This window comes from Streptomyces sp. NEAU-174 (assembly GCF_052665095.1).
Genome location: NZ_JBQTCE010000014.1, coordinates 113353 through 171023 on the forward strand (window position 1 = coordinate 113353; position 57671 = coordinate 171023).

The following is a 57671-nucleotide window of genomic DNA, read 5'->3' on the forward strand; positions in this document are numbered from 1 at the left end:
CGTGGCGTCCCAGATGGCGATGTTGTCCTTCGGGAAGCCGCACTGCATGGCCTCGCGCTTGCCCATCTGGTCCGGCACAAGGACGGCCAGCGTCCAGTTGTCCTCTTGCGTCTCCATCAACTCGGCCACCGCCCGCACCAGTTCACGCGGGCTCTTGGTGAGGGCATCCGAGCAGCGATGACTCGCGTTCTCCTGGCCGTCCGTCAGCACGAACGTCAGGAAGCTGTGGTCGCCGTACAGTTGGGCGGTCTGCGCCAGCTCCCGCTGCGACTTCAGTGTGGCCGCCAGCAGAGCCGTCATTCCACCGACCCGGTAAAGCTGCTTCAGGGACGGCATCCGCAGCACGTCCTTGTCATAGATGACGCACTCCACCTTGTCGGCGAAGACGTACACCGTAACGCGGGTTTCCTGGTCCAGTTCCTTCGATCGGCGGGCCAGATACGCAATCTGCTGGTCGGCGACTTCGACGACCTTTCCGCGCAGGTGTGACATGGACGAACTGGCGTCCAGCACAAGAGCAACGTGATTGATGTAGTTCTGGTCTCCGGACATGCCGCGCCCCCTCTTTTTCCTTCTCGATGCTCCTACCTTCTCACCCACCACTGACAATCGATCTTGGACCGCGATGCGCGGCGGCCGGTGCCCGTGCAGGAGAGTGACGCGGCGTCAGGAGTAGAAGCGCACATAGTCGAAGCGTGCGGTCACCCCCTTGCCGGCCAGGGAGACGAGGCCGATGGACGGGGCGGAACCGGCGGGCAGCTGCCAGACCCCGCCCCAGATGTAGTGCTTCCCGTCCCGGCTCGTGGCCGGCTGGAATCTGTGTTCGCCGGTCTTCGGGTCGGCGGTATGGCGCAGCCGCAGCCACATGGTGTCGGCCGACGGGCCCAGCTGCATCTCCGGCCAGCTGTCACGGTCCCGGCCGATCCACAGGAAGGCCTGCCGGGATGGGCCGGTCCGGGTCGGAGCCAGATGGATCGAGTCCTCCGGGCTCTGGAAGGCGATCATCCCGGCCTGGCTGCGCCCGTCGGGGGCGTCGCTGATCGGGAAGTGCAGCTTGGTCTCGACCGTGTAGGTGCCGGTCGGAGCGTCACGGAGCAGCGCCGACGCCATGGTCCCCTTGCCGGAGAAGTCGGCGTCCTGCGTCGGCCACACGTACTGGCCGTCGGCGACCTGCCCGTCGGCGGGGCCGAACCACCTCCAGCCGTCCAGCCGGCTGTCGTCGAAGTCCTCGTCGTACTCCGGCAGCCGGGCTCCGATCGAGGGGGCCGGCTGTTTGACCGTCACCGGTGTGTAGGGCCGGGTCACACCGACGTTGTCCGCCTCGCCGGCGCCGCGGGTCGAGGCGACACCGCCGCGGCGCCAGCCCTTCGGTACGTCCACCGTCAGCTCGGCCAGCGGCATGTCGAGCAGGGCCGAGCTGACCTGTATGTGCGCCGCGCCGTCGCGGATCTCGGCCGTGAGCGAGTGCCAGGTACGCGGATCGGTGTTCGCGTGCAGGCGAGCGGTCTGCTTCCGCACCACCTTCCGGTCCCGGGTGACCTCGACGGAGAGGGTGCCGGTGGAATCCAGCCAGGCCACGGCGTGGTTGGACCGGCCCGCGGACGCCAGGACAAGCCCGACCCGGCCGTCGTCGCCGCGCAGCCGGAGGTCGGCCTCGATCCTCACATCGCCGTCCGGGGCCCGCCGCGGCAGCAGCAGCTGCGGGAGGGCAGCCAAGGACCGGCCACGGGCATAGCGTCCCGAGTCGGGATCCGACGCCGTGGTCCAGGAGCCGTGTCCGAGGGTGTCGAAGTCGACCAGGCCGTCGTCGAAGGTGCTCCCCGAGCCCCAGTCGCCCACGGGTGCGGTCTGCCGGTCCTCGCTGGTCCAGGCGCCCGCGCGCACGGTCGGCCAGCCGTCGATCCAGTCGAGCCGGTCCATCATGGTCGGCCGTCCGCCCCAGTTCGGATCGCTCTCGTGGCGGTCGAATCCGTTGGTGAGGATCCAGTCCTGGCCGGACTTGTCGACGACGTTCGCCGAGTGGCCGGTCGCGACCCACTTGTTGCCGTTCGGCGCGTTGACGATCGTGCCGCCGGGGTTCAGGTCGGCCAGGCCGACGCCCTCGGCGTCGGTGAACGGGCCCATCGGGTCCTTCGCCCGCCCGACGAACACCGGATAGGCGCCCTGGTCACGGGCACAGCAGCCCAGGCCGGAGTAGAACAGGTAGTACCAGCCGTCCCGCTTCACCACATACGCGGCCTCGCCACGCCGGGCGCCGACCACCTGCACCGGATCGCCGACCGGCGCGGTGCCCTCCGTATTGAGGCGCACCGCATGGATTCCGCCGTCGCGGAAGGAGCCGTAGTAGAGGTACTTCTGGCCGTCGGAGTCGAGGAACACCGACGGATCGATCTGATTGACCGTCGTCCCGTACGGCAGCACGGGGTGGCCGATGTCCTTCCACGGGCCGGCCGGGTGGTCCGCGGTGGCCAGCGCGATGGTGTTCTTGTCGCCGCCGGCGACCGAGTAGTAGAGGTAGTACGTGCCGTTGATGTACCGGATGTCGGGTGCCCAGTAGTAGGTGGTCTTGAAGTCGCGCCATTCCGGGTGGTTGTCGGGTCCGAAGACATCACCGACGTAGGTCCAGTTGACGAGGTCGGCCGAGCGCGTGATCGGCATGAAGTGCTGTGACTCCCAGGGGCCTCCCTGGTTGTCCCGGCGCATGCTGGTCTGGGTCGCATAGGCGTACCAGTAGCCGTCCTTGCCCCGGATGATCGACGGGTCGGAGAAGGCGTCCGCGACGTCGTCCATCACCGGGTTCTGGTACGTCCCGGGCGGATCGGCGGGATCGGCCACGGCCGGTCCGGGATGTGCGCCGCCGAGGCCGAGGACCATGAGCAGGGCGAGGAGGACGACGCCGGGTCTGCCGCGTCTGCCACGTCTGCCGCGGACCGCGGGGAATCGTGCTGACTTCGATGCCATGTCGGGAGCTCTCCTTTGGAGATGCCGTAGATGCCGTAGATCCGTAGATGCGGAGATACCGGGGCGCCGGGGCGCGGACCGCGCCCGGGAAAACAGGTAGTTGTACGGCCCGGGGTGAGCTCAGCCGACGACCAGGGCCGCGATGCGCCAGAGGCCGTTCAGCTTCGAGCCGGTGATCTCCAGGTCGGCGGTGCGCCCGTCCGGGCCGCCGTCGAGGTCGAAGGAGAACCAGACGAAGGCGCGGCTCGGCAGGCTGTCGTCGCCGGAGCGTCCGAGGACCGTGCCGCCCTCGGAGATGGTGGTGACACCCGAATCGGTGAGGGAGTCGCCGGTGAGCACCCACACCGTGTGCGTGCCGGCCGGCACCGGGATACGCAGGACGATGGGCTCGCCCTTCTGCATGACGATGTCGCGGCGCAGGTCGTCGGCGTTGCCCCGGTCACGGGTGAGCGGCCGGTCGCCGACCCAGCCGAAGCCGCGGTCGTCGGTGTAGCCGTCCTCGGGCGACAGCCTGGTGTACCCGGTCAGCAGCGGGCCGGCCGGCGGGCCGGCGTCGAACGCCGACGCCACGTCATCGGGGTGCGGCGTGGTGACCACGGACACCGACCGGCCGCGCTCGATCTCCTCGTCGCCGCTGGTGAGCCGGATCTCGACGGTGGCGAACCCCGGAGTGGACACCGGGGTCGTGGTGACCGTCACCTCTCGCTCGGCTCCGGCGGCGACCGTCACGGTCCGCTCGGTGCCGGACCAGCCGTCGGGGGTGACCAGCCGGGCGGTGACGGCACGGTCCTTGGCGCCGGTGTTGCGTACCAGCACCGTGACCGGGTTGGCCCGGCCCGTCCACCACACCGGCTCCGCCACCGCCTTCAGCACGACCAGGGACGGTTCCGGGGCGGTGGGATCGGTGACGGCGAACGCGGACAGCCGCCAGGGGCCGCCCACCCCCGTGAACGTGATGTCGGTGGTGCGGCCGATGGTACCTCCGTCGAGGGGCAGCTCCAGCCAGGTGAAGGTTCCGCCGGGCTGCTTCGGGCTGGTGGCGACGGTGGCGCCGTCCACCGCGACCCGGGTCGGCGAGGCCGTGGCACCGGTGTCACCGACCAGCGCGTACCCGGTGTGCTTACCGGCCGGCAGGGCGAGGCGCAGCACCCGGGACGAGGTGTGCCAGAGGTGGTCGCGCAGCAGGGGCTCGCCACCGCGGTCCCTGGCCGACGGGGCGGCGCCGACCCAGCCGTGGCCGGCCGACGCGGACCAGGCCGACTCAGGGGTCAGCGCGTCGTAGCCTGGCATCGAAGTCCCGTTCCGCGGCCCGGCGTTGAGCGCCAGGAGGCATCGACTGCCCTCGGGGGCGACGACCAGCGCGGGCGGCCGGCCGTCGAGCCGGGTGAGCTGCGGCGCCACCTCCAGGTCCAGGGCGGCGACGGTGCCCGGCAAGGGGGGAGTGACCGGCAGCTCGAGCTCAGCGGTCGCGGCGCCGGCCGCGGACCGTTCGGCGGGCTCGGTGTGCCAGCCCACCGACGGCGGCCGCAGCGCGACCGCGATGTCGCGGTCCCGCGCCGAGGCGTTGGTGACGGCCACCGGCAAGAGGTTCGGCCGGCCGCCGAGCAGCACCCGCGGGCCGTTCAGTGCCACGTGCAGCCATTCCCGCTCCGCGTCGACGACGCGGCTCCTGTCGAAGAAGAATCCGACCACCGTGTCGCGCCAGAACGTCGCGTGGCTCCGTTGGGCCTCGAAGCCCGCCTCGATGGCGGCATGGCGCCGCCGGTCGACCTTCCCGGACAGCTCGCTCCACCCGGCGCGGAACCGGTCGATGCGGTCGACCCCGGTGAAATGGGTGTCGTAGATGTGCTGGATGACCGTCTTGCCCGACCGCAGTCGATGGTCGTACGGCACCCAGTGCATGAACAGCAGCAGGTCGTCGGGACAGGTCGCCGTGGACTCGTAGCGCTTCCGCCACGGCCGCGGGTAGAGCCCGGTGAAGCCGCTGCCGGTCGCCTCGGTGCGGTCGAAGCCGGTGCCCTCGGCCGTGGAGTGGTGTGACTGGAAGAGTGTGCCCAGCGGGCTCGGATCGAGGTGGTCGCCACCGGGGTCGGTGAGGTACCCCATCCCCAGCGGCGAGGTGTAGTCCTCGTACGTCCGGCGCGAGTGCGTCAGGATGTCGGCCACGACCCCGGTGACCGTGAGGTCGTGGCCGAAGGTCAGCCCGGCCCACTCCGCGGCCAGGTCCCGGGGATCGGCGTCCGGGTTCCAGCACATCCTGCCGAAGGCGTAGGTGTTCGCCGCTCCCAGCAGCTGGCCGGTCCAGTCGCGGGCGTTGCCGAAGTTGCTGACCCCGGCGATGCCCGCCCGGGGCGCCCGGCCGTCGCCGTCCGCGAGGACGTCGGCGACGGTCGGTCCGGTGCCGGGCCCCTGAGTCGGGAAGGTCAGCACCTCCCGCCACAGCGGAGCCAGATAGGTGGTGTGGATCTCGTGGCCCGTGTACTCCTGAGTGAGCTGGAGCTCCAGCATCTGGTGGGTGTGGCGCATGGCGCCGAACAGGGGGTGTACGGGCTCGCGGATCTGGAAGTCGATCGGTCCGTACTTGGTCTGGAGGATGACGTTGTCGTCGAACGCGCCGTCCAGCGGGGCGAACACCCGGTACTGGTACTCCGCCCAGTCGCCGAAGTCCTCGTGGACGAAGCTGCGCCAGACGATCTGCCCGCCGTGCGGTGCGACCGTGCGGGCCAGCATGTTCGCGCCCTCGGCATGGGTGCGTCCGTAGTCGAGCGGCCCTGGCTGCCCCTCCGAGTTCGCCTTCACCAGGAAACCGCCGAATCCGGGCAGGCTCGTGAAGATCTCGGCGCTCTTGTCCCGCCACCACCGCTGGACCCGTCGGTCGGCGGGATCGGCCGTCGTGATCGGATCGGCGTCGTCCGCGGTCAGGATCATCGGGCTGGCGTAGTTGACGGACAGCCAGGTCGAGATCCCCCACGAGTGGAGAAGCGCCGCCAGGGGTCTGAGTCCGGTCAGCGTCTCGCTGGTGATGAAGTCGGCGCTGGCGTTCACATTGTTGAGCACCGAAGCGTTGATGCCGATCGATGCCATGGACCGTGCGTAGTCGACGACCCGGTCTGAGATGTCCGGCAGCTTGTCCCACTCGAAGATCGACGTGCCCGCGTAGCCACGCTCGACCGACCCGTCGAAGTTGTCCCAGTGATTCATCATGCGCCGTGCGATACGCGGCCTCTGTAGGACGGACAGCTTGTGCAGTGGCCGCTCGAGCTGGAGCAGACGGATGAGATGGAAGACCCCGGCCAGCACGCCGCGATCGGTGTGGGCCCCGATGACCAGTCGTCGCCTGCCCGGCGTGCCGGTCATCTCGATCACGAACCCCTGCGCACCGATCCGGGCCAGCCGATCCGGGCTCACCTGGGACCGTACGACCGGCGACTCGTCCACCGTGCCGATGACAACCGAGGCCCGACCGGCGGGAGCCCGGACCGGTGCGCTGCCGATGAAGCCCTCGACGGCCCGGCACAGCTCCAGCTCGGCGTTCTCCATGACCCGGCCCTCGCCCTGACGGGCCAGACCGGCCAGGGCCTTCCGGTACTCCTCGAGCCGCCGGGGATCGGCGGTGGGGCGGTAGCGCAGCCAGAGATCGTAGCCGTCCTCATCGGGGATGCCCGCCGATGCGGCGAAGCCGGCTGCCGCGCTCCATGGGCTCAGCACCGTGGCGAGGGCGAGAGCGGATGCCTGGAGCACTCGGCGACGACTGTACTCGTACTCGTACTCGGATCGCGCCATTGCGGTTTCTCCTCATGCACGGGTTCGGGTGAGAATTTCGCGCAGTTCGGCCACGGGGATCTTCGGTTGGCGGTCCGGGGTGAGCAGGCCGTTGGTCTCCTGTTCGGTGTCGGTGAACTGGGTGTAGCAGAAGCCCGCGAGCCCGGAGTCCACCGCCGCGGCCACCAGACCGGCGAGGCGTTCGGCGAAGTCCTCCTTCGTGGCGACGGTGTCGTAGCCGAACCACTCGGCGCCCTCCGCCGGTTCGAAGGTCGCGCCGCCGAACTCGCTGAGGACGACCGGCTGCCCCTGGTGGCGGACGCCATCCAAGGTCAGCCGTTTGGCGCCGGGCCACCGCTCGGCGAACTCGCCTTGGCGCAGCGAGGCGTGGCCGTAGCGCTCGCGCAGTACGTCCCCGTGCTGGGTGTAGTCGTGGACGCCCCAGATGTCGGCGGCGGAGATCTCCCAGCCGTCGTTGGAGACGGCCGGGCGGGAGGGGTCCAGGGCCTTGGTCAGGTGGTAGAGGGCGTCGATGAAGTGGCGCTGTGCGGGGACGAGCGCCGGGTTCGGCACGGACCAGGACTCGTTGATCGGGACCCAGGCGACGATCGAGGGGTGGCTGAGGTCGCGGGAGACGGCTTCGGTCCACTCGGCGACCACGCGCTCGACGGTCTGCACGCCGAAGGCGTACGCCGACGGCATCTCCTCCCACAGCAGCAGCCCGAGCCGGTCGGCCCAGTACAGGAAGCGCGGGTCCTCGACCTTCTGGTGGACGCGCAGCCCGTTGAGGCCGATCTCCTTCGCCAGTTCGACGTCGCGGCGCAATGCGCCGGCCGAGGCCGACAGGTGCGATGCGGGCCAGTAGCCCTGCTGGAGCGCGAACCGGAGGAAATACGGCTTGTGGTTGAGGAGGAAGACACCGTCGTCCCAGCCGATGTCGCGCAGACCGAGGTAGGACGTGACGCGGTCGACCGGTGTGTCGTCGGCCGCGTCACGCAACTCCACCACCGCGTCGACCAGTTGCGGCCGCTCCGGACTCCAGAGCAGGCCGTCGAGATCCTGCCCGTGGCGCAGGGCGGGCACCGCGACGTCGAACTCCGCCTCCTGGCCCTCGATCAGCGTCCGCTGCTCGGCGAGCACCCGCTCGCCGAGCGTGAGGCGGACCGTCACGGTGAGCGGGCGCCGCGGCCAGTGGCCCAGACGCAACCGGCAGCGGACGCGGGCGTGGGCGACCTCGGGGGTCCAGTGCAGGAGCGTGATGTGCTCGGCCGGGACCTCCTCCAGCCACACCGGCTGCCAGATCCCGGAGGTGCGGTGGTACCAGATGACATGCGGATCCCGGCGCCAGTCCTGTTTGCCGCGGGGCTGCGCGGCGTCGAGCGGCTGGTCCTCGGCGCGGACGACGACGGTCTGCTCGCCGTCCCGGTCGACGGCATCGGTCAGATCGCAGCTGAAGCCGGTGTGCCCGCCCTCGTGACGTCCCACCAGGCGGCCGTTCAGCCAGACCTCGGCCCGGTGGTCGACCGCACCGAAGTGCAGCAGGAGCCGCCGCCCGGCGGCCGGCCGGGACACCTCGATCGTGCGCCGGTACCAGAGCACGGGGTGGAAGCCGGTGTCCGCCACACCCGAGGCCGCGGACTCGGGCGGATAGGGCACGGTGACGGTGTCGGTGAACGGCGCGGAGGCCGCCGGGTCCATCCACCGTTCGGTGCGGCCGCGGTCCTCGTCGTCGTGGGCGAACCGCCAGGGGCCGCCGAGGTCGCGCCAGTGGGGATCGCGGACCAGCTGCGGCCTCGGATGGCCCGCGGCGTCCAGGTGCGGGTAGGGCATGCGTGAACTCCGGTGGTGTGATGCGTATCCGGTGGTGTGATGCGTAGGGGAGGGGCGGGGAGGTGGCGTGCCGCGGTTCAGCTCTCCAGGGCGTCCGAGCGGAGGTCCACGACCGTGGCGGCGAACGCCAGCGGGCCCGGCAGTAGCGGGACCAGCAGCGGAATGGACCAGGCCAGGAGCGCGCCGAGGAGCACGCCACCGGCCAGGAGGAGACTGCCGCGCGGGTCCGCGGCCGAGCGAAGCAACGCCTCGCGCGCGGACAGCGGATGCGGTGCCCTGAGCGCGGTCGCCCGCAGCGCCACGACCGTGGCACCCAGGACGAGCAGCGCGAGGACGGGCGCCATGACGGCCGCTCCGGGCAGCGTGGCGCGCAGCAGCGCGGCATCGACCAGGACGATCATCGCGAGCAGCGGCGGCACCAGACCGAGGGCCGCCGACCGCGCGGACAGGTGGGCACGGAAGTGGGCACCGTAGGTGCCGGCCCTGACCTGGACGCGATCGTCCGCCGCTTGCCGAAGCGTCGAGGACGCGGCGGCGAACGCGGCCGGGGCCGTGACGACCGGCAGACAGGCGAGGCTGGTGAGCAGGCCGACGAGCAGCATGTCCGCGAAGAGGCTGAAGCCGGAGCCGAAGACCTCTCCGGGTTCCCGGCGCTCGCGCCGGTGCGCGATCGGTGCGTGGGCCATGGTGTGCCTCACCCCTTCAGTCCGGACGTGGCCATGCCCTGTACCAGGTAGCGCTGGAAGACCAGGAAGAACAGCACGATCGGCAGCACCGAGATCACCGACATGGCGAACATGGGCCCGTACGCGGAGGTGCTGGACTGGTCGACGAAGCTGCGCAGGGCGAGCGTGATGGTGAACTTCTCCGGTGCGAAGAGATAGATCATCTGCGTGAAGAAGTCGTTCCACGTCCAGATGAACGTGAAGATGGCCGTGGTGATCAGCGCGGGCCGGGCCAGTGGCAGTGTGATCGACCAGTACGCGCGGAAGGGACCGCAGCCGTCGATCCGCGCGGACTCCTCCAGCTCGCGCGGAAGGCCGCGCATGAACTGGACGATGAGGAAGACGAAGAACGCCTCGGTGGCCAGGAACTTCGGCAGGATCAGCGGCCAGAAACTGTCCACCAGGCCGAGGCGGTTGAAGATGATGTACTGCGGGATCAGCACGACGTGGTGCGGCAGCATCAGCGTCGCCACCATGAAGGCGAACATCACCTTGCTCATGCGGAAGCGCAGTCGGGCGAAGGCGTAGGCGGCCAGCGAGCAGGACAGTACATTGCCGAGCACGGCGCCCCCCGCGATCAGCAGGGTGTTGCCCAGCAGGCGGGTGACGGTGACGCCGGAGACCCCGTCCAGGGCGGTCGTGTAGTTCGACCACTCCAGGTGGCTGGGCAGCAGGTCCAGGCTCGTCACCACCTCGTCGGCGGGCTTCAGCGACGTGGCCAGCAGCCAGGCCAGCGGGTACAGCAGGACGAGCAGACACCCGGCCGCGACGGTGTGCGGCAGCCACCGCTTCGTGGCGATGTTCATCAGGTTTTCTCCATGGGTACCCCGGCCTTCGGGCCGGGGAGGAAGCGGACTCCTGCGGAGCAGGGCAGGGAAAGCGGAATCGCCGTTAGGGCGATTCGGTGTCCACCGACCACCGGCTGACACGTGTTCACACTGGAGCTGATAAAATGTGAGGCATGGCGCGGCAAGTTAAGCGGGCGTTCAGGTACCGCTTTTACCCCACGGACGAGCAGGCGGCTGAGCTGTCGCGCACGTTCGGGTGTGTCCGCTTGGTGTACAACAAGGCGCTGGAGGAGCGCACGCGGGCCTGGTACGGCGAGCGGCGCCGCATCTCCTATGTGCAGTCCTCCGCCGCGCTGACGGAGTGGAAGAAGACCGAGGAACTCGCCTTCCTCTCGGAGGTGTCCTCCGTCCCCCTCCAGCAGGCGCTGCGCCACCTTCAGGCGGCGTTCGGGAGCTTCTTCGCCAAGCGTGCGAAGTATCCGCGGTACAAGTCGCGGAAGAAGTCCCGCGCGTCGGCCGAGTACACCCGCAGCGCCTTCACATGGCGCGACGGGCGCCTGACGCTGGCGAAGATGGCCGAGCCGCTGGGCATCCGCTGGTCGCGCCCCCTGCCGGAGGGTGTGGAGCCGACGACGGTGACCGTGTCCCGCGACAGTGCGGGCCGCTGGTTCGTCTCGATGCTCGTCGAGGACACCATCGTCCCTGCCCCCGCCTCGAGTGCGGCGGTCGGCCTGGACGCGGGGATCACCTCCCTGGTGACCCTGTCCACCGGGGAGAAGATCGTCAACCCCCGGCACGAACGGCGCGACCGGGCCCGCCTGGCGAAGGCGCAGCGGGAGCTGTCCCGCAAGGCCAAGGGGTCCGCGAACCGGGAGAAGGCACGCCGGAAGGTCGCCCGCGTGCACGCGCGGATCACCGACCGGCGCCGGGACTTCCTGCACAAGCTGTCGACTCGGCTCGTCCGTGAGAACCAAACGGTCGTGATCGAGGACTTGACCGTCCGTAACCTGCTGAAGAACGGCCGCCTCGCGCGTGCCATCTCGGATGCGGCGTGGACGGATTTGCGCATGATGCTGGAGTACAAGTGCGCCTGGTACGGGCGTGAACTGGTGATGGTCGACCGCTGGTTTCCGTCCAGCAAGCTGTGCGGGGTTTGCGGCATGGTCCGCGAGAAGCTGCCGTTGAACGTCCGCGAGTGGACGTGTGACTGCGGCGCTGTGCATGACCGTGATGTGAACGCGGCACGCAACATTCTGGCCGCCGGGCTGGCGGCGTCTGCCTGTGGAGACGGTGTAAGACCTCAACGGGAGTCCTCCCGGACGGGGCGGTCGTCGGTGAAGCAGGAAGCCCAGCGGGCGACCGCTGGAATCCCCCGCCTTTAGGCAGGGGGAGGAAGTCAACGACCCTCCTCGTCCGCGTAGAAGACCCAGGACCGGGAGGTCCGGAACAGGATCAGGGTGATCGCGCCGATGGCGATCAGCAGCAGCCAGGCCATCGCCGCGGCGTAGCCCATGTGCGAGGCCGTGAAGCCGCGCTCGTACAGGTAGAGCGTGTAGAACATCGTGGAGTCGGCGGGTCCGCCGTCGCCGCCGCTGATGGCGAAGGCCGGGGTGAAGACCTGGAACGAGTTGATGACCTCGAGGACCAGGTTGAAGAAGACCACCGGGGACAGCATCGGCACGGTGATGGACACGAACTGCCGCCAGCGGCCCGCGCCGTCGAGCGCCGCGGCCTCGTAGAGGTCGGGTGAGATCTGCTGGAGGCCCGCCAGGAAGATCACCATGGGCGCGCCGAACTGCCAGACCGTCAGCAGGACGACCCCGTACACCGCGAGATCGGGGTCGCCGACCCAGCCGCCGGTGTGGATGCCGACCGCGTCCAGGATGTCGGGGACCGTGCCGCCGTCGTTGAACAGCGCCTTCCACACCAGGGCGATGGACATGCTCGCCCCGAGCAGCGACGGCCCGTAGAACGCGGAGCGGTAGAAGCCCCGGCCCCGGCCGAGGCTCTTCAGCAGCATCGCCACGCCGAGGGCGAGGCCCAGCTTCAGCGGGACGGCCACGACGACGTACAGCAAGGTGGTGCCGACCGACCGCCAGTAGCGCGGGTCCTCGAACAGCATCTCCCGGTAGTTGCGCAGGCCCACCCAGTGCGGCGGGTCGAACAGGTTGTAGTCCGTGAACGACAGGTACAGCGACACGGCCATCGGCACCAGGGTCAGCACGACCGCGCCGATCATCCACGGGGAGAGGAACACATAGGCGGGCCACTGCCGTTCACGGACCTGGCGCCGCCTGCTCTTGTCCGGGCGCGGAGCCGTCGTGCGGCCGACGCGCGCGGGCGCCCTCGTCGTCGACACCGTGCTCATGACCTCAGCTCCCGGTTCGCCTCGTCGATGAGTTCGCGCGCCGCCTGTCGCGGGGAGGCCATGCCGTACATCACGCGCTGGTAGCCCCGTTTGAACGCCGTCTGGATCGCGAGGTCGCCGGGCGGCGGCGCGGTCGGGGGGTCGTCCAGGCCGTACTTCTCCATCGTCCGCGCGTAGTCGTAGATCTCCCGCTCCGGCCCCTGGAGCGTCGTGGCGACCCGGGCGGCGATCTTTCGGTTGGGCGGGGTGGAGCGGGAGAAGCCCAGGATGTCGCCCGCCCGTGGGTCATTGAGGAGAAAGTCGATCAACTGGGCCGCCTCCTTGGGGTGCTCGCTGTTCGCACCGATGCCGAGGAGCATGCTCGGCTTGAAGTACGCACCCTGGTGGCCGCCGGTGGTGGGCACGGGCGCGAAGTGGATGTCCTTGCCGAGCAGGCCCGTGTATCCGGGGAACGGCGCGTCCCAGGTGAAGTCGGCGGCCGCGAGGTGGCGGCCGATGGGGCTGGTCTCGGTGCTCTTGGCCTGCACGGTGTCCTTGGCCTCGGCGATGGCACCGTCCTTGCGGAGTCCATCGCAGAACGACCAGAAGGCGGTCAAGTCGTCCTCGGTGAAGCCGAGTTTCGTCTGCCCGGCGTAGAGCTTCCCGCCTCGGCCGCGCAGCCAGGTCTCGAAGACGTCCTCGTTCGTGCCCCCGTCGTTGGAGCCCGTGAAGGGGCGTCCGTCGGGGGACTTCAGCCCCAGGGCGGCGATCTTCTTGTTGGCCTCACCCCAGTCCTGCCAGGTCCAGCTCGGCCGGGGCGTGGGGATTCCCGCCTTCTTGTAGACGGCGGAGTCGTAGGCGTAGCCGGTGATGCCACGGCCCATGGGCAGGGCGTACTGCCCGCCCCCGTAGGTGCCGGTGCGCAGCAGACCCTTGTCCATCTCGGACGTACGGATTGTCCTGGCCTTGATGACGTCGTCCAGCGGCATGATCGCTTCGCCGCCCGCGTACTGGGAGACCTGCCGGTAGTCGAGCTGGACCACGTCGGGTATGCCGCCACCCGCGGCCTGTGTGGCCAGCTTCTGGAGATAGGCGCCGAATTCACCGTTGGACGTGCGGACGCTGACGCCCGGGTGCTCCTTCTCGAAGAGCCGTACCGCCTTCTCGGTGCGCGCGGCACGGTCGTCGTTCCCCCACCAGGAGAACGTGAGGGTGATGCCGCCCGAGGTGCCGCCGCTCGCGGCGGAGCAGCCGGAGAGCGTGGCGGTCAGGGCCGTACTGAGGCCGATGGCGGCCGCGGCGAGCACGGCCCGGCGGCTCGGGTGCGGGGCGGGCGTCATGCGGGGGCCTCCTCCTTCAGCGTCCACAGCGCGGGCAGGTGACTGGAGCGCGCGATGCCTCCGGTGCCGACCACGGCGGTGCGCAGTGGGGTGGTGGAGCGGTGCGAAGACATGCGGGCCCTCTCATGAGATGGGTGGTTGAGCGTGGCGCCGTGGGCCTGGGCGGGCAGCCCGGACCGCCCGACGGATGGTCGTCGGCGGCCCGCGTGACGCCCTCGGGAGCAACCGCTTGCTATCGATCTGTTCCAACGTTGTAACTGCGAAATCTCGCCAGGGTCAACCCCTCGTCAGGAACGGGATTCCGGGCCGTCCCGGCACTGACAGCCCGCCGGAACCGGTGCATAATGCGGAGAAACACAGGTGAGGGGGTTCGGTCAGTGGCCGCGGTGACACTCAAGGACGTGGCGGAGCGGGCAGGGGTCTCGATCAAGACCGTGTCCAACGTTGTACGCGATGCTCCCCGCGTGTCCGAGGCCACGCGGAAGCGCGTACTGAAGGCCGTGCACGAGCTCGGCTACCGGCCGAACCCGTCGGCCCGCCGGCTGCGCACCGGCCACAGCGGCCTGATCGGCCTCGCCGTCCCGGATCTGGCCACGCCGTACTTCGCCGAGCTCGCCCAGCACGTACGGGCCGAGGCGGCGCAGCTGGGCCTGACCGTCCTGATCGAGGAGACGTCGGGCGACGCGACGGAGGAACTGCGCCTGGCGACCGGCGTCGGCGCGGCGCTGCTGGACGGCGTGATCCTGTCGCCGCTGGGCGTCTCGCCCGACGAACTCGCTGCCGTGGCCAACGAGTTCCCGCTGGTGCTGCTCGGCGAGCGCAGCTACGAGCGTGACCAGGTGGGGGCCGATCACGTCCTGATCGACAATGTCGCGGCGGCGCGCGAGGCCACCGCGCACCTGGCCGCCCTCGGCCGTACCCGGATCGCCGCCATCGGCGTGGACCGGCAGGCGTCGGCGACCAGCCGTCAGCGTCTGGAGGGCTTTCAGCTCGCCCTGCACGAGGCCGGGGTGACGTACGACCCCCGGCTCGCGCCCTCCATCAAGGAGTTCGACCGGCTCAACGGCCTGATGGCGATGCGCGCCCTCGCCGCCCTCCCGGCCGGGGTGCGGCCGGACGGGGTCTTCTGCTTCAGCGACCTGCTGGCGGTCGGGGCCCAACGCGCCCTGTTCGAAGCGGGGTTGCACATCCCGGACGACGTCGCCGTGGCGAGCATCGACGGCTCCGACGAGGCGCTCTACAGCACGCCGTCGCTGACGTCCGTGGTCCCGGACAAGGCCGCGATCGCCTCGCTCGCCGTGAAGTGCCTGGCGGCCCGCATCCGCTCGGACGTGCCCCTGCCGTTCGAGGTGCACACCGCTCCGCACTGGCTGCACACCCGGGAGTCGACGAACGGCGGGCGCCAACAGCTTTTCCGCTGAGCCGGACCGATTCTTCGCTGCTTTTTTGGACCGGGGGACGCTCTTCGTCCGGCGGTCCCTCGGTGGGCGCGACCAGCCACGATGCGGCCGCAGACGCACGACGGCATTTCGCGGCACTTCCCGCGGAGCGCTTAGCCCGCGGGCGGACCGGAACCCGAGTTTCGACGGCGCCGATCCATGGCCTAGGGTGCAACGCCGCGCCCTGGTGCGATTATCCTTCCGGCCTACCATCACGGGGATCTCTCATGCGTTTGGCAACCACACTCCTCCTGATCGGCGCCCTGTTCGCAGTGGCGCCCGCCACGGCCCAGGCGGCGTCGTCGCGTGACTCCGTCTCGTACGTCGCGCTGTCGTCGAAGCGAGGCGGTGGCAGCGGCGGCGGTGGTGGCGTCAGCAAGGGCGGCGGTGGTGTGAGCAAGAGCGGCGGTTACAAGAAGTCGAGGAGCGGCGGCTACTCCTCGGGCGGCAACGACGGCGGTTCGTCCACCGGTAAGAAGAAGATGCCCCTCTGGCAGGCGATCCTGTTCCTGCTGATCCTGGGGTGCCTCGTTGTCTGGGGCGGCGTCAAGCTCGTGCGCAAGTTCCGGAGGCTGGTCAGCGACTGACGGGGTAACGCGTCAGATCGCCGGGCCCGGGACCAGGAGGTCGCCCGGGATGCCTGCCTTGTCGGGGGCGTAGTAGTCCTTGATCCCGGCGACCCAGACGGCCACCTGGATCCGGTCCAGGTCCGAGGGGCCGAAGGCGTCGAAGAGTGCGTCGATGTTCGCTCGGTTGAAGCCGATCGCCGTCATCAACGCGACGAACGCGGGGCGTTCGATGAGTCCATCGCCGTCCGGGTCGCCGAGCGCGGCGAGCGCCTCGGCGAACACACCGATCGTCGAGGCGAAGCGCTCGGGCGAGAGCACGCAGGCTTCGAACTCCTCGTAACTGATCTTGCCGTCGCCGTTGGCGTCCAGTTCCGCGGCCAGGGTCGTCCAGTACTGGCGGAACGCCGCACGCATCGCGTCCTTCGCCGCCTCGTCCGCCCCGGGCGCGGCCGCGATGACGTTGTTCGCCATGAGGTCGAAGTCATCTGCTTCCAGGACGCCGTTGCCGTTGGCGTCGAAGAGGGAGAAGACGTGTGCGACCCGGTTGGTGGCCTCCGTGCGCATGAATGTTGTCACCCTTCTTCGATCCGTGGGCTGCCGTGTTTGGGCGCGACCGGCAGTTCATGCCCGGTTGCCTTGCTCACTATTTGGCCGACGGCTTGCTCATACCGTGGGTATTCCCCTTTATTCACTCGAAAGGCGGACTGGTCGGCGGTCGCGGGGGAGAGACAGCACGACGGAGAACTCGTCATCGCCCAGCCTGCCGACCGACGCGCGGGGCCGGCCCAGGCCGTGTGCCGGTCGGCGGTCGCCCGCAGCGCGGTGTCCTTAGCCGGATGGCCAAAATGCCCATGACGTCCTTGAGATGGTCCTGGTCGACCAGGAGCACGCACACGTCGTCGCCGTGGCGGCGCAGCAGCCCGGTCAGTTCGTCTTTCTTCGCGGCTGCCAGGAGCCGGTGCAGGGCGATGGCATGGACGGTCCGGCCGGTCACCGGGACGGCGGCGGTTGGCCCGGTCGGACGCCGTTGGTGCCTGTCCCGGGACGGATCTACAGCTCGAAGTCGCCGTTGCCGGCGAGGCTGGTCTCGCATACGAACGCGTCTTCGTGATGCATCCCGCCCGGCCACAGCCCTGCGCAGGGGCGGTTGGCCTACTGACCTTGTCGGATTAGCTTCGGGTGGTCTGGGTGAGGGGTAGTCCGGTTTCGGTGAGGCAGCCGTCGATGAGTTCGGGGTGGCGCTGGATGTGGGCGAGGCCTCGACGGAGGGTGCGGGTGAGGTGGTCGGGGTCGGTGAATGCGGTGTTGGCCATCGGGCCTCGCCGTAGCAGAGACCAGACCCCTTCCACCGGATTCAAGTCCGGGCTGTAGGAGGGAAGCTGGGTGATCGTGAGCCAGTCGTGGTCCGCGGCGTAGTCACGCAGTCCCGCGGTGCGATGGGTGTTGAGATTGTCCCAGACGACGATGATCGGGGCGCCGAGTTGCAGGTGGGCGCGGACCAGGAGGTCGCGGTAGTCCTGCCAGGAGAAGCTCTTGCGTGCGCCTTTGAGGAGGGAGTGGAAGCGGGGCCGGTAGATCATCCGGGACCTCTCGCCGGGCCGGTAGCAGCACATCGCGGCGACCGAGATCCGACGCCGGGACCGTCCCCGCACCCGGACCACCGGAGTGTGTCCGCGCCGGCCCCACGTGCGCGCTCGTGGCGGCGTCATCGCGAACCCGGCTTCGTCCTCGAAGACGATCCAGGCCCCGAGCGCCGCCGCTGTCCTTCCACCTGCGGCCACACGTCCTTCTTCCACAACTCGACCGCGTGTTCGTCGCGTTCCAACGCGCGACGGGCCGGGCTCTGCCAGGACCAGCCGTGGCGGTGCAGGAGCCTCCACACTCCCGCGATGGAGCAGCTGACGTGGAACTGGCGGCCGATCAGCGTCCGGACGCGTTCCAGCGTCCACCGCTGGTCCTCCCAGCCATGCGCAGCCGGCCCTTTGGCCAGTTCCTCCTCCAGCACAGCGAACCGCTCATCCGACAGCTTCGGCAGCTTCGCGGGTCCCTTCGACTTCAGACCCTCCATGCCGCCCTCACGCCAGTTGCGGCGCCATTGCTCCACCGAACGCTCGCTCACCCGCAGGTCCTTGGCGATGTCCGACGTTTTGTCACCTCGCGCGAACCGATGCCCGGCCTCAAGCCGGATCCCTTCACGCGCAGCCCGCCGCTCAGCCGTCAGGCCTCCTCCATCCGCATACCGCATAGCTCCGGCATACCGCAGGGATCGCCCAACGTCACCACCCGAAGGCAACCCGAAAAGATCAGTAACCACGTGACCGCTGTCGTTGAGCGTGCGGCTGAACCTCGCGAACGGCGGTTCAGCCAGCCTGCATCTCGCGGTGAGCCAGGAGCGAGGCGGCCGCAACACCACGTCCCTACGGGCTCTCCAGAAGGCTTACGCGATGCCCGCACTTCAGTGGGCGTGGCCGGGCACGACGCCAGTACCTTTTGCCTCAACATATCCGGTAATGTGAGTCGTCCATGACCTGGGGGGATTATGCGATCCGTATCAACTGTTATAGCGGCTTTACTGGCCTGCCTGACAATGGGGGCCGCCGTGGTCGGCTGCGCAGACGGCGCGACCACAGAGAAGGAACTCTCTGCCAAGCAAATGCTCGACAACGCGAACAAAGCGATGAAAGCGCTCAAGTCGGTGACAATCGATACAAACACTATCGTGGCTGACGGTGATGACGCTTCCACTCACCTGACGACCAATCTCAAAGACCGGTGTGCGGCCAAGACAACCTGGACCACAGGTGCCCGCCTCGAACAAATCCGCATCGGCGGAACTGACTACATCCACCCCAACCGGGCTTACCTCGAACGCTGGTCAGGCCAGGACGCACCCGCCCCGAAGGACCAGAATCACTGGGTGAAGGCTCCCGCCAGCGAAGCGGAAGAGGGAAGCGGGCTTGCCAAATGCACCCGGGACTTCACCTCTTTCGGGGTGGCAACGAAGGGCAAACCGGCCAAGATCAACGGCATCCCGGCGATTGCACTGGTGGTGACCGACGAGGCGGACAAGGGAGGCTCATACACCTTTCACATCGCCACCGGAGACAAGCCATACATCCTCAAGGTCGTTTACAAGGGCGCTGACTATCACAACACCACATCGTTCAGTGCCTTCGACAAGCCGATGGATGTGCGGCCTCCGGCCAAGACCGACACTGACCTAGCGTTCCGCCCATGACCTTGGCGGACGATGACACCAATGACGAGCCCAGCGTGACCATCCGCTGCCAGGACAACGCGTCCGTCGGCGTGACGTTCTGCGACCGGTTCAATTTCGACGCAGACTCGGTGCACTACGCCGTCGAGCTGCGGGCCCCGGGTCTGACCGCTCGCGTCAACGAGGTCGTCGCCTGGATCTGGGACAGCGATCTCGCCCCATTCCTGGAAGAGCTCGCCGCCGACTACCGGGGATGGGGCGGCGAACGGAGCTGGCAAACCAGCGACCGGGACTTGGCGGTGTCGGCCGTCTTCCGGTCCGGCGGGCACGTCGGGTTGACCTGGACATTGCGGCCATGGCCGAAGGTCACCGGCGGCTGGGGCGCATCGGTGACCACCTGGCTGGAGGCCGGTGAGCAGATGGCTTCCCTGGCGGCTGACATCCGGCACTTCCTCGCCGGGGAGCACCTGAGGATCACCGCACGAAAGCCGAGCTCACCGCGTCCTATATCACCAGTGCGCCCGAAGAGTTCTTGACTGCGTGACCCGGCTCGTCGCGGGCGAGACGGAGAATCGTGCCCAGTTCGAGGCCGAGCCGACCGCCTGGGTGGATCTTCTATCGCGAAGGCGAAGGCGAAGACGTGAGGCGAAAGGCCGCAACGAGGTTCTTGTCTGGTGCCTGAGGGGGCACGGCACCGGCCTCGGCGGCTGGCGGCGCGGCCGCGGGCGTGGAGCCTCACCGCACGTGCCCCGCACCGTCTCTCAGTGGCCGTAAGGCGGCTCGAAACAGCCGCTCTCCATGAATGGCCCGTTGGTCTTGACCTCGAAGTTGGTCTTCTGCACGAACGCCGTGACGCAGGCATCGTCATGGACGCGTAGGCCTATCAGGGCGCCTTCGGGGGTGACGTAGTGGTCGGTCTCGTAGCGTGGATACATCGTCCGTACGGTGAGCGTCCCGCCAAGGCGTTCTCCCTTCGGCCCGGTCCGCTCCTCCTCGTACCCCAGTTCAAGTAGTGCCGCGCGCACACTCTTGGGGTCCCACTTCTTCTGCCCCCATAGTCGCTTGAGCACGGGCTCGATACGGTCGGCCTCCTTCTGAGCGTCCTTGGCGCTGGCGGCGGACATCTCGCCGGAGCGACGGTAGGCATTGTTGTCGCCGTGGTGTGGGGCACCGTCGACGATCCCGGGCTCCACGTAAGGAGAAGCGCCGGGGGAGCTGGAGCTGGAACTCGGGGGTGTGGTCGAGGAACTGGCCGCCACGTCCGTGCCGCGCTGCTCACCGCAGGCGGTCAGAGACACGACAGCACCCAGGAAGAGGGCGGTCGCAACGGAGTGTCTGTATGCCCCTGGCGTTAAGGTCCGCATGCGCATGACTCTGCCATGGCGTGGACGGCTGCGCTGGGATCTGGGGCTGCTGGGATCCGGAGCTGCTTCGCGGACGCGGACACGGACGCCCTTCGGCCGCTGCCCGTCCTGGCTGACTGGCGCCGGACGATCGCAAGCACCCGAGGTTCCCGTCCTGTTCACCCCGGGTGCCGAGAGCGAGCTCTGGCCGGCCACGCACGCGGCCGCATCAACACGAGAAGGGGGGATCGACAATCCGTGGATGCCGAGATCTGCGGGCGGTAGAAATGATGCCTCGAAGGAGGCACGCAGGTGAATGAGGTGCGCATAGTGATCGACCGGACGGGTCTGGCGGAGTTCCTCCGGCGCCGCCGGGAGTCGCTGCAACCCGAAGACGTCGGCCTCCCGCGTGGACGGCGCCGCCGCACCAATGGGCTACGGCGGGAGGAAGTGGCTTTCCTCTGCCACATGTCGACCGACTACTACGCGCGGCTGGAACGGGAGCGCGGTCCTCAGCCGTCCGAGCAGATGATCGCCTCCATCGCGCAGGGACTCCATCTCTCCCTCGATGAGCGCGATCACCTCTTCCGGCTCGCCGGACACACCCCACCCCCACGGGGCGCGGACAGTGAGCACATCAGCCCCGGTCTGCTGCGCATCCTCGACCGTCTGTACGACACTCCCGCGGAGATCGTCACCGAGCTCGGCGAGACCCTGCGGCAGACCCCGCCGGCCGTCGCGCTCACCGGCGATCTGACGGTCTTCAGTGGCCCGGCCCGCAGCCTCGGCTACCGATGGTTCACCGACCCCGCCACGCGACGGCTTTACGCCCCCGAGGACCATGCGTTCCTCACCCGCATGTTCGTCTCGGGCCTGCGCGGGGTGGCCACGCTGCGGGGCCCTGGTTCCCGCGCGGCCCACTACGTCGAGCTGCTGCTCGCTCAAAGCGAAGAGTTCCGACAGGTGTGGAACGACCACGAGGTCGGTATCCGCCCCGACGAGGTGAAGCACTTCGTCCACCCCGAGGTCGGCGCATTGGAGCTGAACTGCCAGACGCTCCTCGACCCGGACCAGTCGCACATTCTCATCGTCTACACCGCCAATCCCGGCAGCGAGAGCTACGAAAGGCTCCAGCTGCTGTCCGTCATAGGACCGCAGGCGCTTCGCTGAGGGATCCGTTCTCTGGGAGGTCAGGCGGGGAATCGCACGCCGACCAGCCGCTCGGAGGCCTCCCAGAGCCTGCGGGCGTCGTCCATGTCGCGCAGCGGAGCCCACAGCTCCTGCTGTGCGGGAGCGCCGCCGAGGTTGCCGCGTCCCTTGGGGCCGTAGAACTGGCTGCCCCGTGAGTCCGGGCCGGTCGCGGCCAGCAGCGCGGGCAGGGCGGCGGTGTCGGCGGTGCCTACGAGGACGCCCATGCGGGACAACGCGCGGATCAGGCGGACTGGGCCGGTGTCCTTCCGCCGTCCCATGCCCGGCTGTGCGGACAGCAGGTTTGTGGGGGATATGCCGGGGTGGGAGAGGTTGCTGGTGATGCCCCACCCCGCCGCGGCGCTGCGCGCGTCGAGCTCGCGGGCGAACAGACCGACGGCGATCTTCGACTGGCTGTAGGCCTTGCGCACGTCGTAGCGGCGCTCCCAGTTCAGGTCGTCCCAGTGGATCGCGCCGCGTCGGGCGGCAATGCTCGTCTGGTGTGTAACCCGGGCCTCGCCCTCGCGCAGCAGTGGCAGCAGCCCCAGGGTGAGGGCGAAGTGGCCGAGGTGGTTGGTGCCGAACTGAAGCTCGAATCCGTCCTTGGTGACCTGCCGGCTGGGAGGGAGCATCACACCTGCGTTGTTGATGAGGATGTCGATCGGGCGGCCCTCGCTCAAGAGCTGGTCCGCGAGGGCGGCCACCGAGTCGAGCGAGGCCAGGTCGAGAGTCCGGGTGGAGATCTTCGCACCCGGGACGAGGCCGCGGATGACGTCGGTGGCCTTCTCGCCCTTGGCCGGGTCACGGACCGGCATGATCACCTCCGCACCCGCTTTTACGAGGCGGGGGACGATGGCGAACCCGATCCCGTCGCTCGCACCGGTGATGACGGCGAGCTTTCCGGACAGGTCGGGGATGGCGATGTCGATGTCGATGTTCCGAGGCATGGGTGGTCCATCTCGTTCTGCGGCGAATCGGCCGCGGGCCGGCGTGTGCGTCCATGCTCGAACCCCGCCGTCCGCGGATTCAGGGCCCGGCCATCCACTGATCGCCGATCCGCCCCTCGGCAGCGTCGGTGTGCGCGGGTCAGTGGGTGCGGTACCTCGCCGCCGCCGCTTGGGCGAGCTTCTGGGAGCGTTTCAGGGCCGCGTCCACCGACTGCTTTCCGGCGATGGCCGAGCTGATGTACTGGGAGACCTCGGTGCCGAGGGTGGCGAATTCGGGGATGCCGACAAACGTGGTACCCATGTAAGGGCGCGGGCTGACGCCCGGGTTCTTCGGATCGGCGGAGTTCTTCACCGCTGCGTATTCCTGCCGGTACCAGGCGGCGGCGGCCTTCTGGTAGGCGGGGTTGGCATAGAGCGACTTCCGGGTTCCGGCGGGGGCCAGGGTCCAGCCGAGCGTATCGCCGACCTGCTTCTGGTACTCCTTGGAGGAGGCCCAGGAGATGAACTTCCAGGCGGCCTTCTGCTTCTTGCTGGCGTTATGAATGCCCCATGCCCAGGTCCACAGCCAGCCGGCCTTCTTGGTCCTTTCGTGCGGCGCCGGGACATAGCCGACCTTTCCCTTGACGGTCGAGCCGTCGGCCTCGACCGTCTGGGCCGTCGAAGTGGCGTCGTACATCATGGCGCAGTTGCCCTGCACAAATTGGTCGAGGATTTCCAGTACACCGCTGCGCGCGGCGTTGGCCTCACCGTATTTGCGGACCAGATTGACGTAGAAGCGAATGGCTCTCTTGAACTCCGGCGCGGTGAGCTGGGCGTTCCACTTCATGTCGTACCAGGTGCCGCCGAAGGTGTTGACGACGGAGTTGATGGGGGCGAGGTTCTGGCCCCAGCCGGGCAGACCGCGCAGACAGATGCCTTTCGCGCCGTTCGAGCCGTCGACCTTGGCCGCGAGTGAGGCGACCTGCGTCCAGGTGGGGTTTCGCGGCATGGTCAGTCCGGCCTTGCGGAACAGGTCCTTGCGGTACATCAGGAAGGACCCCTCGCCGTAGAAGGGCTCGGCATAGATCTTCCCGTCCGTGCCGCTCAAGGCGGCGGTCAGATGGGGGAAGATATCGCTCTGGTCAAATGACGGATCCGCCTTCACATGATGGTCCAGGGGGGCGAGCCAGTGGTTCTTCGAGTAGATCGGCACTTCATAGGCGCTGACGCTCGCGACGTCATATCGTCCGGACCGGCTGGAGAACTCCTTGTTCATCTGCGCCCGCGCCTCATTCTCCGGCAGCAGGGTGTAATTGACCCTTACGCCGGTCTCCGCGGTGAAGTGCTTCCTCGTGAGCTTCTTCAGGTTCTCCATTTGGGGGACATTGACGGTGAGCACGTTGATGCTCTCGGATCCACCGGAGGATCGCGGCCCCACGCCGTCGCAGCCGGAAAGGGCCAGGCTCGCGGCAACCGCGATGCTCACAGCCACATGGATGACGGGGATGCGCTTCTTCATTGGACTCCGATGGGCGCGGCGAGCCCGTCCGTCGGCTCCCCCAGGGGAATATCCCAATTGCTCGGCTTTGGCAACTTATCGGAAGCATAGCCACATCATGCCGGGCATGGCCAATCGTCATGCCCGGTCGCGCGTCCCCTGTGAACGCCGGGCGAGCGAGTCGGTGGCCACGGCGGCGAGCAGCACGGCACCGATGATCATGAATTGAACGGAGTCCTCCACTCCCAGAAATGCCATCCCCGAGGCGAGCGACTGGATGACCAGCACCCCCAGCAGTGCCGACCATGGCGAGCCCCGCCCGCCGAACAGACTGGTGCAGCCGATGACGGCCGCGGCGACGGCGTTGATCAGCAGCATGCCGGAGCCCGCCGCACGGGACGTCGTAGGGCTCGCCGAGGTGAGCCCCGAGGCCACGAACAGGCCGCCGATCGCGGCCAGCGTCCCCGACACGATGAACATCGAGATCCGCAGCCGCACGATGTTGACGCCGGCGCGGCGGGCCGCCTCGGCGCCGCTGCCCACCGCGAAGATCTTGCGCCCATAGCAGGTGCGGCGCAGGACGTAGTCCGAGCCGACGAGGACGACCAGGAAGATCAGGAGGGCGAGCGGCAGGCCCTGGAACTGATTGACCACATACGCGGCGGTGAACCCGATCCCCGCCAGGACGCCCGTCCGTACCAAGATCTCGCCCAGCGGCCGGTACGGGATCCCGGCCACCCTGCGGCGCTTGGCGCTCCGGTAGGAGGCCAGGAAGTACGCGGCGGAGCCGAGCGCCGCCAGACTGTACGCGGCGCTGGTGGCACCGAAGTAGTAGCTGGTCAGCGCGGCGACCAGGCCGCCCTCGTCGATGTCGATGGTGCCGCCGGTGCCCAGCAGGTGGAGGGTCAGGCCGTTCCAGGCCAGCAGTCCCGCGAGGGTGACGACGAACGCCGGTATACCGACTCTGGCGAAGAAGAACCCGTGGACGGCTCCCACCGCCATGCCCGAGGCCACCGCCACGATGACGGCGAGCCATTCCGGCATGCCGAGGCTGACATTGAGCACGGCGAACGTGGCTCCCGCGAGCCCGCTGACCGAGCCGACCGACAAGTCGATCTCGCCGATGAGCAGCACGAAGACGATGCCCACGGCGACCAGGCCGGTCCCCACGATGTCCACGCTGATGTTGGACAGGTTGCGGGGAGAGAGGAAGTTTTGGTTGAGGCCGTAGAAGACGAGCCAGAGCGCGACGAGGCCGAGGGTGACCAGGATCGGACCGCGCTCACCGCTGTGCAGCCTGCTCCAGGCCGCGTCGGCGTATTCCCTGGCGTTCCGCCCCCGCGCCACCAGGCTCCGGCCGCCGGTGGTGGTCACGGTCCCGATGCCGCTGCCCGCCCGGCCGGGGTGTGCCTGCGGGATTGTCTCCCTCCTGCTCATGGCCGTACCTCCTGTGCGCTCGGCATGCGGTGGGCGACGGGGTCGTCCGCCGCGCCGGTGATGGCGCAGACGATCTGTTCCTGGGTGGTGGTGTTCACCTCGAACAGACCGTTGTTCCGGCCGAGGCGCAGGACGGCGACACGGTCCGCCACGGCCTTGATGTCTCCCATGTTGTGGCTGATGAGGAGGATCCCGAGGCCGCGGTCGCGCAGCTCCTCGACGAGGTCGAGGAGCCGGCTGGTCTGCTCCATTCCCAGGGCGGCGGTGGGCTCGTCCAGGAGGAGCACCCTGGGCGCGCCGAGAAGCGAGCGGCTGATCGCCACGGCCTGCCGCTGGCCCGCGGACAGGGCGGAGACGGGCAGCCGCGCATCGGGAATGCGGACGGTCAGGGTGCGCATGAGTTCGCGGGCGCGGCGTTCCATCTCGACCTCGTCGAGGACGCCGAGCCTGTGGATTTCGCGGCCGAGGAAGAGGTTGCCGACGATGTCGAGGCTGTCGCACATGGCGAGGTCCTGGTAGACAGCCGTAATGCCCAGCTCCTGGGCGTCGTAGGGCCGCTTGATCTCGACGGCCCGGCCCTCCCACTCGATGACGCCCTCGTCGGCGGGGCCGACACCGGCGATCACTTTGGCGAGGGTGGTCTTGCCTGCGCCGTTGTCGCCCACGAGGGCGACGACCTCACCGGCCCGGATCTCCAGCTCGACATCCGTGAGCGCCTGGACGCCGCCGAATCGCTTGCAGACGCCGCGCAGCGCCAGCAGGGGCGCGACCGGCATGGGGGCCACCTCCTTTCCAAGAGTCTTTCCAAGAGTCCCGTCCGAGCGGAAGGCGGAGCCTCAGCGGGTGAGTCCGGCCTCAGTGGGTGAGTCCGGCCTTGTCACAGGCGTGCCGGAGCTCAGGGGTACAGATCTTGTCGATGGTGTAGACACCGTCCTTGACGAGCGTCTGCTTGATGTTGTCGGCCGTGACGGCGACCGGCGCCAGAAGGGCGGCCGGGATGTCCTTGGTGGTGGGGCTGTCGACCGTCGTCCTGGCGATGCCTTCGAGCTTCTGGCCGCCCCTCAGCGCGACTGCCATCGTCGCGGCGGCGTCCGCCTCGGCCCTGAAGGGCTTGTAGACGGTCATGTACTGGTCGCCCTTGACGACGCGCCGTACGGCGCTGAGGTCGGCATCCTGGCCGGTGACAGGTGGCAGCGGTGAGATGCGTGCGGCCTTGAGCGCGGAGACGACACCGGCGGCGATGCTGTCGTTGGCCGCCAGGACGCCGTCGATCCGGCCGGGGCCCAGGGCGGCGATGGCGGCGGCCATGTTCTCGTGGGCGGTGGACTTCCGATAGTCGACAATGTCGTATGACCTGGCGATCTTCACCTTTCCCCTGATGGCGGAGAGCGTTCCCCTCGTGAACCAGCCCGCGTTGGGGCTGACCGGATCGCCGTTCATCATGACGATCTGACTGCGGCCCGCCTTGCTGCCCAGGGCATCGAGGAGCGCCTTGCCCTGGAGCTTGCCGACCGTCGCGCCGTTGAAGGTGGCGTAGCCCGAGACCGGGCCCTCGGCGAGCCGGTCATACGCGACGACCGGGATACCCGCCTTGTGCGCCGCGGTGACCGAGGAGCGGAGCGCCTTGACGTCGACGGCGTCGAGGATCAGGGCCCCGACCCCTTTGGTGATCATGGAGTCCATCTGGCGCTGCTGGCTCGTCACATCGTCCCCGGCGTTGGCGTACGTCAGATGGCACTCCGCGCACAGCGCCTTCACCCTCTTCTCGATCAAGGGCCGGTCGAACTGCTCGTAGCGGGGGACTTCGCGGCTCGGCAGCAGCAGGCCGACGGTGAGGCTGTCCCCGCTGGGCTCGCCGTCGTTCCCGCAGCCGGCCAGGGACACGGCCATGAACCCCGCGGTCACGGCGGCGAAGGTGCTCCACACACGGGCCTTCACGTCACCGGCCCCCCTTCCCCGGGCGCGCGTCCCCCCGATGAGCAGCCCGGATCCGGCCAGGCGTCGGTGCGCGGCGGGTCGAGCACGGCGGCGGGTGCGGTGGCCGGCCACTGGACCCCGGAGGCGGTCCGCATCGGCGTTCGAGGGGAGGGCGACCGGACGCCGGGCAGGGTGGGCCCACAGCCTCCGGACCTCCACCTGGGTCCCGTCGTGGTTGGGCATGTCCGCTGTCTGTCTCCCCTCCCTGCCGCGGATACGGGCAAGTGGAGGTCGTCGGGAGGCGGGCGGCGACGGGGGGCGGGAGCACAACCCGGCGGTATCGGACCGCGCCGCCAAGGAGTGGCAGGTCACTTACACCACAAATGGTACATGTGACGTGAAATGCGTCACGCACGCCGGGCCCGGCGGCGGCTTTGCCTACGAGCTCGAGGGCGGTGGGAGCCCCGGCGCCGCATGTCCTCCTAGCGGCCCGAGCGTGCGTACCACCGGCCGTCGTGACGGGCCACGTGAACGGGACGTCCGAAGCAGACCGTCATGTTGTCCGGGGTGAGCACGCCGTCGACCGGGCCGGATGCCAGCTCGCGGCCCTCCTTGAGCAGGTAGGCGTGGGTGGTGCTGGGCGGGAGTTCCTCCAGGTGGTGGGTGACCGTGACGGTGGCGAGGCCGACCCGGTCGGCCGCCAGCTGGTGCAGCGAGTCCACGAGATCCTCTCGGGACGGGAGGTCGAGGGCGTTGAACGGCTCGTCGAGCAGGAGCAGCGAAGGATCGGCCATCAGGGCACGGCAGATGAGGATCCGGGCGCGCTGGCCGCCCGAGCAGTCGCCGAAACGGCGGTCGGCGAGCTCCTTGCACCCGAGCTCGGCGAGCAGGACGTGGGCGCGCTCGCGGGTCGCGGTGTCGTACTTCCGCCACAGCGGCTGCACGGTGCCGGTCGCCCCCGTGAGGACGACGGTGTGGGCGGTGGCGTCCAGCGGAACCTTCTGGGCGGCGGATACCAGGCCGACGCGGGCGCGCAGCTCGCGCATGTCGACGCGGCCGAGCCGGTCACCAAGGACGTCGACGGTGCCGGCGGTGGGAAACATGACCGCCCCGACGAGCCGGAGCAGGGTGGTCTTGCCGGCTCCGTTGGCCCCCAGCAGCGCCCAGTGCTCGCCAGGCCGAACAGTCCAGTTGATCCCGTCAAGGACAATCTCCTGTCCGGTGGTACGGCGGTGGACAGCGACATCCGTCAGCGCGACGACGGCGCGGGGCTCCTGGATTTCGGTCATGTCGGCAGGGTAGTGCCGCGACCGGTGTCGGCCGTGGAGCGGATCGGAACTCCTCCGTCCGTACGGAGTGAGAACGAGGCCGGGCGAACGGGCCATCTTGCCCGGTGCATGCCAATGATGCGAAACTCCGGACATCGATGCCTGCCCGTGAGCCGTTCGGCGAACCGGGCGCGACCCACGCTCAGCCGGCTGATCTCGACAGCAAGGGGAGTGGCGTGTCAGGCGCACTGAGGTTCAGGCACGTGTCCATGGCGGCGACTGCGGCCGTCCTGGCGTTTTTTCTCCCCGCATGCGGCGGCGGCGGCCAACCGGGCGGAAGCGGCCCCGCCGCCTCCGCGTCGCTCGACCCCGAGGCGGACTTACGCGAGCAGCGGCTCACCGTCTCGAACTGGGACGGCTATATGCCGAAGGACCTTCCCGCCCGGTTCACGTCGGCCGTCGGCACGCCCATGACCGTCGCCAAGCACAGCACCAACGAGGAGATCGTCGCCAAACTGACCGCCTCCGCCGACAGCGGCATCGACGTGGCGTTCGTATCGGGCCAGTACGCGCAGGCGCTCGCGGCGCAGGGGCTGCTCGAACCCATCCACCACGATCTGGTCCCGCACCTGAAGAACCTGGACCCGCTCGCCGCCCGGCTCGCCCATGACAAGGGCAACGTCTACTCCGTCCCGTACACCTGGGGCACCACCGGGCTCTGCTACCGCAAGGACCTCGTCGGCCACACCCCCGACAGCTGGAACGACCTGCTGAAGCCGCGCGCCGCGGTCAAGGGCAGGGCCACCATGCTGAAGACCGAACGCTGGCTCTTCCTCCCCGCCCAGAAGGCCCTCGGCTACTCGGTGAACACCACCGACGAACAACAGCTGGCCCGGGTCAAAGAGTTGCTGCTCACCGCGAAGGACGGGCTCCTCGCCTACGACGACACCACGTTCGGCGACCGGCTGAAGTCCGGGGAGGCCGTGCTGGCGGAGGCCTGGGACGGGTGGTGCCCGACCGACGACAAGAGGATCGGCTTCGTCGTCCCCAAGGAGGGCAGCGACCTTTGGACCGACACGATGGTCATTCTCAAGTCGTCGAAGAACAAGGAGGCGGCGCACGCCTTCATCGACTACGTCCTCGACGCGAAGACGCACTCGTGGGTCGCCTCGAACATCTTCTACAAGGTCCCCAACACCGCCGCCATGGCCGAACTCGACCCGGCCCTGCTGAAGAGCCACCCCGCGCTCGCCATGACCCCCGAGCAACTGCTCAAGGGTGAGTCCGCCGTCGACCTCGGGGACGCCGCGACGGCGTACACCCGGATCGTCACGGAAGTCACCGCGGGCTGATGGCCCACCGGGGGAAGGCGGCCGGAGGACCACCGTTGCGAGCCCGTCTCGTCCTGCTCGGCCCGGGCCTGTCCTATCTGGCCGTCCTGCTCCTGCTGCCGCTGGCCCTGCTGATCGGTTACACGGTCTTCCGGCGGGGCCGCTTCGGCGGGATCGCGTACGAGGACGGAAGCACCGGCGAGAACTTCGCGCGGCTCACCGACCCCCTCTACGCCGGTGTCCTCACCGACTCGCTGCGCATCGCCGCCGTCACCACCCTGCTCGCGCTGCTCCTCGGCTACCCGACCGCGTACGCGATCAGCCGGCTGCCCGGCAGGTGGCGCACGGTCGCCCTGGTCCTGGTCGTGCTCCCGTTCTGGACCAACTTCCTGATCCGTACCTACGCCTGGGTCGTGCTGCTGTCCAGCCGAGGGGTGGTCAACTCCGCCCTCACCGGCATCGGGGTGATCGACCGGCCGCTGAAACTCCTCTACACGGAACCCGCCGTCGTCCTCGGACTGCTCTACGCCTATCTCCCGCTGATGGTGCTGCCGCTGTACTCGGCGATCGAGCGGGTCGACCCCCGGCTGCTCGAAGCTTCGGCCGATCTGGGCGCCCGCCCGGCCCGTACGTTCTGGAGCGTGACCCTCCCGCACACCCTGCCCGGCGTGCTGACCGGCTGCGTCTTCGTCTTCGTGCCCAGCCTCGGCAACTTCGTCGTCCCCGAACTGCTGGGCGGCGGGCACACGGTCATGGTCGGCAACCTGATCAGGGACCAGTTCCTCACCGCACGGGACTGGCCGTTCGGCTCGGTGCTCGCCCTCGCCCTCATGGCGTTCCTGGTCCTGCTGCTCATGGCGCAGGCGTGGGCCGGGCGCCGACTGGGCGGCCGCTGATGCGCCGGGTGACGCTCCTCCCGCTGTGGCTGACGTACGCGTTCCTCTACACGCCCGTCGTGGTGCTCGTGGTGATGTCCTTCAACCGCTCGGACAGCCCGTACGAGTGGTCCGGGTTCAGCACCGCCTGGTACGGCACGCTGGCCGGCGACGACGAGGTCCTGCGCGGCCTGGCCAACACGCTGATCGTGGCCGCGGGCGCGACCGCCCTGTCCACCGTCCTCGGCACCCTGCTCGCCGTGGGGCTCGCCCGCCACGCGGGCCGGTCGCGGCTGCTGCCCGCCCTGTCGGTGCTGCCCGCCGTCCTGCCGGACATCGTGCTCGCGATCGGCCTGCTCGCCTTCTACTCCCTCGTCTCGGCCACCCTCGGCCTGCACTCGGTGCTGCTCGCCCACACCGTCTTCGGCCTCGCCTTCGTCACGGCCGTCGTACGCACCCGGATCGCCCATGTCGACCCCTCCCTGGAGGAGGCCTCACGCGACCTCGGCGCGGGCGAGGTCGCCACGTTCCTCCGCATCACCCTGCCGACCCTCGCCCCCGGCATCGTGGCGGGCGCGCTGCTGACGTTCACCCTCTCGCTCGACGAGTTCGTGATCGCCTTCTTCACCGCGGGGCCGAAGGATCCCACCCTGCCGATCGTCATCTACTCGATGATCAGGTTCGGCGTGACCCCGGAGATCAACGCGCTCGCCACCCTGCTGCTCGCGGTCAGTTTCACCGTGGTGATCGCCGCCCAGCGGGTCAGCCGGCTGACGGAGGCGCTGTGATCCGTATCCATGCCGTCACCCGGCGGTTCGGCGAGGTCACCGCCCTGGACGGGGTGAGCCTGGAGATCGCGGAGGGCGAGTTCTTCGCCCTGCTCGGCCCGAGCGGCTGCGGGAAGACGACCCTGCTGCGCGTCCTCGCCGGATTCGAGGCCCCGGACAGCGGCACGGTCACCCTCGACGGCCGGGACCTGCTGGGCGTGCCCGCGCACCGGCGGCCGGTCAACCTCATGTTCCAGTCGTACGCGCTGTTCCCGCACATGAACGTGGAGAAGAACATCGGATACGGGCTGGCGCGGGAAGGGCTCGCCCGGGCGGAGATCGGCGAACGGGTCGCGGCCGTGCTCGCCACCGTCGGGCTGACCGCGCAGGCCCGCAGACGGCCGCACCAGCTGTCCGGCGGGCAGCGGCAGCGGGTCGCCCTCGCCCGTGCCATCGTCAAACGGCCCCGTGTGCTGCTGCTCGACGAGCCGCTGTCGGCGCTCGACAAACAGGTCCGCGCCGAGATGCAGTTGGAGCTCAAGCGCCTCCAGCACCAGGTGGGCATCACCTTCCTCGTCGTCACCCACGACCAGGAGGAGGCCATGTCGCTCGCCGACCGGATCGCCGTCCTGGACGCCGGACGCGTCCAGCAGGTCGCCACCCCCGTCGAGCTCTACCGGCACCCCCGGGGCCGGTTCGTCGCGGGCTTCGTCGGCGCCAACAACCTCTTCTCCGGCCGGCTGCTGCCCTCCGGCGGACTCGACGTGCCCGGCGTCGGCGTCCTGCCCGCCCCGGCCGGGAAGGCGGCGGGGCTGGTGGGGGTACGCCCGGAGAACATCCGGCTCGCCGCCCGGGGCGCGGACGCCCATCTGCACGGCACGGTGGTGGACATCAGCTACTTCGGCGGCTCCTCGAGGATCGCGGTCACGGTCCCCGGTCTGGACCGGCCGGTCCTGGTGACCGTCCCGGGCCCGGCCACGGTGACCTCGGGGGCCCGCGTCGCGCTGTCGTGGGACCCGGAGAGCGCGGTACTGATCGAGACGACGGGAGACACCCCTTGAGCGGACCCCTGACCATTCTCTTCGCGCCGGAGAGCGCGTACGGCCCGACCAACAACTGCGTCGGCATCGGCGACGTACTGCGCCGGCGGGGCCACCGCGTGGTGTTCGCGGCGGAGGCGTCCTGGAAGGGCAGACTCGCCCCGCTCGGCTTCGAGGAGGACCTGGTCGATCTGGCACCGCCGCCCGAAACACCCCAGGAGGCGGGCCAGTTCTGGAAGGACTTCGTACGGGACACCGCCCCCGAGTTCCGAAAGCCCACGATCGAACAGCTGGGCACGTGGGTCAGACCGGTCTGGGAGGAACTGGTCGCCGGCGCCCGGTACTGCGAACCCCAGCTCAAGGGAATCGTGGACCGGGTACGGCCGGACGTGATCGTCGAGGACAACGTCGTCTGCTTCCCCGCACTGACCACGGCCGACGCGCCCTTCGTGCGGATCGTCTCCTGCAACCCGCTGGAAGTGAAGGGCGAACACGTTCCCCCGCCCTTCTCCGGGTACCCGGCCGGTGACCGCGCGGGCTGGGCCGAGTTCCGTGCCGAGTACGACCGCACGCACCGCGAGCTCTGGGCCGAGTTCAACGCCTGGGTCGTGGACCAGGGCGCGAGGCCGCTGCCCGACCTGGAGTTCATCCACGACGGCGAGCTGAACCTGTACGTCTACCCGGAGATCGCCGACTACGCCGAAGCCCGCCCGCTGGGCCCGGCCTGGCACCGGCTGGACTCCTCGGTCCGCGAGACCGACGAGGAGTTCACCCTGCCGCCGCAAGCCGCCGAACGGCCCGAGGGCAGCGCGCTGATCTACTTCAGCCTCGGCTCCCTCGGCTCCGCCGACGTCGGCCTCATGCGCCGGATCATCGCCTCCCTGGCACGCACCCCGCACCGCTGCATCGTCTCCAAGGGGCCGCTGCACGACCAGATCGAACTGCCTCCCACCATGTGGGGCGCGGAGTTCCTCCCGCAGACGCGGATCCTCCCGCTCGTCGACCTCGTCATCACCCATGGCGGCAACAACACGACCACCGAGAGCCTCCACTTCGGCAAGCCCATGATCGTGCTCCCGCTGTTCTGGGACCAGTACGACAACGCACAGCGGGTCGCCGAACTCGGCTACGGCCTCCGGCTGGACCCGTACCGCTTCACCGACGCCCAACTGCACGGCGCGCTGGCGCAGTTGCTCGGCGACACCCGCCTGCGGCACCGGCTGGCGGAAGCCTCCTCGACCATCCGGGCCCGCGACGGGCTGCGCACCGCCGCCGACCTCATCGAGCGGCACGGCCGCGAAAGGCGGGGAACATGAAGCTGTCCTTACGGCTCGGCCTCACCGGTACCGCCTGAGACCGGTCCCGGTCTCAGGCGTTCCCCCGGCACGGCAGGGGGATATCACCAGTGAAGAGCCGGGGGACCGTCGGAGCGCGGTACGTCGGCGGCGCCTCTAGCGTGCCGGACTATGACCACGCCGTACCGAATCGACCGGATCAACGCCACGCGCCGGAGCATGCTCGCGCTCGGCACCGCCGCGGCGGCCACGCCCTTGCTCGGCGCGGCCCCCGCCCAGGCCCGCCCTGGCACCGGAAGCCTGGACGAACTGGGCATCACCGAGCTCCGCGAGCGGATGGACGCGGGGCGGCTCGACGCGGAACGGCTGACCCGCTACTACCTGGACCGGATCGAACGTATCGACCCGCTCCTGCACGCGGTGATCGAGGTCAATCCCGACGCGCTGCGAGAGGCCCGGCGACTGGACGCCGGGCAGCATCCCCGTGGGCCCCTCCACGGCATGCCCGTTCTGCTGAAGGACCTGGTGGAGACCGCGGACCGCATGCACACAACGGCCGGATCACTCGCCCTGGAGGGCCTCCGACCGGCAAGGGACGCCACGGTCGCGGCCAGATTACGCGCGGCCGGTGCCGTCATCCTCGGCAAGACCAACCTGAGCGAGTGGGCCGGCGGGATGTCGCTCACCCACCACGCCGGCTGGAGCGCCCGCGGCGGGCAGACCCGGAACCCCTACAAGCTGGACCGGTCCCCGAACGAGTCCAGCTCCGGTACGGCGGCCGCCGCCGCTGCCAACCTGTGTGTCGCCGGGATCGGCACCGAGACCAACGGTTCGATCATCGACCCCGCCTCGGCGAACTGCGTCGTCGGGGTGAAGCCGACCGTGGGCCTGGTCGGGCGCGGCGGAGTGATCCCCGGCGTGCCCAGCCAGGACAGTGTCGGCCCGATCGCGCGCACGGTCCGCGACGCCGCGATCATGCTGGGCGTCCTCGTCGGGGTCGACGACCGTGATCCGGCGACCGAGGCGAGCCGTGGCCACTTCCACCGTGACTACACCCGTTTCCTGGACGCCGACGGACTGCGGGGTGCGCGGATCGGCGTACCGCGAAAGGTGTACTTCGGCTACAGCGACCACGCCGACGAGATCGCGGAGCGGGCGATCGCCACGCTGCGCGCCGCCGGTGCGACCGTGGTCGACCCGGCCGACATCCCGACGGCCGAGCGGCTCGAGGACCTCCCCAGCTCGAAGATCGTTCAGGTGTACGAGATCAAGCGGGCGCTGAACGCCTATCTGGCCGGCGCCCCCGGCGACCACCCGCGCGGTCTGGCGGAGCTGATCGCGTTCAATCGCGCACATGCCGACCGTGAGCTCCGCTATGTGCGGCAGGACGGACTGGAGGCCGTGCACGGCCTGGACTTCACCGAGAGCGAGTACCGCGAGGCGTTGGCCACCAACCACCGGCTGTCGCGTGCCGAAGGCATCGACGCGGTGCTACGGCGCTTCCGCCTCGACGCGCTGGTGATGCCGACCACCGGACCGCCCGCCAAGATCGACCTGGTCCGCGGGGACAGCTACGGCGGCGGCGCCTCCACGCCCGCCGCACTCGCCGGATACCCCGCGATCAGCGTCCCGGCGGGTTTCGCCTCCGGCCTGCCGGTCGGCCTGACGTTCATGGGCACGGCGTGGAGCGAGCCGACCCTGCTCCGCCTGGCCTACGCCTACGAGCAGGCCGACCGGGTCCGCAGAGCGCCGACATACCGCCCCGCCGACGTGGGCTTCTGACCCGCTGCGCGAGCGAGGTGCGGCGCTGCTGATTCCGTGTATCGCGGGCGTATCGAATATCGCGGGCGTATGGAAAATCGCATACGCCACCGCAACGACCCTCCGTCTCCCATGGAGGCATGAACCAGAACGCATCCCTGTCCGCACCGCCCCGCCGCACGCGCACGATCGCGCTCCTCGGCCTGGCTGTCCTCATCATGGCGAGCGCCGTGTTCGTCGTGCGGGGGCCGCTCATGATGGCCGCTCCGAGGTGCGTGGCCGGGCGGTGGCACGGCTGCTTCGACACCTTCAACGGTGTGGTGCTCATGACGCTGGTCGCACTGCCGCCGGCCGCGCTGGTGGTGTGGGCTCTGGCGCGCCGTCGCCGTGCCGCCGGCGTCGCGTCGGCGTGGCGGATGTCGCTGGCCGAGGTGGGCCTGGTCCACGGGACGGTGCCGTTCCTGTGGATGACCATGATGCCGGGTGCCGGGGCCGGCACCGTCCCGCCGCGGGTGAGCCTGGTACCTCTGCGGGACCTGGTCACGATGGGGCCGCTCGGGATCGCCGGCAATCTGCTGGTCTTCGCGGCGCTGGGGTTCTTCGCCCCGATGCGGTTCGCGGCGCTGGCGTCCGTGCCGCGGATCCTGGCGCTCGGGGCGGGCTGCTCGGCCCTGGTCGAGACCGCACAGTACGTCCTGCGGCTGGACCGGGTGTCGTCCGTGGACGACGTCCTGGTCAACGCCGCCGGCGCCGTACTGGCCGCGCTGGCGTCGCGCCGCTGGTGGCGCACTACGGCCGAAGCGCCGTCGGACCTGCCCCGCCCCGCGCCGGCACCGGCGGGCTGAGTCGCGTGCCCGGTTGGCGCACGTCTTCGCATACGTCGGCGATATGTGGCGCTGCTTAGGCTTCGGACATGCGCGTGCTGATCGTGGAGGACGAGCCCTACCTGGCCGAAGCCGTCCGGGACGGTCTGCGGCTGGAGGCGATCGCCGCCGACATCGCCGGCGACGGCGACTCCGCCCTGGAACTGCTCAGTATCCACTCCTACGACCTCGCGGTCCTCGACCGCGACATCCCCGGCCCCTCCGGCGACGAGATCGCCCGCCGCATCGTCGCATCCGGCAGCGGCATCCCGATCCTCATGCTCACCGCCGCCGACCGGATCGACGACAAGGCTTCCGGGTTCGAGCTCGGCGCCGACGACTACCTCACCAAACCGTTCGAGCTGCGGGAGCTCGTCATGCGGCTGCGGGCGCTCGACCGCAGACGCGCGTACGCCCGGCCCCCGGTCCGCGAGATCGCGGGCCTGCGTCTCGACCCCTTCCGCCGGGAGGTCTTCCGCGACGGACGCTACGTCGCGCTCACCCGCAAGCAGTTCGCCGTGCTCGAAGTCCTGGTCGCCGCCGAAGGCGGTGTCGTCAGCGCCGAAGAGCTGCTGGAGCGGGCCTGGGACAACAACGCCGACCCCTTCACCAACGCCGTCCGCATCACCGTCTCCGCACTGCGCAAACGACTCGGCGAACCATGGCTCATCGCCACGGTGCCCGGCGTCGGCTACCGAATCGACACCGGCATGGACACTGGCATGGACACCGGCATGGACACCACCCACCCCGGCGGCACTCATGAATAGCCGCTCAGGGCTCAGCGCCCGACTGAAGCTCACCATCAGCTACGCCGGCTTCCTCCTCCTCGCCGGCGCTCTCCTGCTGGCCGTGATGTGGGTGTTCGTGCTGCGCTGGCTACCGGACGACGACCCCGGATCCGTCCGGAAGAGGTTCGGCGCCGTGATCATCACCGGCCCCAATCGCGCCGACCTCCTGCGCGGCTTCGCCCCCGCCGTGGCCACGGCACTGGCCTTCCTCCTCGTATTCGGCCTCCTGGGAGGATGGATCCTCGCCGGCCGGATGCTCGCACCACTCACGCGGATCGCGTACGCGGCACGGACGGCCGCGAACGGCTCGCTGTCCCACCGGATCCGCATGACGGGCCGCCGGGACGAATTCCGCGAACTCGCCGACGCGTTCGACACCATGCTCGAACAACTCGAGTCCCAGGTCGCCGAGCAGCGGAGGTTCGCCGCGAACGCCTCCCACGAACTGCGCACCCCGCTGGCAATCTCCCGGACACTCCTCGACGCCGCCCGCAACGACCCCACGCGGGACCAGGGCGAACTCATCGAACGCCTCCACACGGTCAACACGCGGGCGATCAACCTCACCGAGGCACTCCTGCTGCTCAGCCGCGCCGACCGCGGGAGCTTCACCCGCGAGCCCGTCGACCTCTCCCTGGTAGCCGAAGAAGCCGCCGAAACGCTGCTTCCCCTCGCCGAAAAGCGCCAGATCAGGCTCGACGTCACCGGCGAGACAACACAGGTCGTCGGCTCCGAGGCGCTCATCCTGCGGATGGTGACGAACCTCGTCCAGAACGCCATCGTCCACAACCTCCCCGTGGGCGGCACCGTAACGGTCCACACCGAACGGCGGCACGACGCGAGCGTGCTGCGGGTCGAGAACACGGGCCATCCGCTCCCGGCGGAGCTGGTACCGGCCCTCACCGAACCCTTCCAGCGCGTAACGGAACGCATACGCACCGACGAGCACGCCGGCGTGGGCCTCGGGCTGGCCATCGTGCACAGCGTCGCCCGGGCACACGACGGCACCCTCGACCTCACACCCCGCCCCACCGGCGGACTCCTCGTCACGATTCGGCTTCCCGGCACGCCGCGGGCACCGTCCCCGAGCGGGGGCCCGCCGGATCGTTGACCGTACGCGGGCACCACTCGCCCTGCCTCTGTGCTTCTCTTCACACTCTCCTCGCCTCCAGTAATTTATTAGGACGTCCTACTATCTCTTCAGTCGGCGCCTCTGACCCGTCTGGAAGGCCCTCATGAGCGATCTGCACCGTCCCGTGCACCCCGTCCGCCTGGTTACCGCTTCGGCGCTGTTCGACGGGCACGACGCGTCGATCAACATCATGCGAAGGATCTTCCAGTCCCAGGGCGCGGAGGTGATCCACCTCGGTCACAACCGGTCGGTGCGGGAGGTCGTGGACGCGGCGCTGGAGGAGGACGCGCACGGTGTCGCGGTCTCGTCCTACCAGGGCGGCCATGTCGAGTACTTCGAGTACCTCGTGGAGTCGCTGCGCGCGCAGGGCGCGGACCACGTCCGTGTCGTGGGCGGTGGGGGCGGTGTGATCGTGCCCGAGGAGATCGACCGGCTGCGCGCCGGCGGAGTGACCATCTTCTCTCCCGAGGACGGGCAGCGGATGGGCCTGGCCGGGATGGTCAACTCGGTGGTGAAGGACTGCGACTTCGGACTCTGGGATCGTCAACCGGCCGATGTCGCGGACGTGCTGGCGGGCGACCGGTTCGCCATCGCCCGCGCCATCACCGGTGCCGAACTCGGCGCGCTGCCCCCGCACTTCCTGGAGCAGTTGCGCGCCGCGGCAGGGGCGCGGGTCACCCCGGTGCTCGGCATCACCGGCACCGGCGGTTCGGGCAAGTCGTCGCTCACCGACGAGCTGGTGCGCCGCTTCCGGGTGGACCAGCAGGACAAGCTGCGGATCGCGGTGATCGCCGTCGACCCGACCCGCCGCCGCGGGGGAGGGGCGCTGCTCGGCGACCGCATCCGCATGAACTCCCTCGACGGCAACCGGGTGTTCTTCCGGAGTCTGGCCACCCGCGGCGGCCGTGAGCTGCCCGAGCACCTGTCCGACGTGATCGATGTGGTGAAGGCGGCCGGATTCGACCTGGTGATCGTGGAGACGCCGGGCATCGGCCAGGGCGACGCGGCGATCGTGCCGTTCGTCGACGCCTCGATGTACGTGATGACGCCCGAGTTCGGTGCCGCCTCGCAGCTGGAGAAGATCGACATGCTCGACTTCGCCGACGTCGTGGCGATCAACAAGTTCGAGCGGCGCGGCGCCAAGGACGCACTCCGCGACGTGGCCCGCCAACTGGTCCGCAACCGCGAGGCGTTCACCATGCGGCCCGAGGACATGCCGGTGTACGGCTCCTCGGCGGCCACGTTCAACGACGACGGCGTCACCGCGCTCCACCAGCACCTGAAGACCGTCCTGGCCGAGAAGGGCCTGCCGCTGTCCGAGGGCAGCCTGGCGCCGGTGGATGTGCGTCACTCCTCCGGCATCCGGCAGGTGGTTCCCGCGGAGCGGGTGCGCTATCTCGCAGAGATCAGCGAGACGGTCCGCGGGTACCACGCCGAGACCGGTCGACTGGCCGAAGCGGCACGGCGCGTACAGCGTCTGGAGGCGGTCACGGCCGAGCTCGAGGAGGCGGGCTCCGACGCGGAGAACGTGCGGTCGCTGCTCGAGGACGCCCGCAGGCAGCTCCCGTACGACATCACGGAGCGGATCGAGAACTGGCCCACCGTCATCGCCTCCTACTCCGGCGATGAGCAGGTCGTGAAGATCCGGGACAAGGAGATCCGTACCAAGCTGACCCGCGAGTCGCTGTCCGGCAACAAGATCCCCCGGGTCGCCCTGCCCCGCTTCACCGACCACGGGGAACTGGTGCGGTTCTGGCGCGGAGAGAACCTGCCCGGCCACTTCCCCTTCACCGCCGGGGTGTTCCCCTTCAAGCGCGACAGCGAGGACCCGGCGCGGATGTTCGCCGGCGAGGGCGACCCGTTCCGCACCAACCGGCGCTTCAAGCTGCTCTCCGAGGGCCAGCCGGCCACCCGCCTGTCCACCGCCTTCGACTCCGTCACCCTCTACGGCCGCGACCCCGACGAACGCCCCGACAACTACGGCAAGGTCGGCACATCCGGCGTCTCGGTGGCCACGCTGGAGGACATGAAGGCGCTCTACGACGGCTTTGACCTCGTCGCGCCCACAACCTCGGTCTCCATGACGATCAACGGACCCGCGCCGACCATCCTGGCCTTCTTCCTCAACACCGCCGTCGACCAGCAGCTCGACCGGTTCCGGGAGACCGAGGGCCGCGAGCCGTCGCCCGAGGAGACGGCCGAAATCCGTGCGCACGCCCTGGGACATGTGCGCGGCACGGTGCAGGCCGACATCCTCAAGGAGGACCAGGGGCAGAACACCTGCCTGTTCTCCACCGAATTCAGCCTGCGGATGATGGCCGACATCCAGGAGTGGTTCATCGCCCACAAGGTCCGCAACTTCTACTCGGTGTCCATCTCCGGCTATCACATCGCCGAGGCCGGCGCGAACCCCATCAGCCAGCTGGCCTTCACCCTGGCCAACGGCTTCACCTACGTCGAGGCGTACCTCGCCCGGGGCATGCACATCGACGACTTCTCCCCGAACCTGTCGTTCTTCTTCTCCAACGGCATGGACCCCGAGTACTCCGTCCTCGGCCGGGTCGCCCGCCGCATCTGGGCCGTGGCGATGAAGGAGAAGTACGGCGCGAACGAGCGCAGCCAGAAGCTGAAGTACCACGTCCAGACCTCGGGCCGCTCGTTGCACGCCCAGGAGATGGACTTCAACGACATCCGCACCACCCTTCAGGCGCTCATCGCGATCTACGACAACTGCAACAGCCTGCACACCAACGCCTACGACGAGGCGGTCACCACCCCCACCGAGGACTCGGTCCGCCGGGCCCTGGCCATCCAGCTGATCATCAACCGGGAGTGGGGTCTGGCGATGAACGAGAACCCCCTCCAGGGGTCGTTCATCATCGACGAGCTCACCGACCTGGTGGAGGAGGCCGTACTCGCGGAGTTCGAGCGGATCAGCGAACGCGGCGGTGTGCTCGGCGCCATGGAGACCGGCTACCAGCGCGGCCGTATTCAGGACGAGTCGATGCTGTACGAGCAGCGCAAGCACGACGGCACCCTGCCGATCATCGGCGTCAACACCTTCCGCGACCCGCATGCGGACACCGCTGCGCCCGCCGCCATCGAGCTGGCGCGCGCCACCGAGGACGAGAAGAAGTCCCAGCTCGCGCGGGTACGGGATTTCCAGGCCCGCCACCACGAGACGGCCCACGCCGCGCTGGCCGCCCTCAAGGAAGCGGCGGTGAGCGACCGCAATGTCTTCGCCGTCCTCATGGACGCCGCCCGGGTCTGCTCGCTACAGCAGATCACCGACGCCTTCTTCGAGGTCGGCGGCCAGTACCGCCGCAACGTCTGACCAGCCAAGGCACACCACCCGCTCACCGGATAGGACCTCAGATGTATCCCGTTACCCGTCTCGGCGTCGTCGGCTGCGGTCTCATGGGCTCCGGCATCGCCGAAGTCGCCGCCCGCAACGGCATCGATGTCCGTGTCGCCGAGGCCACCCCGGACGCCGTCGAGGCGGGCCGCCGTCGTCTGACCGCCTCCCTCGACGGGGGCGTACGGCGTGGCAAGCTCAGCGAGGAGCAGCGAGACCAGGCCCTCGCCCGGCTCTCCTTCACCCACGACCTGAGCGACCTGGCCGACCGCCAGTTCGTCATCGAGGCCGTCGCCGAGAACCGCGACATCAAGACCGAAGTCCTGCGCGCCCTGGACAAGGTCGTGGAAGACCCGGCGGCGATCCTGGCCACCAACACCTCCTCGATTCCCATCGTCGACCTCGCCGTCGCCACGGAACGGCCCGCCCAGCTCATTGGTATGCACTTCTTCAACCCCGTGCCCGTGCAGCAGCTGGTCGAGGTCATCCCCGCTCTCACCACCAGCCAGGAGACCGTGCAGCGCACCCGCGACCTCGTCCAGCAGCTCGGCAAGCAGGCCATCCAGGCACCCGACCGCTCCGGCTTCGTCGTCAACGCCCTCCTTGTGCCCTACCTGCTGAGCGCGGTGCGGATGGTGGAATCGGGCTCGGCGCGGCCGGACGACATCGACCGGGGCATGGAACTCGGCTGCGCCCACCCCATGGGGCCGCTGCGCCTGCTCGACCTCATCGGACTCGACACCGCCCAGGCGGTGGCCGAGTCGATGTACGAGGAGTTCAAGGAACCCCTGTACGCACCGCCCGCCCTGCTGCGCCGCATGGTCGCGGCAGGTCACCTGGGCCGCAAGAGCGGTCGTGGCTTCTACACCTACGACGCCTGAGCCCTCAGGGCGCTGGTCGCCGGTAAACAGGGGACACAAGCACCTCGCTGGTGCTGGCCAGGGCCATCGAGAAGGCCGGCTACGACCTGGTCGTCTGCGGGGATGGCGTCTACGGACGGCACGATGGGTGTGCTTCCGGCGATGCTGGCGCCCGACTACCTGGTCGTTCCGAAGGTGGACGCGGGCTGGTATCCGCACACCAATCAGGTGGGTCAGACGGGTAAGACCGTTTCGCCGCAGCTGTACATCGCGGCGGGTATCTCGGGTGCGATCCAGCACCGGGCCGGTATGCAGACCTCGAAGACCATCGTGGCCGTCAACAAGGATGCCGAGGCCCCGATCTTCGACCTGGTCGACTACGGCGTGGTGGGCGACCTCTTCGAGGTCGTCCCGCAGCTGACCGAGGAGGTCAAGACCCGCAAGGGCTGACCGCTGCTCGCTCGCCGAGGACATGCGGTCGCCCTCGATATGGCCTGACTCATCCCCGTTGAGCTGCTCGTAGAAGCGGCACTGGTCGATGGGCCCTTGCCCCTGAGTACCGGCCCTGCTGCCGCACCGCCCGGTGGCGATCGAGGGGATGGACGTCCGCCTGGTGGAGGTCGTCCGCGCCCGGCGCGGCGGTGGCGCGGTGCCCGATCTGCTCGGGCTGGAGCCCTCGTGCACCGCGGTACTGCGCAAGGCCGCGGCCGAACTGCTGCCCGGCGACCCGCGCGCGGCAGCGGTACGACTCGGTGATCGAGCACTCCGACTCAGCGAACGGCTCGCCGCAGGACCGGCGTTCGCTCTGGGGCGGACCAAACACGTGATGCGCGGCCGCTGGGACACATCGCGCGAGCGGAGAGGCCGGGAAGAAGCCCATGTGATCTCTGAGGCGGTCGAGACGCCAGAAGCCGCCACGATGGTCGAGTCCTTCGTCAGAGGCGGCCAAGGCGGCGGCGAAGCCATCCCTGCCGGGTGAGGTCTTCGGGGTGATCTGCCCGGTGGCACGGCCTCGGGGCCGTGGCCTCAGGAGAGGCGGGTGCCGCTCGGCGGGGACGGGGCGCTCGGCGTGCCCGAGCCGGGCCTCGTCGCGGCCCGTCATGCGCTGCCGCTCGACCGGCTCGGGTACGGTTCCGGCCGCAGCTCCGGGAGACGCGCCGCTGCGCGGCGGGGGAGCAGCAGCGGGGTCGCCAGCAGGAGCACCCCGGCCAGGGCGATGGCCGTACGCGGGCCGAGCAGGCCGCCCAGCACGCCCCAGAGGGCCGTCAGGAGCGCGGTCGAGGCCTTGGTCGTCACCGCCCAGGCGGACAGCGTGCGGGCGACCCTATCGGGCGCGGTGCGCTCGAGGCGGTAGGTGGCGTAGACGGGGTTGAAGACCCCGCAGCAGAAGATGAGCCCGAGCTCGACGCCCATCACCAGCAGCAGTCCGCGGGTGCCCGGTTCCACGAGGGCCAGGCCGACGGGCCAGATGGCGCGCAGCGCCCCGAGCGCGACCAGGACCGGGTGCTGCCCGAACCGGGTGACGAGCGGTCGGGCCAGCCACGAACCGAGCAGCCCGCCGATCGAGGGTGCGGCGAAGGCGAGGCCGTACTGCCACGGCGCGAACCCGAGTTTGCCCAGCATCAGGACGGCCAGCAGCGGCTGGGCGGCCATCACCAGGCCGTTGAACAAGGCGGTGTTGAAGAACAGCGGGCGCAGCGTCGCGTCGGCGAGGATGTAACGCCAGCCGTCGAGCAGGTCCCTGGTCCTCATGCGCGCGGTCGCCCGGCGCTCCGGGCGCGGCTCGTGCCCGCCCATCGCGCGGATGCCCAGGGCAGAGAGCAGGTAGCTGACCGCGTCGGCCACCACCGTCGCCACCGGGCCGAGGAGTCCGATCGCGGCGCCGCCCAGCGGTGGTCCGATGATCGTGGTCGTCCAGGCCGTGGACTCGAACCGGGCGTTGGCGACGAGCAGGTCCTCGGCCGGCAGCAGCGCCTTGAGGTACGCGCCGGAGGCGGCGCGGAAGGTGATGTCGGCCGCCGCGACGACGACGGAGACCAGCAGGAGCTGGAGGAAGGTGAGCGCGCCGAACGCGAACGCGGCGGGGATCGTCAGCAGTGCCGCGCACCGCACCAGATCCGTCGCGATCAGCACCGGCCGCTTGCGGCGGAACTCCACCCACGGGCCGAGCGGCACCGCCGCGGCCGCGCCCACGGCGGCCCCGACGGAGGAGAGCGCGGCCACCTCGGCCGGTCCGGCGTGCAACACCCGGATGGCGATCAGCGGGAACGCGCCGAAGGCGAGCCATGTGCCGAGCGCGCTGGTCCCGTACGCCCCCCAGAGCCACCCGAACCGCCGCCCCAGCCGATGTCCGAGCAGATGTCCCGGCCCGTGCCCGCCCCGCATACCCGACGCCCCCTCGCCACTCATTCGTACAACCGATCCGCGATCGGAAGCATCAAAGCGAGCGCCACACCCAGGGATCAAACAACCGCAGGGCCACCTGCCACAACCAATGGTTGTGGCCCTAGGGTTTCGGCATGGACCTCGACACCGTCCGGACCTTCGTCGCCGCCGCCGACGCGGGGCAGTTCCAGGAGGCCGCCGCCGAGCTCGCGGTCACCCAGCAGGCCGTCTCCAAGCGCATCGCCGCGCTGGAGCGCGACCTCGGCGTGCGGCTGTTCACCCGCACTCCGCGCGGCGCCGAGCTCACCATCGACGGGCAGGCGTTCCTGCCGCACGCGCGCGAGCTGCTGCGCGTCGCCGAACGCGCGGTCTCGTCCGTGCGCGCCGGCCGCCGTCCGCTGCGCGTCGACGTGATCGCCTCGCGCACCGCACAGTCGGCCCTGATGCGCGGCTTCCACCGCGCGCACCCCGAGATCGACCTCGACGTGGTGATGCTGTTCGATGTCGAGACGGCCGTCGCCGCCATCCGGTCCGGCACGATCGACGCCTCCTTCCGCGCCGTCGCCATGCCCGGCCGGCCCCTTCCCGAGGACATCGCCTCCGTCCGGGTGCTCGACGAGCCGCTCCAACTGCTCACCGGCCCCGCACACGCGCTGGCGGGCGCCCGGTCGGTGACCGTAGCCCAGCTCGCCGGGCACCGGATCTGGATGCCCGGCATCGTCCCCGGTACCGAATGGGCCGCCTACTACGACGACCTCGTCGCCGAGTTCGGCCTCACCATCGAGGCGACGGGCCCCAACTTCGGCTCCGACGCGCTCCTCGACACCATCGCCGACACCCCGGCCCTGGCCACCTTCATGAGCGAGCAGACCCTCCCCCGGCTACCGCCGGGAGGTGCCCCCACCGTCTGGCCCGCCGGCCACGGCCTGCGCCGTATCCCGGTCACCGACCCGACACCCGTCTACCCGCACTCCCTCCTCTGGCACCGCGACAACCCCCACCCGGCGCTGCCCACCCTCCGCGCCCACCTCGCCACCACGGCGACAACGGCGACCGGCCACGACGCCGCCGGGACCTGGGCGCCGAGCTGGGTGATTCCACGCTGAACCCCGCCACGTCCTCGACCGCCGTGACCACCACGTCCTCGACCGCCGTGGTCGGGCCGACGGCCGTCCCCAGCGGTCTCAGCCGGACACCGCGCGCAGCGCCCCGGACCGGCGGCCCGTCAGCCGGTCCAGCGCGGCGGCGGAGGCGTCGTCGGCGGGGATGTGCACCACCAGGCGCTGATCGTCGTCCGCGGGCAGCTCCAGCGTCTCGTAGGCCAGGCGGAGTTCCCCCTCCTCGGGGTGAACGAGCCGCAGGACGCCGTTCGCCCTCGGCAGACCGGGCAGGGTCGCCACCCGCTCGGCGAAGTCCGGACCGGCGGTCACGGTCAGCTCGTCGGCGACCGCCGCGATATGGGGGTCCGCGCGGAACGGCCCCTGCTTGAGCGCGGCCACCTGGTCATCGGCGACCCGGTCCCAGTCGGGGCAGGCGGTGCGTGCCCGCGGGTCGGTGAAGACGTAGCGGACGAGGCTGGGCGGACCGCCGTCCGCACCGTGGGCATCGAGGAGCCCCAGCGGCCGGGTGAGCCGTTCGTACGCCTCCGTCCAGGCCAGGAGCTCGCCCAGCCCGTTGCGCAGAACGGCCGGGGCGGGCTCGAGACGGTCCAGCAGCGCCCGCACGGTGGGCCGCACCGTACGGCCGGGCACCGCCCCGCCCCGGCAGGTGAACCCGCCCTCGGCGCCCTTGGAGAGCCGGTGCAGATGGACCCGCTCGCTCGCGGTCAGCCGCAGCGCGTCGGCGAGCGCGGAGAGCACTGGCGCGGACGGTCTGCGGTCGCGCCCCTGCTCCAGCCGGGTCACATACTCCACGCTGACCCCGGCGAGCGTGGCCAGCTCGGCCCGGCGCAGCCCCGGCGTCCGGCGGCGCGGCCCGGTGGGCAGCCCCACGTCGGCGGGGGCCACGGCCTCGCGGCGGCTGCGGAGGAAGAGCCCCAGCTCGTTGTCGCTCACGCCGTGAACGTAGCAGCCGCGCCGGTGCGGATCGTGGCCGTGCCACTACCAGTCTCGGCCCGGCCTTCCTGGCACCCGGTGACCCCGGCAGATTCGAAGGCGATCCAACGGACCCCAGCACAAGGAAAGGTGCTGAACAACCATGCCCATGGAGTCCCAGAACGGTGCACCCCTCGACCTCGCGGTGATCATCGGCAGTGTCCGGGAGGGCCGCTTCGGCCCGGTGGTCGCGAAGTGGTTCGCGGAACGGGCCGAGGAGTACGGTCGCTTCACGGTGAACCTCGTCGATCTCGCCGACACCGCCCTGCCACTGGCCCTCCCGGCGGTGCCGCCCGCCCTCGAACCCCGTATGGCCCGCCCTGCCGGGATGGCGGACCTCACCCGGCGGCTTGAGCAGGCCGACGCGGTGGTCGTGGTGACGCCCGACTACAACCGCAGCTTCCCCGCCTCCCTGAAGGCCGCGATCGACTGGCACTACACGGAGTGGGAGGCCAAGCCGATCGGCTTCGTCGGCTACAGCGGAGCCAGCGGCGGCCTGCTCGCCATCGAGCAGCTCCGCCAGGTCTTCGCCGAACTCCAGGCCCACACGGTGCGCAACGTCGTGACGTTCCCCCGCTACTACGAGCTCTTCGGCCCGGAGGGCGAGCTACGGGACCCGGAGGGCCCGAACGGCGCCGCGAAGGCGATGCTCGACGAGCTGCTGTGGTGGGGCGAACTCCTCCACGAGGCACGTCGCACCCGGGCCGAGACCGCCTGAGCGGCCGCCCGCGCCGGGCTCAGCCGTCCAGCAGCCTGACCATGTCATCGATCACGCCTTCGTTCGTGAACCGTGCCAGCCATGTGGCGAACCGCGGGCCGAACGCGCACATGGCCGCCTTGCCGATGGCCGCTTCCTCGTCCTCGTCGGGCGGGGTGAGACCGAAGTTCCGGTCCAGCCAGATCAGGTATTCCTGACGTGCCGGGAAGAGCTCGTCGAGATCCTCGTCCTCGTAGGCGACGTCGCGTTCGACGGGGAGCAGCCGGAGCAGCTCTCGCAGGTTGCGCGCATGGACCCAGACGTCGCCCTCGTCACCGAGGAACACGACGGGCAGGTCCGCGAGGTCGGCCCGGTCGTCGAACCGCCACAGCGCGTAGCCCGAACCGCTGCCGGTGGCCCGTGCGAAGGGGATCAGCTGGTCGAAGAACTCGGCGCGGCTGGGGTTCTTCGGATCGTCCAGCCAGCCCTTGAGCTCGCTCTTGTCGTCGTAGTCGAGCAGCTCGAAGCCATCCGCGTAGCTGTGCGTCCCGAACTTGTCGTCGAACTCCCGGAGGAGATTGAGCTCCAGGATGGGCGAGTACACGCTGTTCATGATGGCCACCGTGACGGAGAGGCGGGGTCGTGTGCTCGCATCGTATTGCCGCCGGTGTGCGCGCGGGACTCGGATGCGGCAACTACCGCGGCAACAACCCTGTCACCTGGCGGAGATCACCCTCGCTTCCCGCCCTCCTTCTCCCGCACCTTCTCCACGACCGTGTCCTCCGGCTCCACCGGCCGTCCGTCCGCCGCCTGAATCCGCAAAGGGCGCAACGGGCGGCCGGTCCGGCGGTCCAGCAGGCGGGAGTGGTCCTCGCCGGGGGTGAAGCACTGTTCCTCGCCCCACTGGCGCAGGGCGACGATCACCGGGAACAAGGCGCGGCCCTTGTCCGTGAGGAGGTACTCGCGGTGCGACCCGCCGTCCGGCGCGGGCTCGCCGCGCAGCACCCCGGCCTCCTCCAGTGTGCGCAGCCGCGCCGCCAGGATGTTCTTGGCGATGCCGAGGCTGCGCTGGAACTCGCCGAAGCGGCGGCTGCCGTCGAAGGCGTCCCGCACGATCAGCAGCGACCACCAGTCGCCGATGGCGTTCACCGTCCGGGCGACGGGACAGGGGTCGGCGTCGAAACGGGTGCGGGCGACCATCCGTGGCTCCTCTCCTCCAGTTCCCCGGATCCTCTCCAGAGATGGTTGCAACATGCTACCTCGCACGGCTACGGTCACGGCGGTAGCAAGTTGCAACCGAATGGAAGGTGTGTCGGTATGGCGATCGAGTGCTCCGGTGCTGTCGGCGGGTGCGGCGGGACCAGCGGCCACCAGGCGCCTGCCACAGTCCCTGCCGCGGTGCCTGCGTCGGACGCGCCGCCGCCCGCCAAGCTCGTGCCCCTGCTCGCCCTCGCCTGCGGCAGCTCCGTCGCCACCGTCTACTTCGCCCAGCCGCTGCTGGTGACCCTCGGCGAGCGGTTCGCGCTCGGCTCAGGATTGCTCGGCGTGATCGTCACAGTGACTCAACTCGGCTATGTGGTGGGCCTGTTGACGCTGGTGCCGCTCGGCGACCTGCTCGACCGTCGGCGGTTGGTCACCGGTCAGCTCGGGCTGCTGGCACTGGCACTCCTGGCCGCCGGGCTGGCGCCGGGCGTGGCGGCGCTGCTCGGCGCGCTCGCCGTGGTCGGGCTGCTCGCCGTCGTCGCCCAGACGATGGTCGCGGCGGCTGCCGCTCTGACCCCGCCCGCCCGGCGCGGCCGTGCCGTCGGGACGGTCACCGGCGGTATCGTCACCGGAATCCTGCTGGCCCGCGCCGCGGCCGGTGTCCTCGCCGACCTCGCCGGCTGGCGGGCGGTCTACCTGGTGTCCGCGGGCGTCACCGCGGTCCTCGCCTTGCTGCTGCGTCGTGTGCTGCCCCCGGGCGCACCGTCCGCCGGGGTGCGTGAGGCGTCGTACGGACGACTGGTGGCCTCGACCGTCGCCCTGTTCGTACGGCATCCGCTGCTGCGGATCCGGGGCGCGCTCGCCCTGCTGGTGTTCGCGGCCTTCAGCGCGCTGTGGAGCGGCGTGGCGCAGCCCCTGAGTGGTCCGCCGTGGTCGCTGTCGCACACCGCGATCGGAGCGTTCGGGCTCGCCGGGGCGGCCGGGGCGGTCGCCGCCGGAGTGGCCGGGCGCTGGAACGACCGGGGACTCGCCCAGCGCACGACCGGTGTCGGCCTCGCCCTGCTGGCGCTCTCCTGGCTCCCGATCGCACTGACCCGGCAATCGCTGTGGGCGTTGGCGGTCGGCGCCGTCCTGCTGGACTTCGCCGTACAGACCGTCCACGTCACCAACCAGACCCTGATCCACGCCGTCCGGCCCGACGCGGGCAGCAGGATCATCGGCGGCTACATGGTCTTCTACTCCGCGGGCAGCAGCCTCGGCGCCCTCGGCTCCTCCCTCGCCTACGCGACGGCGGGCTGGCCGGCGGTGACGGTTCTCGGCGCGTCCTTCAGCCTCGCCGCCCTGCTCCTGTGGGCAACGACCCGCCGTATGGGGCTGCCCGGCGACAACCCGGCAGTCGAGCCGGACGTCAACTGACCGCCAGGCCATGGACCTGGCGGCGGGAGCCCCGGGCCGGGGGCGCCCATATGAGGGCCCGGCCCGGGGGAGCGGGTCAGCCGGTGTCGGCCGTGGCTTCGGGTTCGGGGCGCAGGGCGGCGGTGGTCGCGGGGGCGGGGCTCGCGGTGCGGGTGACGGCGGAGATGCCCACCATGGCCACGGCGTTGAGCACGAGGGCGATGACGCCGACGTTGAGGTCCTTCACCGCCTGGGGGAGTCCCGGCAGGAGGCTGCCCACCGTGGCGTCGGAGAGGGTGACCACGGCGACCGTGGTGACTCCGACGACGATGCCCGCCGCCGCTCCCTCCTTGGTGACGAACTGCCGCGGCGCGAGGCTCGCCAGCAGTGCGGGGAAGAGCTGGGTGACCAGTGCGTAGCCCATGAGCAGCAGCGAGACGATCGAACTGCCGCCGTTGAAGGTGAAGTAGAGGGAGACCAGGGCGAGGGCGGGGACGAGCAGCTGTGCGAGGCGGCCGATGTGCTGCTCGCTGGTGTGGGGCCGGGCGAGGCGGTAGACGTTCTTCGCCAGGCAGGTCGCGGAGGTCATGAGCAGCAGGGATCCGGGGACCAGCGCGGTGAGCAGCCCGGCGCCACCGACGATGCCGACGAACCAGGAGGGGAAGGTGGCGGTGGTGATGCGCAGCAGGGACAGGTCCGCGTCGGCGCCCTTGAGGCCGGGCACGACCAGGATGGCGGTGAAGCCGACGAAGAAGACGAAGAGCAGGATGAGCTGGTAGAGCGGCATGAAGATGGCGTTGCGGCGGAAGACGCGTTCGTTCTCGGCGCTGTAGGAGGCGCTGAAGTTGTGCGGCCACATGTAGAAGCCGACCGCCGAGAGCAGCACGGTGGAGGCGAACCACGAGGTGCTCATGCCGCTGGAGGGCAGCGTGAGGAGCTGGGGGTGGGCCTTGTCCACCGCGTGGAACATCTCGCCCACGCCGCCGAAGTAGTGCATCGGCAGGTAGATGCCCAGGATGAGGACGATCGCGAGGATGACGGCGTCCTTGAGCACCGAGGTCCAGGCCGAGCCGTGGATGCCCGAGATCGTCACATAGAGGGTCAGCGCCACCGTGCCGAGCACGATGGCCCAGTGGGAGGAGATCCGGCCGTCGGAGGAGATGGACACGATGATCCCCAGCCCTTTGAGCTGGAGGACGAGATAGGGCACCATCGCGACGACTCCGACGAGGGCCACCAGCGCGCCGAGCAGCGGGCTGTTGAACTTGACGACGAAGAAGTCGGACTGCGAGATCAGCCGGTGCTGCTTGGCGTAGCGCCACACGGCCGGGAGCAGCCAGTACGACAGGACGTACGCCAGCGAGGCGTAACAGAGGATGTAGTAGGCGGGCGCGCCCTTGCCGTAGGCCCATCCCGAGGCGCCCAGGAAGGTGAAGGTCGTGTAGATCTCGCCGGCCAGCAGCAGGAAGACGAAGACCGTCCCGAAGCCGCGGCCGCCCACCGACCACTGTTCGAGATCCATGTCCCTGCCACGGCGGGCGCGCAGCCCCAGGCCCAGGGCCGCGAGCAGGAAGGCGAAGATGACGGCGAGGGCGATCATGAGCTCTGCTCCTCACGGTTCGCCGGGTCCAGACGGTAGATGACGGCCATGATCGCCGAGATCAGCACGACCCACATGACCAGCCAGAAGAGGTTGAACGGCATACCGAGGACGTAGGGCGTCACCCGGTTCGCGAAGAAGATCCCCCCGAGGATCCCGAGGAACGGGATCGCGCCGAGCAGATGGATGGGTTTCATGTCGAGAACCTCCTGGGCCGGGCCGTACTCCACGGGTGGGGCGAGGCCGTCTGGGACGGGTGGCACATCTCGTGCGGTGCGGTCGGGACGGGGCCGTTGGGACGCCGCGCAGGGCGTGGGAGAGGCGGGACCCCAGCGCTTTTCGCCATGCGGAATTCATTTTTCGATTTGGCAGATGTATAGGTCCGCCATGAGGGCCTGTCAAGGCTTTTGCGTCCCCGCACCGCCCGTACGTCCGGACGTCGCCACCGCCTCGATGAGTCTGCCACCGAAGTGCGGGACCTGCGGCGATGGCGCCGGGGCGAGTGGCGAGCGGGGGGTTGTCATTCCGTATCGCAGAAAATACTATCCGCAACGGCCACCGCTTCTTCTCGATCCGGGACACCTGCCCCGGGCTGCTGCCCGACCCCGCTGTCGGCACCGCGGTGGAAGGCGAGGTCTACGACATCCCCGACGAGGTGCTGCGCGACCAACTGCTGCCCGCCGAGCCGCCGGAACTGGAGTTCGGGATCATACGGCTCCAGGACGGTTCCGCGTCCTTCTCGATGGTCCTTCGCCGCGGCGAGCTGGAGAGGGGCGTCCACAAGGAGATCACCGACTTCGGTGGCTGGCGTCCGCACCTGAAGAGCCTCGGCCGGGAGCACTGATGAAGAGCCGACTTCCCTGCACGGTCAATCTGTCGATCCTGTTCACCGAGCTGCCGCTGCTCGAGCGCCCGGCCGCCGCGAAGACCGCGGGGTTCGACGCGGCGTCACTCACCCCTACCGACCTGCTCATCGTGGCCGAGCCGACCGGCAACCGGACCGTCCTCGGCCACAAGGGCGTGCTGTGGCTCGCCGCGACGGCCCGTGGGGTCTCCGCGCACCGTTCCCGCCCGGAGCTGGGCCGCAACGCGATCGCCGCGCTCGCCGCCGCGGCGGGCAGGATCCACGCGCACCGTGACTGGCCGGTGAGCCCGACCCACGGCCCGGCCACGGTCAACATCGGCACGTTCCACGCGGGCGAGCAGCCCAACCTGGTGCCGGACCACGCCGAGATGTGGCTGGACGTACGCACCGTTCCCGGCTTCGGCCGGGACGAGGCGATCGCCGAGATCGCCCGGCTGTGCGGCGACGGCAGCGGCCTCGAACCGCTCCTGGACCTGCCCGGCGTCGCCACCGACCCATCGGCCGCCGCCACCGCGCGGGAGATCCTGGCCCCCGGCTCCTCGGCCCGCCCGGCCGAGTACGCGACCTACTTCACCGACGCCTCGGTGCTGACCGGCCGGCTCGGCGATCCGGCGGTGGTGGTGTACGGACCGGGCGACCCGGACCAGGCCCAAGTCACCGATGAATCCTGCTCGCTGGCCGCCATGACCGAGTCCGCGGAGGCGATGCACCGGCTGCTGCGGCGCTGGTAGCCCGACGAACGCGGTGCCGTCCCGGGCCCGCGTCCGCGGACCGCCCCGACAGGTGCCGTGGGTGCTAACCCAGATCGAAGGTGTTGGGCAGCCCCAGCCGATAGCGCACCTCGTCGACCCGCTTCAGCGGCTCCATCTCCGGCGGCCGGAACAACTCCCAGATGTGACACCGCTCGGCGCCCGAACTATCCGCGTCCAGGAGTGCGTTGACGGCGCGTCGCGCGGACTCGTTGGCGCCCTCCATGGTCGCCAGATCCACATCCGTACGGACGTAGTCGCCCGCGAGGAAGAAGTTCGGCACCGCCGTCCTCGCGGACGGGCGGTGGTAGAGGGTGCCGGTGGGGTGGATGAGGAGCTGTTCGCGGTTCTGCGGATCGGGGCCGCCGAGGCCCGTCACGGCCGGGTCCATGAACCAGCCGAGCCGGTCCTCGTCCCTGAGCGTCGTCTTGCCGGAGTCGTTGAGCCCGTCCTTCAGCTGGGCCCACAGTTCGGCGACGATCTCGTCCTTGGTGCACTCACGGGCCGTCTTGCCGTACAGGATGCCGGGCTTGTCCCACTCCGAGATGATCGTGGACAGGCACTCGTGGGCCCGCCCGTCTCCGTAGTCGCGCGAAAAGTCCCGTACGTCCCAGAACTGCGTCTGGCCGATTCCGGTGACCGCCCACGGGGAGTCGAGGCAGTTGATGTGGCCGTGCACGACGGGGGTGGGCGTGCGCAGATAGAACATCACGCCGGTCATCCAGTCCGTCTTCAGCGCGTCGCACCGCCCGAGCTGCGGGTCGGCGGCGCGCAGGGCCGGGCCCCAGGTCACGCGCGCGTGCTCGACCGGGAGGGCGGAGACGTAGTGGTCGGCGGTGATGGTGCGCGGCCGGCCGCCGTCGCGCGCCGCCACCCGTACGCCGGTCACCCGGCCGCCGCCGTACACCACCTCCCGGACCTCGGTGCCGAGCACGAACTCCACGCCCAGGGAGCGCAGATGGCTCTCCCAGGGGTCGATCCACGCCTCGCTGGTCGGGGCATTGAGCACACGGTCGATGTCCGCGTCGCCGTCCATGCCGCGGCCGAGCAGCCCCCACAGGATGAGGGCCTCGATGATGACGCGGCCGACGGTGCGGGTGGAGGCCGTCTCGGCGCGGGTGGCGACGAGGTTACGGGTCTGGCCGATGCCGAGGAGCACCTGGTACTCGCGGCTCATCTCGCCGGCCCGGATGAAGTCCCACCACGGGACCTTCTCCCACTGGCCCTCGCGGCGGGCGTCGCAGCTGGTGAGGTGGACCAGGAGGCGGTCGGCGAAGTAGGCGGCCTCGTCGGCGGGCAGGCGAGTGGCGAGATCCAGCACCGACAGGATCTGGTCGCGGATCCAGGACGGGGTGAGGTCGCCGGGAGCGGGTGGGGTGGTGACCCGGCGCAGCGGGAAGTGCAGGTCCGGGCGGCCCGAGCCGCGCGCGAACAACTCCTCCGTACCGCCACGGAGGTTGCCGTGGACGCCGTTCGCGTTGCCGGGGAAGGGGATGCGGCGCATGGTGTCCGGCAGATTCCGGTAGAAGCCGGGGAAGAAGCGGAAGCCGTGCTCGCCGGGAAGCGGCTTGCGGCCGCCGGTTCCGGTCCCGGGGACGTCCATTGAGCGGGCCTTGCCGCCGAGGGCGTCGTAGTACTCGTAGACCGTGACCTCGTAGCCGCGTTCGGCCAGTTCGTGGGCGGCGCTGAGGCCGGAGACTCCGCCGCCGAGGACGGCGACGCGCTTGCCGGAGGAGGCCGCGGCCGCGCTGCCGGCAGTCCCCAGGACGCCGACCGTTCCCCCGCCGACGACTCCGGCGACGGCTGCCCCGGTCGCCGCCAGGAAGCGTCTGCGGCCGTGTCCGTTGTCCCCCTGGGACTGCTGCGCGTTGTCCTTTGTCATGAAAACCGAAGGGTAGGGAGGGGCTGGGGGAAGCCGGAAGCCCTATGTCCCGTCACCCACAGCATCCTCACAAACGCAGTCGGTTGTGCCGTCCCTCCCACTGGCCCCGGGCGGCCAGGCCGACGCCGGCGAGGTGGCCTGGGCGGCTCCCCGACCGGTCATGGCCGCGGCTCGCGGCGAGGCCGCGTCCAGGACGGAACGAGCGCTCACCGTGCCGGAGCAGGCGCCGACGATCGGCCCCGGGCACCGCAGGGCCCGGACGCGCTCTGGCGACTCGATCTGGGCATCCGCACCGCATCGATCGCGCACGCCGCCGCGCAGCGCGACTCCGCCCTGACGCGCCTGGCCGCCCAGGTCACCGAGCTCGCAGCCCGGCACCTCGGCAGCGGCAGCGCCTGACACCCCCTCAGTCGAAAGCGCGTCGGTGGTCCAGGAAAGACCCCCGCTTACCGCAGGGAGACGCAGGTGCAAGGGCTGACCGGCGCTGAGAAGGAGAACCTCGCGGCCGGCGGCATCATGCTCGGCGATCGCGAGCAGGGGAGACGCTGTCGGGCCGGGCCCAGTCGGAGCGGATGTGCAGCAGGTGGTGGCGGATCAGGTCTTCCAGGCCGCTCATGTCATCGCGGGCGATCGCTTCGAGCATGTGGTGGTGCTCATGGGCGGAGTTGTCGAGAACCCCCCGTTCGGCAAGCGCCTCGAGGCCGTACAGCCGGGTCTGGTCCCGCATCGCGGCGACAGTGGCCACCAGGCGCCGGTTGCCGCACAGTTGGAGCAGGCCGAGGTGGAAGCGCCGGTCCGCTTCGAGGAAGCCGACGACATCGCCCTCCCGGGCCGTTTTCTCGATCTCGTCTGCGACAGCCGCCAGGCGCGTGAGGTCCTCAGGCCGGGCATTCGCGGCCGCTTGCAGCGTGCCGGGGACCTCCAAGAGCAACCGCATGGTGTAGACCTCGTCGAGGTCGTGCTCGCTCATGGGGATCACTCGGTAGCCGCGGTTGCGGACGGGCTCCATAAGGCCCTCGTTCACCAGGGTCAGCATGGCTTCCCGGACCGGACTACTGGAGACGCCCAGCCTGGTCGCCAGGGCCGCGGCCGAATAGATGTCTCCCGGTCGGATCTCCCCGGACACCAGGGCCTGCCGGACCAGGGCAAGGACCTGTTCGCGCAGGTTCGTGCGCTGAAGCGGACCGGCCAGCGCGTCGGGTGCCATCGGTTCTCCGCTCATCTCTTCATCTCTTCTTGACGCGGCTCCCACCTGGATGCATCTTAACGTCTTACCGGCGACCGGTGGCCGGTAACCGGTTACTCAGGAGTAATAATGACTGAGAAGCAGGGGTACTGCACTCTGTGCCGCTCTCGATGTGGTGCCGTCTACACCATCGAGGCAGGCGCTCTGCGGGGAGTGCGGCCCGACCCCGAGCATCCGACGGGCGCGGCGATGTGCCCGAAGGGACGGGCGGCACCAGAGATCGTGCACAGCCCGGACCGCCTGACCCGGCCGCTTCGGCGGACCACTCCCAAGTCCGATCCGGACCCCAAGTGGGAGCCCATCGGCTGGGAGGAGGCGCTGAGCGAGACCGCCGAGAAACTGGCACGGATCAAGGCTCAGGACGGCGCGGAGGCTGTGGCCTTCGCCGTGACGTCGCCCAGTGCCACCGCGCTGTCGGACTCCATCGACTGGATCGAGCGTTTCATCCGCCTCTTCGGCAGCCCCAACACCTGCTACTCCACTGAGGTCTGCAACTGGCACAAGGACTGGGCCCACGCCTTCACGTTCGGAAGTTCACTGCCGACCGCGGACTTCGCCGCAACGGACCTCGCCGTGCTCTGGGGTCACAACCCCGCCAAGACATGGCTGGCGCAGTCGGCGGCCCTCGCGCAGGCCCGAGCCGAAGGAGCCCGCCTGGCGGTCATCGACCCCCGCCGCTCGACCAGTGCGCGGGAAGCGGACCACTGGCTGCGCGTCCGCCCTGGTACGGACGCGGCCCTGGCCCTGGGTGTCGCCCGGCTCGTGCTGGAACGCCACGGCTATGACGACGAATTCGTTCGGGCCTGGACAAACGCCCCCCTGCTCGTCCGCCGTGACACAGGACGCTTTCTGCGTGCCCAGGAGGTTGATCCGGACCTCGGCGGTTACGTCGTCTGGGACACCGTGGACGACACCTGGCGGTCGTACGACA

At 69.8% G+C, this 57671-nt stretch carries 49 protein-coding genes and 1 pseudogene (2 of these 50 only partly in view); 25 read left to right on the forward strand and 25 right to left on the reverse strand.

The window, feature by feature from the left end; translation table 11 throughout:
• From ACT2CW_RS34655 to ACT2CW_RS34680, 6 genes are all read right to left on the reverse strand, one after another.
• Positions 1-552, reverse strand: the 5' portion of a protein-coding gene (locus ACT2CW_RS34655; protein WP_037963525.1) for a vWA domain-containing protein. Its footprint begins 489 nt before the window's first position; only the first 552 of its 1041 coding nucleotides appear in the window; its start codon is at positions 550-552; the stop codon falls past the left edge of the window.
• 114 nt (positions 553-666) lie between these two features.
• Complete coding sequence (locus tag ACT2CW_RS34660; protein ID WP_445517394.1) at positions 667-2961, reverse strand: family 43 glycosylhydrolase; 2295 nt, start codon at positions 2959-2961, stop codon at positions 667-669.
• 120 nt (positions 2962-3081) lie between these two features.
• Positions 3082-6744, reverse strand: coding sequence for an alpha-glucuronidase family glycosyl hydrolase (locus ACT2CW_RS34665; protein WP_445517393.1), 3663 nt, complete (start codon positions 6742-6744; stop codon positions 3082-3084).
• A gap of 12 nt (positions 6745-6756) precedes the next feature.
• Positions 6757-8553, reverse strand: coding sequence for a sugar-binding domain-containing protein (locus ACT2CW_RS34670; RefSeq protein ID WP_445517392.1), 1797 nt, complete (start codon positions 8551-8553; stop codon positions 6757-6759).
• Between the two features lie 77 nt (positions 8554-8630).
• Positions 8631-9239, reverse strand: coding sequence for a hypothetical protein (locus ACT2CW_RS34675; protein ID WP_445517391.1), 609 nt, complete (start codon positions 9237-9239; stop codon positions 8631-8633).
• Between the two features lie 8 nt (positions 9240-9247).
• Positions 9248-10084 (reverse strand): carbohydrate ABC transporter permease, encoded by an 837-nt coding sequence (locus ACT2CW_RS34680; protein WP_037963530.1) that lies wholly within the window; start codon positions 10082-10084, stop codon positions 9248-9250.
• Between the two features lie 155 nt (positions 10085-10239).
• Here ACT2CW_RS34680 and ACT2CW_RS34685 point away from each other — a divergent pair, with 155 nt between their 5' ends.
• On the forward strand, positions 10240-11448 hold the full coding sequence (locus tag ACT2CW_RS34685) for an RNA-guided endonuclease InsQ/TnpB family protein (protein ID WP_445517390.1): 1209 nt from the start codon (positions 10240-10242) through the stop codon (positions 11446-11448).
• Positions 11449-11462: 14 nt separating this feature from the next.
• Here ACT2CW_RS34685 and ACT2CW_RS34690 read toward each other — a convergent pair whose 3' ends face one another.
• Together ACT2CW_RS34690 and ACT2CW_RS34695 are read right to left on the reverse strand one after the other, a co-directional pair.
• Positions 11463-12434 (reverse strand): carbohydrate ABC transporter permease, encoded by a 972-nt coding sequence (locus ACT2CW_RS34690; RefSeq protein ID WP_182468187.1) that lies wholly within the window; start codon positions 12432-12434, stop codon positions 11463-11465.
• On the reverse strand, positions 12431-13753 hold the full coding sequence (locus ACT2CW_RS34695) for an ABC transporter substrate-binding protein (protein WP_445517389.1): 1323 nt from the start codon (positions 13751-13753) through the stop codon (positions 12431-12433). Before ACT2CW_RS34695 ends, ACT2CW_RS34690 begins: the two co-directional genes overlap by 4 nt.
• Before the next feature lie 377 nt (positions 13754-14130).
• Here ACT2CW_RS34695 and ACT2CW_RS34700 point away from each other — a divergent pair, with 377 nt between their 5' ends.
• Positions 14131-15174: a LacI family DNA-binding transcriptional regulator gene (locus ACT2CW_RS34700; protein WP_445517388.1), complete on the forward strand. Its 1044-nt coding sequence runs from the start codon at positions 14131-14133 to the stop codon at positions 15172-15174.
• Between the two features lie 245 nt (positions 15175-15419).
• On the forward strand, positions 15420-15779 hold the full coding sequence (locus ACT2CW_RS34705) for a hypothetical protein (RefSeq protein WP_445517387.1): 360 nt from the start codon (positions 15420-15422) through the stop codon (positions 15777-15779).
• A gap of 12 nt (positions 15780-15791) precedes the next feature.
• Here ACT2CW_RS34705 and ACT2CW_RS34710 read toward each other — a convergent pair whose 3' ends face one another.
• Both ACT2CW_RS34710 and ACT2CW_RS34715 read right to left on the reverse strand, forming a co-directional pair.
• The gene (locus tag ACT2CW_RS34710; RefSeq protein ID WP_445517386.1) at positions 15792-16325 is read right to left on the reverse strand and encodes an EF-hand domain-containing protein; all 534 of its coding nucleotides are present in this window, start codon (positions 16323-16325) and stop codon (positions 15792-15794) included.
• Positions 16326-16930: 605 nt separating this feature from the next.
• Positions 16931-18006, reverse strand: a protein-coding gene (locus ACT2CW_RS34715; RefSeq protein ID WP_445519392.1) for an IS630 family transposase whose coding sequence is annotated in 2 segments (ribosomal slippage) — positions 16931-17542 and positions 17545-18006 — 1074 coding nt in all. Because the reading frame shifts where the segments join, the coding sequence is not laid out codon by codon here.
• Positions 18007-18360: 354 nt separating this feature from the next.
• Here ACT2CW_RS34715 and ACT2CW_RS34720 point away from each other — a divergent pair.
• Both ACT2CW_RS34720 and ACT2CW_RS34725 read left to right on the forward strand, forming a co-directional pair.
• Positions 18361-18999, forward strand: a complete 639-nt coding sequence (locus ACT2CW_RS34720; RefSeq protein WP_445519393.1) for a hypothetical protein — start codon at positions 18361-18363, stop codon at positions 18997-18999.
• Entirely contained in the window at positions 18996-19514 is a 519-nt protein-coding gene (locus ACT2CW_RS34725; protein WP_445519394.1) for a DUF6228 family protein, read from the forward strand. The genes ACT2CW_RS34720 and ACT2CW_RS34725 overlap by 4 nt, the downstream gene beginning before the upstream one ends.
• A 225-nt stretch (positions 19515-19739) precedes the next feature.
• Here the strand turns inward: ACT2CW_RS34725 and ACT2CW_RS34730 are convergent, their stop codons facing one another.
• Entirely contained in the window at positions 19740-20276 is a 537-nt protein-coding gene (locus ACT2CW_RS34730) for a hypothetical protein (protein ID WP_445519395.1), read from the reverse strand.
• Positions 20277-20648: 372 nt separating this feature from the next.
• On the opposite strand from ACT2CW_RS34730, the gene ACT2CW_RS34735 reads away from it, so the two are divergent.
• Entirely contained in the window at positions 20649-21491 is an 843-nt protein-coding gene (locus ACT2CW_RS34735) for a helix-turn-helix transcriptional regulator (protein ID WP_445519550.1), read from the forward strand.
• 20 nt (positions 21492-21511) lie between these two features.
• Here ACT2CW_RS34735 and ACT2CW_RS34740 read toward each other — a convergent pair whose 3' ends face one another.
• The 6 genes from ACT2CW_RS34740 to ACT2CW_RS34765 form a co-directional block, all read right to left on the reverse strand.
• A complete protein-coding gene (locus tag ACT2CW_RS34740) occupies positions 21512-22456 on the reverse strand; it encodes an SDR family oxidoreductase (protein WP_445519396.1) in 945 nt (314 codons plus the stop codon).
• A 139-nt stretch (positions 22457-22595) separates the two neighbouring features.
• Entirely contained in the window at positions 22596-23954 is a 1359-nt protein-coding gene (locus ACT2CW_RS34745; protein WP_445519397.1) for an ABC transporter substrate-binding protein, read from the reverse strand.
• A gap of 117 nt (positions 23955-24071) precedes the next feature.
• Complete coding sequence (locus ACT2CW_RS34750; RefSeq protein ID WP_445519398.1) at positions 24072-25370, reverse strand: sugar ABC transporter permease; 1299 nt, start codon at positions 25368-25370, stop codon at positions 24072-24074.
• A complete protein-coding gene (locus tag ACT2CW_RS34755) occupies positions 25367-26146 on the reverse strand; it encodes an ATP-binding cassette domain-containing protein (protein ID WP_445519399.1) in 780 nt (259 codons plus the stop codon). Before ACT2CW_RS34755 ends, ACT2CW_RS34750 begins: the two co-directional genes overlap by 4 nt.
• 79 nt (positions 26147-26225) lie before the next feature.
• The gene (locus ACT2CW_RS34760; RefSeq protein WP_445519400.1) at positions 26226-27308 is read right to left on the reverse strand and encodes a sugar ABC transporter substrate-binding protein; all 1083 of its coding nucleotides are present in this window, start codon (positions 27306-27308) and stop codon (positions 26226-26228) included.
• A gap of 461 nt (positions 27309-27769) precedes the next feature.
• Positions 27770-28576 carry an ABC transporter ATP-binding protein gene (locus ACT2CW_RS34765; protein WP_445519401.1) on the reverse strand — a complete coding sequence of 269 codons (807 nt, stop codon included), beginning with the start codon at positions 28574-28576 and terminating at the stop codon, positions 27770-27772.
• A 248-nt stretch (positions 28577-28824) separates the two neighbouring features.
• On the opposite strand from ACT2CW_RS34765, the gene ACT2CW_RS34770 reads away from it, so the two are divergent.
• The 13 genes and pseudogenes from ACT2CW_RS34770 to ACT2CW_RS34830 all read left to right on the forward strand — a co-directional run bounded on the left by ACT2CW_RS34770 (position 28825) and on the right by ACT2CW_RS34830 (position 43604).
• Complete coding sequence (locus ACT2CW_RS34770; RefSeq protein ID WP_445519402.1) at positions 28825-29907, forward strand: polyamine ABC transporter substrate-binding protein; 1083 nt, start codon at positions 28825-28827, stop codon at positions 29905-29907.
• Between the two features lie 35 nt (positions 29908-29942).
• A complete protein-coding gene (locus ACT2CW_RS34775; protein WP_250853068.1) occupies positions 29943-30782 on the forward strand; it encodes an ABC transporter permease in 840 nt (279 codons plus the stop codon).
• Positions 30782-31549 (forward strand): ABC transporter permease, encoded by a 768-nt coding sequence (locus tag ACT2CW_RS34780; RefSeq protein ID WP_445519403.1) that lies wholly within the window; start codon positions 30782-30784, stop codon positions 31547-31549. Before ACT2CW_RS34775 ends, ACT2CW_RS34780 begins: the two co-directional genes overlap by 1 nt.
• Positions 31546-32589 carry an ABC transporter ATP-binding protein gene (locus tag ACT2CW_RS34785; RefSeq protein ID WP_445519404.1) on the forward strand — a complete coding sequence of 348 codons (1044 nt, stop codon included), beginning with the start codon at positions 31546-31548 and terminating at the stop codon, positions 32587-32589. The genes ACT2CW_RS34780 and ACT2CW_RS34785 overlap by 4 nt, the downstream gene beginning before the upstream one ends.
• Entirely contained in the window at positions 32586-33884 is a 1299-nt protein-coding gene (locus ACT2CW_RS34790) for a glycosyltransferase (protein ID WP_445519405.1), read from the forward strand. Before ACT2CW_RS34785 ends, ACT2CW_RS34790 begins: the two co-directional genes overlap by 4 nt.
• Before the next feature lie 150 nt (positions 33885-34034).
• The gene (locus ACT2CW_RS34795) at positions 34035-35645 is read left to right on the forward strand and encodes an amidase (protein WP_445519406.1); all 1611 of its coding nucleotides are present in this window, start codon (positions 34035-34037) and stop codon (positions 35643-35645) included.
• A gap of 119 nt (positions 35646-35764) precedes the next feature.
• Positions 35765-36469, forward strand: coding sequence for a VanZ family protein (locus tag ACT2CW_RS34800; RefSeq protein WP_445519407.1), 705 nt, complete (start codon positions 35765-35767; stop codon positions 36467-36469).
• Positions 36470-36537: 68 nt separating this feature from the next.
• On the forward strand, positions 36538-37257 hold the full coding sequence (locus ACT2CW_RS34805) for a response regulator transcription factor (protein ID WP_086882480.1): 720 nt from the start codon (positions 36538-36540) through the stop codon (positions 37255-37257).
• Complete coding sequence (locus ACT2CW_RS34810) at positions 37250-38389, forward strand: sensor histidine kinase (RefSeq protein WP_445519408.1); 1140 nt, start codon at positions 37250-37252, stop codon at positions 38387-38389. Before ACT2CW_RS34805 ends, ACT2CW_RS34810 begins: the two co-directional genes overlap by 8 nt.
• A 124-nt stretch (positions 38390-38513) precedes the next feature.
• Positions 38514-41744 (forward strand): fused isobutyryl-CoA mutase/GTPase IcmF, encoded by a 3231-nt coding sequence (gene icmF / locus ACT2CW_RS34815; RefSeq protein WP_445519409.1) that lies wholly within the window; start codon positions 38514-38516, stop codon positions 41742-41744.
• A gap of 41 nt (positions 41745-41785) precedes the next feature.
• Positions 41786-42646 carry a 3-hydroxybutyryl-CoA dehydrogenase gene (locus ACT2CW_RS34820; protein ID WP_445519410.1) on the forward strand — a complete coding sequence of 287 codons (861 nt, stop codon included), beginning with the start codon at positions 41786-41788 and terminating at the stop codon, positions 42644-42646.
• 174 nt (positions 42647-42820) lie between these two features.
• A pseudogene (locus ACT2CW_RS34825) lies at positions 42821-43075 on the forward strand (electron transfer flavoprotein subunit alpha/FixB family protein); the annotation flags it as partial.
• Between the two features lie 148 nt (positions 43076-43223).
• On the forward strand, positions 43224-43604 hold the full coding sequence (locus tag ACT2CW_RS34830) for a hypothetical protein (protein ID WP_445519411.1): 381 nt from the start codon (positions 43224-43226) through the stop codon (positions 43602-43604).
• Between the two features lie 119 nt (positions 43605-43723).
• Here the strand turns inward: ACT2CW_RS34830 and ACT2CW_RS34835 are convergent, their stop codons facing one another.
• Positions 43724-45010 carry an MFS transporter gene (locus ACT2CW_RS34835; RefSeq protein WP_445519412.1) on the reverse strand — a complete coding sequence of 429 codons (1287 nt, stop codon included), beginning with the start codon at positions 45008-45010 and terminating at the stop codon, positions 43724-43726.
• A 134-nt stretch (positions 45011-45144) separates the two neighbouring features.
• On the opposite strand from ACT2CW_RS34835, the gene ACT2CW_RS34840 reads away from it, so the two are divergent.
• A complete protein-coding gene (locus tag ACT2CW_RS34840; RefSeq protein WP_445519413.1) occupies positions 45145-46116 on the forward strand; it encodes a LysR family transcriptional regulator in 972 nt (323 codons plus the stop codon).
• A gap of 78 nt (positions 46117-46194) precedes the next feature.
• On the opposite strand, the gene ACT2CW_RS34845 is transcribed toward ACT2CW_RS34840, so the two are convergent.
• Entirely contained in the window at positions 46195-47064 is an 870-nt protein-coding gene (locus tag ACT2CW_RS34845; RefSeq protein ID WP_445519414.1) for a helix-turn-helix domain-containing protein, read from the reverse strand.
• 148 nt (positions 47065-47212) lie between these two features.
• Here ACT2CW_RS34845 and ACT2CW_RS34850 point away from each other — a divergent pair, with 148 nt between their 5' ends.
• Positions 47213-47821, forward strand: coding sequence for an NADPH-dependent FMN reductase (locus ACT2CW_RS34850; RefSeq protein ID WP_445519551.1), 609 nt, complete (start codon positions 47213-47215; stop codon positions 47819-47821).
• Positions 47822-47840: 19 nt separating this feature from the next.
• Here the strand turns inward: ACT2CW_RS34850 and ACT2CW_RS34855 are convergent, their stop codons facing one another.
• Positions 47841-48413 (reverse strand): hypothetical protein, encoded by a 573-nt coding sequence (locus tag ACT2CW_RS34855; protein WP_445519415.1) that lies wholly within the window; start codon positions 48411-48413, stop codon positions 47841-47843.
• Positions 48414-48529: 116 nt separating this feature from the next.
• Entirely contained in the window at positions 48530-49000 is a 471-nt protein-coding gene (locus tag ACT2CW_RS34860) for a winged helix-turn-helix transcriptional regulator (RefSeq protein WP_182468151.1), read from the reverse strand.
• Positions 49001-49117: 117 nt separating this feature from the next.
• Between ACT2CW_RS34860 and ACT2CW_RS34865 the strand changes: the two genes are divergently transcribed.
• Positions 49118-50419 (forward strand): MFS transporter, encoded by a 1302-nt coding sequence (locus ACT2CW_RS34865; protein WP_445519416.1) that lies wholly within the window; start codon positions 49118-49120, stop codon positions 50417-50419.
• A gap of 76 nt (positions 50420-50495) precedes the next feature.
• Here ACT2CW_RS34865 and ACT2CW_RS34870 read toward each other — a convergent pair whose 3' ends face one another.
• Both ACT2CW_RS34870 and ACT2CW_RS34875 read right to left on the reverse strand, forming a co-directional pair.
• Positions 50496-51998 (reverse strand): sodium:solute symporter family protein, encoded by a 1503-nt coding sequence (locus ACT2CW_RS34870; RefSeq protein ID WP_445519417.1) that lies wholly within the window; start codon positions 51996-51998, stop codon positions 50496-50498.
• Positions 51995-52195 (reverse strand): DUF3311 domain-containing protein, encoded by a 201-nt coding sequence (locus ACT2CW_RS34875; RefSeq protein ID WP_046089886.1) that lies wholly within the window; start codon positions 52193-52195, stop codon positions 51995-51997. The genes ACT2CW_RS34870 and ACT2CW_RS34875 overlap by 4 nt, the downstream gene beginning before the upstream one ends.
• A 320-nt stretch (positions 52196-52515) precedes the next feature.
• Between ACT2CW_RS34875 and ACT2CW_RS34880 the strand changes: the two genes are divergently transcribed.
• Positions 52516-52842, forward strand: a complete 327-nt coding sequence (locus tag ACT2CW_RS34880) for an allophanate hydrolase-related protein (RefSeq protein ID WP_445519418.1) — start codon at positions 52516-52518, stop codon at positions 52840-52842.
• A complete protein-coding gene (locus ACT2CW_RS34885) occupies positions 52842-53594 on the forward strand; it encodes a peptidase dimerization domain-containing protein (RefSeq protein WP_445519419.1) in 753 nt (250 codons plus the stop codon). Before ACT2CW_RS34880 ends, ACT2CW_RS34885 begins: the two co-directional genes overlap by 1 nt.
• A gap of 64 nt (positions 53595-53658) precedes the next feature.
• Here ACT2CW_RS34885 and ACT2CW_RS34890 read toward each other — a convergent pair whose 3' ends face one another.
• Entirely contained in the window at positions 53659-55494 is a 1836-nt protein-coding gene (locus ACT2CW_RS34890; RefSeq protein ID WP_445519420.1) for a hydroxysqualene dehydroxylase, read from the reverse strand.
• Between the two features lie 514 nt (positions 55495-56008).
• Positions 56009-56701, reverse strand: coding sequence for a GntR family transcriptional regulator (locus tag ACT2CW_RS34895; protein WP_432046461.1), 693 nt, complete (start codon positions 56699-56701; stop codon positions 56009-56011).
• Between the two features lie 108 nt (positions 56702-56809).
• Between ACT2CW_RS34895 and ACT2CW_RS34900 the strand changes: the two genes are divergently transcribed.
• Positions 56810-57671 carry the 5' end (the start) of a molybdopterin-dependent oxidoreductase gene (locus ACT2CW_RS34900; protein ID WP_445519421.1) on the forward strand. Its footprint extends 2525 nt past the window's final position, so only the first 862 of its 3387 coding nucleotides appear in the window; the start codon lies at positions 56810-56812; its stop codon lies beyond the right edge, outside the window.

Bases quoted from the DNA above. Each gene is read 5' to 3' on its own strand.
- ACT2CW_RS34660 (WP_445517394.1), bottom strand. From the start codon at position 2,961: ATGGCATCGAAGTCAGCACGATTCCCCGCGGTCCGCGGCAGACGTGGC.
- ACT2CW_RS34665 (WP_445517393.1), bottom strand. From the start codon at position 6,744: ATGGCGCGATCCGAGTACGAGTACGAGTACAGTCGTCGCCGAGTGCTC.
- ACT2CW_RS34670 (WP_445517392.1), bottom strand. From the start codon at position 8,553: ATGCCCTACCCGCACCTGGACGCCGCGGGCCATCCGAGGCCGCAGCTG.
- ACT2CW_RS34675 (WP_445517391.1), bottom strand. From the start codon at position 9,239: ATGGCCCACGCACCGATCGCGCACCGGCGCGAGCGCCGGGAACCCGGA.
- ACT2CW_RS34680 (WP_037963530.1), bottom strand. From the start codon at position 10,084: ATGAACATCGCCACGAAGCGGTGGCTGCCGCACACCGTCGCGGCCGGG.
- ACT2CW_RS34685 (WP_445517390.1), top strand. From the start codon at position 10,240: ATGGCGCGGCAAGTTAAGCGGGCGTTCAGGTACCGCTTTTACCCCACG.
- ACT2CW_RS34690 (WP_182468187.1), bottom strand. From the start codon at position 12,434: ATGAGCACGGTGTCGACGACGAGGGCGCCCGCGCGCGTCGGCCGCACG.
- ACT2CW_RS34695 (WP_445517389.1), bottom strand. From the start codon at position 13,753: ATGACGCCCGCCCCGCACCCGAGCCGCCGGGCCGTGCTCGCCGCGGCC.
- ACT2CW_RS34705 (WP_445517387.1), top strand. From the start codon at position 15,420: ATGCGTTTGGCAACCACACTCCTCCTGATCGGCGCCCTGTTCGCAGTG.
- ACT2CW_RS34710 (WP_445517386.1), bottom strand. From the start codon at position 16,325: ATGCGCACGGAGGCCACCAACCGGGTCGCACACGTCTTCTCCCTCTTC.
- ACT2CW_RS34725 (WP_445519394.1), top strand. From the start codon at position 18,996: ATGACCTTGGCGGACGATGACACCAATGACGAGCCCAGCGTGACCATC.
- ACT2CW_RS34740 (WP_445519396.1), bottom strand. From the start codon at position 22,456: ATGCCTCGGAACATCGACATCGACATCGCCATCCCCGACCTGTCCGGA.
- ACT2CW_RS34745 (WP_445519397.1), bottom strand. From the start codon at position 23,954: ATGAAGAAGCGCATCCCCGTCATCCATGTGGCTGTGAGCATCGCGGTT.
- ACT2CW_RS34750 (WP_445519398.1), bottom strand. From the start codon at position 25,370: ATGAGCAGGAGGGAGACAATCCCGCAGGCACACCCCGGCCGGGCGGGC.
- ACT2CW_RS34755 (WP_445519399.1), bottom strand. From the start codon at position 26,146: ATGCCGGTCGCGCCCCTGCTGGCGCTGCGCGGCGTCTGCAAGCGATTC.
- ACT2CW_RS34765 (WP_445519401.1), bottom strand. From the start codon at position 28,576: ATGACCGAAATCCAGGAGCCCCGCGCCGTCGTCGCGCTGACGGATGTC.
- ACT2CW_RS34770 (WP_445519402.1), top strand. From the start codon at position 28,825: ATGGCGGCGACTGCGGCCGTCCTGGCGTTTTTTCTCCCCGCATGCGGC.
- ACT2CW_RS34780 (WP_445519403.1), top strand. From the start codon at position 30,782: ATGCGCCGGGTGACGCTCCTCCCGCTGTGGCTGACGTACGCGTTCCTC.
- ACT2CW_RS34795 (WP_445519406.1), top strand. From the start codon at position 34,035: ATGACCACGCCGTACCGAATCGACCGGATCAACGCCACGCGCCGGAGC.
- ACT2CW_RS34800 (WP_445519407.1), top strand. From the start codon at position 35,765: ATGAACCAGAACGCATCCCTGTCCGCACCGCCCCGCCGCACGCGCACG.
- ACT2CW_RS34805 (WP_086882480.1), top strand. From the start codon at position 36,538: ATGCGCGTGCTGATCGTGGAGGACGAGCCCTACCTGGCCGAAGCCGTC.
- ACT2CW_RS34810 (WP_445519408.1), top strand. From the start codon at position 37,250: ATGAATAGCCGCTCAGGGCTCAGCGCCCGACTGAAGCTCACCATCAGC.
- icmF (WP_445519409.1), top strand. From the start codon at position 38,514: ATGAGCGATCTGCACCGTCCCGTGCACCCCGTCCGCCTGGTTACCGCT.
- ACT2CW_RS34820 (WP_445519410.1), top strand. From the start codon at position 41,786: ATGTATCCCGTTACCCGTCTCGGCGTCGTCGGCTGCGGTCTCATGGGC.
- ACT2CW_RS34830 (WP_445519411.1), top strand. From the start codon at position 43,224: ATGGACGTCCGCCTGGTGGAGGTCGTCCGCGCCCGGCGCGGCGGTGGC.
- ACT2CW_RS34835 (WP_445519412.1), bottom strand. From the start codon at position 45,010: ATGCGGGGCGGGCACGGGCCGGGACATCTGCTCGGACATCGGCTGGGG.
- ACT2CW_RS34840 (WP_445519413.1), top strand. From the start codon at position 45,145: ATGGACCTCGACACCGTCCGGACCTTCGTCGCCGCCGCCGACGCGGGG.
- ACT2CW_RS34850 (WP_445519551.1), top strand. From the start codon at position 47,213: ATGGAGTCCCAGAACGGTGCACCCCTCGACCTCGCGGTGATCATCGGC.
- ACT2CW_RS34855 (WP_445519415.1), bottom strand. From the start codon at position 48,413: ATGAACAGCGTGTACTCGCCCATCCTGGAGCTCAATCTCCTCCGGGAG.
- ACT2CW_RS34860 (WP_182468151.1), bottom strand. From the start codon at position 49,000: ATGGTCGCCCGCACCCGTTTCGACGCCGACCCCTGTCCCGTCGCCCGG.
- ACT2CW_RS34865 (WP_445519416.1), top strand. From the start codon at position 49,118: ATGGCGATCGAGTGCTCCGGTGCTGTCGGCGGGTGCGGCGGGACCAGC.
- ACT2CW_RS34870 (WP_445519417.1), bottom strand. From the start codon at position 51,998: ATGATCGCCCTCGCCGTCATCTTCGCCTTCCTGCTCGCGGCCCTGGGC.
- ACT2CW_RS34875 (WP_046089886.1), bottom strand. From the start codon at position 52,195: ATGAAACCCATCCATCTGCTCGGCGCGATCCCGTTCCTCGGGATCCTC.
- ACT2CW_RS34885 (WP_445519419.1), top strand. From the start codon at position 52,842: ATGAAGAGCCGACTTCCCTGCACGGTCAATCTGTCGATCCTGTTCACC.
- ACT2CW_RS34890 (WP_445519420.1), bottom strand. From the start codon at position 55,494: ATGACAAAGGACAACGCGCAGCAGTCCCAGGGGGACAACGGACACGGC.
- ACT2CW_RS34895 (WP_432046461.1), bottom strand. From the start codon at position 56,701: ATGGCACCCGACGCGCTGGCCGGTCCGCTTCAGCGCACGAACCTGCGC.